Below are 56,291 nucleotides of genomic sequence, written 5' to 3'. Positions count from 1 at the left end.
CACCTTGCGCTCGATCTGATCCAGCCCGCCCTGCACGGTGGGGAAGACCTGATAACCGGCCAGCTTGGCCTGCTCGAAGCGCGGCGCGTCCGGATAGAAGTTGAGGTCGATGATCTTGCCGCCGGTCAGCAGGCTCGAGGTCTTGAGGCTGGCACGCAACCCCTCCTTGAACTGCTTGCCGAACAGGGCGCGCCACTGATCCTTCTCCGCCTTGGCATAGCGGTGGGAGAGGCGCTGCACTTCGATGCGGGCCAGCACCGGGATCTGGCGGTTCTTGAAGATCTGCACGCCCTTGTCCTCGATGAGGTAGGGGGCGGAGATGACGGTACCGACCCGGATACCGCGATACTGCACCGCCGCGCCCGGGTGAAGGCCACCGACGTTGTCATCGAACAGGAAGACGTAGTCGATGAACTGATCCAGACTACCGGCCAGCACGCTCGCCTCATCCTGGAACAGGGTGAACCCTTCCATCTGTTTGACCGGCTCGCCAGGCGCCCAGCCGGGTGGCAGACCCATGGTGATGCCGCCATCGATCAGGCTCTCCAGTGAATCCATCTTCACCTTCATCCCCTCGCTGCTCATGGAGACCTCGAAGCCCGGGGTCATCCAGAAGCGGGAGTTGCTGCTCACCAGAATGTCATAGGGGGCGTGGATGAAGATTTGATACTGCATCTCGCTCTTTTCCGGCAGGAACTTCGCCTCTTCCACCTGACCTATGGTGAAGCCCTGATAGTTGATGGGGGAGCCTTCACCCAGCGCGCGGGTGTCGCGACTGCTGAGGGTGAGACGCAGCCCCTTGGCATCGAGGGAGGCGAGCGGCGGTTTGTCGAGCATGGCGTATTCGTCCCGCGCCCGACCTTTCTTGCCGGGGGCGAGCTCGATATAGGCGCCGGAGAGCAGGGTGCTAAGACCCGATACCCCTTCACGGCCCACTCTGGGCTTGACCACCCAGAACTGGCTGTCACCGCGCAGCATGCCGGAGGCAGCATTGGTCAGCCGTCCTTTCAGCACGGCATGACTGTAGTCATCGCTCAGCTCGACGGCCTCGATACGGCCGACGTCCACTTCGCGGGAGCGGATCACCGTCTTGCCGGCGACTATGCCCTCGGCAGTGGCGACTGTCAGGGTGAAGCTTGGGCCCTGGGAGTACCAGTGCTGGAACAGCATCCAGAGACCGATGAACAGCGCCAGCAGGGGCACCATCCAGATTGCGGCGGCAGAGCTCAGAAAGTCAGAGCCCGGTTTCCACCTTTTTTTACGCTCACTCACGTTCGCGTTCTCCTTGTTGTAAATCCCAGATCAGGCGGGAGTCGAAACTCATGGCGGCGACCATGGTGATCAGCACCACACCTGCAAATGCGACGGCCGCAGGGCCGGGGTAGATGGTCATCAGATTGTCGAGCCGGATCAGGCCCGCCAGAATGGCCACCACGAAGACGTCGATCATCGACCAGCGTCCGACAAATTCGGTCATGCGATAGAGTTTGAGCTTGCCGAGGGGGGAGGTGACATTGCCGCGCTGCACCATATAGCAAAGCCAGAATAGCGCCAGTATTTTCACCAGCGGCACCACCACGCTGGCGAAAAAGATCACCGCCGCGATGGGGTAGGAGCCCATGGCCCACAGCAGCACCACGCCACCGAGGATGGTGGAGGGGCTGTCATCGCCGAGAAACACCGTATCCATGATGGGATAGAGATTGGCGGGCACATAGAGAATGGCGGAGGTAAACAGCAGCGCCCAGGTACGGTTCAGGCCGCCCGGCTTGCGCGCATGCAGGTGACCGCCACAACGGGAGCAGCTGTGGCTGTCCACCTCGCTCAGGGCGCCACAGATGTGGCAGCCCACCAGACCGGATTCCAGAGCCCCCGCTTCAGGGTCGATCTCGCGCGGTGCGGTGGGGCCGAACAGCCGCTGCCACAGCCACATCTGATCCAGCGAGGAGATCATCTTGATGAGCAGCACCGTGTAGCCGACGAAGGCCCAGAACGACAGCCCCATCTTGATGTCGGCCATCCCCATCAGTTTGACCAGCGAGATGAGTACCCCCACCAGAAAGACATCCACCATCAGCCAGGGTTTGATCCGGCAGAGCAGGCGGCCGAGGGAGCGCAGGGCATTGCTGTGCAGATCTTTATCGACCCGCCACAGCACTAGCATGATGGAGCCCATGTAGACCAGCGGCAGGCCGATCAGGGTCAGGCTCAGCACCGCGCCGAGAAACAGATAGCCCTCATCCACCAGGGTGGTGATGCTCTGCAGAAAGGTCATCTCCTGGCCTATCCCTTTGGCCGAGAAGGACATAAAGGTAAAGGCATTGGCGAGCACGAACATGATGAGCGCCGCGAAACCATAGGCGATCGGGCGCAACTCCTGCTGCGGCAGGTAGCGGCTCAAGGTGTGTCCGCAACGGGGACAGCAACTGGCCTGCCCCACCTCGAGCGGTGTGGCCGGTATCAGCAGATCACACTCTTCGCAGGCAGTGGCATCATGGACATAGGTGGTGTGGTGTTGGTGTGAAGCCGGATGCAAGATAAAACCCCAGATAAGGCCCGTGGTGGAGCCAGAGCTGGCGATTATCGCAGTTGTACTGGTCAGCGACCAGCCCCCGGAGGCCGCTATTGCTGGCGGGAGTGAGAATGACTTTGACAAGCCAGTGCCCATTTAGCACAATCAAACGCCACTTTTTTTTCCGCGGGACAATAATTTATGACAACTGAATCCCCAAGCTACTCCACCATCGAGCAAGCCTTCTCCCTCGGGAACGGGCAAGATTCTGCCCTCAACTGGTTGCGCAAGAACCGCAGTCAGGTCGCTATTTTTCTGGTGAGCGGCATCAAGCTGGAAGGCACCATCAGCGGTTTCGACCAGTACAGCGTGCTGCTGACCGATGCCCATGGCAACCAGCAGCTGGTCTACAAGGCCAAGATCTCCACCATCGCCATGCACACCGGCCGTCCGCAGGTGAATATCCAGCGTGCGCGCAAGCCGCGTGTCTCCATGGCGCCGCGCCCCCACGGTGCGCCGGGTCGTTATGATGACAATCAGGGCGGCGGTAACAACGAGTAATCGTCTGCCCCGCACGCCCCGTTGACGCGCCCTGCGTCAGCGGCTGACGGAGCCGCTCTCATTGTCATTCATGTCCCGTATGAGAGCCGGTTCCGGTTATCGCCCCTTGCAGGGCGATATTTTTTTCCGCATTACTCCGCTATACCGACCGGTTTTCCCTCTTTGACCATGCAGGTCTGCATACCTGCAGCTTTCCCTGCCTGTACGCCGATGCCGGTATCTTCAAACACCAGACAGCCCGACGGCTCGACACCCAGCTTGCGGGCGACCAGCAGGAAGGTATCCGGATTGGGCTTGTGCTGCTCTACATCGTCGGCGGTGACCACCACAGAGAAGTAGCGATCCAGCCCGGTGTTGCGCAGCACCGCTTCGGCGTTGACGCGCGGCGAGCCGGTGCCGATCCCCATCGGGATGACGCCGTGATAGTGCTCGACCAGTGCCTGCATGGCGGGAAAGACGGTCGCCTTGTGCAGGTTGGCCACATAGTGGGCGGTCTTGCAGCGGGTCACTTCGACCGGGTCGAGGGGGATCTGCTGCTCCTGTGCCACCAGCAGGGCAATCTTGCGGCTCGGCATGCCGCCCAGTTCATAGAACCAGTCGGCATTGAAGTGAAAGCCAAACTCGCGGGCTGTGTGCTCCCAAGCCGCGAGGTGCAGCGGCATGGAGTCGACCAGGGTGCCATCAAGGTCAAAGATCAGGCCTTGGAATCCGGAAAGAGTCATGGTGCGGGTGAGCCTCTGGCAAAAAGGGAGCCCATTCTAGCCAGTGACTCACCGTCCTGCCATCTCCTAACTGGTGAGAAACGCTTGCCCCCACATTTGCGCCTGAAAATAGACGGGGGTGAGTCTGCTCGGGTCTAGCTGATATTTGGGGGCAAGCTGCTCCAGCAGCGCCCAGTTGCCCTGTTCATAGGTGCTGACCAGCTGGAACAGGTGAAACAGCGGCCCTTCATGCAGCTCGATGGCCCGTTTCACACTCTTGGGCAGGTGGGCCATCAGAGGGGCAGAGAGCATGGAGCCGTCGAGGACCAGCCCGACCAGAAAGGCCCAGCTTGCCTCCGCCTTGCCCAGCGCGGTGAGGGCAATCAGCTCGCAGAAGCGCGCGCGGGCGATGGCCATGCGGGTGCAGGCCTCCGGCATATGCTGGCTCACCCGGGCCAACCCGTTGATCAGCACAAACTTGCGGATCTCCTGCTCCCCCAGATAGGAGAGGGCGCGGGGCACCGAGGTGATGGGGCTGGCATGATCAAAGCCCGGGGCGTTGACATAGGTGAGCAGCTGGCCGGGCAGCGAGGCATCCTGCTCCAGCAGGCGGGCCACCTGGGCGAAGGAGAACTCCTCGTGGCAGATAAGCTGGAGGATCTGCTGTACCAGCGCCATGTCGGGCTGGTTGGTCCGTTGATTGACCAGTTCCGGGCGGGCGAGAAAACCGCCAGCAAAGAAGTCGACACCCGCCTCTCGCAGCGGGAGAAAATCCTCCCAGGTTTCGATATCCAGCGCCATCCGCTTGTGCTCGGTGGGCTGGCAGATCCCCTCTTCGCCCATCCAGAACACCAGCAGTCGGCTGGCACCGAACCAGCGTGGATCGCGGTTGGCGCCGTGCACTGCCAGTCGGCGCCGGCTGTCACGCCACTGCTCCAGCACCGGAAACGAGCTGGGCAGCCGTTCGCTCGACGCTTCAACCAGCGGGATCACATCTTGATCAAACAGCAGCGGGCGCTGCTCATCGAGCTGCTCGTGGGTGAACGGCACCAGATATTGACGCCCCTGCGCCAGCAGGCGGCAATGTTGCGCCAGTGAGGGCCATTCGGCCGGTGAGCTGAGTTGATAGTCGATGCCGTAGGCCACCAGAGCCAGGCGACGATTGAAGATGGGATAACGACGCAACAGCATGGAGATCACCGATAGGCCAGAGTGCGGGCCCTCCCTTGTGACTTGGCGTGGTAGAGCGCCTGGTCAGCCTGTTCGGTCAGGGTCTGCCATGCCTCGTCAGGAGAGGGAACCAGATAGCTAAATCCTATGCTAACCGTAATGAAATCAGCAACCCGCGAGGTGGGATGGGGCAGTTTTAAGCGGGCCAGCCCATCGTGGATCCGTCCGGCCAGCTGTTCGGCCTCACCGGGTTGGGGCGCGCAGAGCAGAACGACGAACTCTTCCCCGCCGTAACGGGCCACCAGATTGGTGCTGCGCCGCTCCGCATCCCGCAGCACATGGGCCACCTGTTGCAGGCAAACATCCCCCTTGGTGTGGCCGAAGTGGTCGTTGTAGGCCTTGAATTCGTCGACATCGATCATCAGCACCGCCAGCAGGTTCTGGGTGCGCCGTGCCCACTCCCACTCACGCTGCATGGTGATGTCCCACTGGCGCCGGTTGGCGATGCCGGTGAGGGGATCCTCCAGCGACAGCAGCGAGAGGCGCCGGTTGGCCTCCTCCAGCGCCCGGTTGGTCTCGGCCAGTTGCATGGTGCGCTCGGTGACTCGCGCTTCGAGCTGGCGATTGAGGGTTTCCAACTGCTCCTGGGTGCGCTGACGGATCAACAGTTGTGACAGGATGGCGGCATACTGCTTGAAGATCTCGCTCTGATAGGCCTTGAGCGGTCGGTGCCAGAGCAGGTTATCGGCGGCGATCCAGCCGATGGGTGTGGTGCCATCCCACAGCGACACCATGGCGTTCCAGCCACGGCCTACCTGCTGCTTCTCGTAGTAGAGCGGGGTATCTTCCAGAACCAGCACGTAGTCTTTGCGCCTGAGCGCCTCCTGTACCGTGGGGTGATCCGGGATGGGGCTGATGAACCCATGTTCGTCGACCAGCTCGCCCTCTTCGCTGGTGCCCCAGGTGCCGCGCATGGTCTTGCCATCGGGCTCGATCAGGAAGATGGCGACCCGGTCGAATTGCAGCTCCTTGCGGGCCAGTAGCACGGCGTCCCGCAGCAACTCGTTTTCGCTGCGGCTGCGGGAGAGGGTGACGCTGACCATGTGCAGCGCCTGCAGCATATTGAGGAAGGAGCCCTGCAGCGCCAGACTCTGCACCAGATCGGTCTGGGTATGGAGCCGTTGATCCCGCTCCTGATCCACCTGGCAAGAGAGCAGGTGATTGCTCAGTTCGGCAGTCAGATAGTGAATAAGCAGCTGGATGCCCTGACGCTGGCGAGAGGAGAGGCGGTCGATGCGGCGGTGGGTCTCCAGATAGATGACCCCTTCCAGTTTCATGTGCCGTTTGAGGGGGAAGCAGGCGCGCAGCCGCTGCTGGGCTGGCTCGACATTTTCACCGGAGTCTGGCGGCTGGTAGATCTGCTCGATCACCAGTTGCCCCTTGCCCATCGCCTTGTCGATCAGATGGTGGGGCAGGGTCAGCTGTTCGAGATGAGCGGGAGCCAGTCTGGTCAGCCCCTGATCGAGCTGAAAGCTGTAGAGTTGCGGTTCGGGGGCTTTCAGCCAGAGGTAAAGGCGTTCGGCATCGGTTTTTTCACGGATGGTGGCGAGGCTCACTTCGCATAACTGAGCGAAGTTGGTGAAGTGTTCCGGGTCCCATTCCTGCATACCAATATCCCTTGGGGTGTACCCAAGCGAGTATATAGTTATTTCTCTTTGATTAATATGTCAGAAAGGAGAGGTAGCGCACATAACGGTTGCATTCAGTGCGGCTCATAGAAACATTCACTGAGTTCTCCGCCCATCGCGGTGAAAACCGTGCCCCGGGGCGGTGGTTTTGGCCTCGGGCTGGGCAGGATGCGGAGCAAAAAAGAGAGCCCGCACGATGGCGGGCTCACGGGCAGATCAGATGACTCTGCGCGGCTTATTCTGCCTTGGTGGCAGCATCCGCAGGCGTTTCACTGCTATCGGCTGGCGCACTCTCGGCCACCGGCGCTTCCGGTGCCGGGCCCGGTACCAGCGCGACCGCCGGCTTGGCGATGAGGGAGCGGGTCTCTTCCACCGCTTCGCTCAGCTTGACCTCGATGATCTGGCCCAGCTCGTAGACCACTTCGGTCTTGTCCAGGTAGACGCGGCCGTTGTCCCAGTTGCACTCCAGCCGATCCTTGTTGTCGAGGATATGACGGGCAGGCATGAAGACCACGGCGCCGTTCTCTTGCAGACGCAGCTTGAGACCGGCACGCATCACGTCGATGATCTCGGCGTTGAACAGCTGATCGGTGCCCGCGGCGGCTTTCAGGTAACGGACATAGAGCCAGTCACCGATATCGCGCTCCACCATGCGGTGCAGGCGGCGGCAGGCGGTCAGATGTTCAGTGAGCTCCTGACTCGGACGCTCACCCGGGGTCTTGCCGGCGATGACCGCTTTGAGCAGACGATGGTTGACCATATCGCCGTATTTGCGAATAGGGGAGGTCCAGGTGGCGTAGGCATCCAGACCCAGGCCGTAGTGGGCGCCCGGCTCGGAGGACATCAGCGCATAGCTCTGGAAGCGGCGGATTTTGCCATCCAGCCAGCGGGTGTCGAGGTTGTCGATCCAGCGGCGCAGGGCGCAGAAGCCGGTCAGGCTGGCGATCTCGTCGCGCTCGAACGGGGCCTCGGCGCTTTTCAGCAGGTCGATGGCGCCGTCGAGGGACTCTTCATCAAAGCCGGTGTGAACGTTGAAGATGCCGTAACCGACGCTCTTGCCCAGTACGCGACCGGCGCAGATGTTGGCGGCGATCATCGACTCTTCCACCATGCGGTTGGCGATGCGGCGCGGCTCGACGTGGATGGCCAGCACTTCGCCATTCTCGCCCAGCTCGAAGTCGTAGTCCGGGCGATCCGGGAACACCAGCGCGTGCTTGGTGCGCCATGCGATGCGCGCTTCGGTCATCGCCTTCATCAGCGGCAGCTGGGCCAGCACGCCTGCGTCGATGGTCAGCGCTTTGCCGTGTTCGGCCCAGTCGGAGACGTCGTCATAGCTGAGGCGGGCGTGGGAGCAGATGCGGGCGACGAAGAACTCGGTCTCCTCCATCAGCAGGCCATCTTCGGCGATATGCAGACGGGCGCACAGGGTGTTGCGCTCCTCGCCCTCTTTCAGGGAGCAGAGTTCGTCGGAGAGGGTGCGCGGGATCATCGGCACGTTGCGGCCCGGCATGTAGACGGTAAAGGCGCGCTGGGCGGCCTCTTTGTCCAGCTCGCTCCCTTCGGCCACATAGGCGGTCGGGTCGGCGATGGCGACCAGCAGCTCCCAGCCGTTATCCAGCTTGCGGATTGCCAGGGCGTCATCCATGTCCTTGGTTTTGGCACCATCGATGGTGAAGAAGGGGACATCGGTCAGATCGGTGCGGGGCAGCTCTTCCTCTTCGATGACTTTCCACTCCGGCAAGTCAGCCGGTTCGATCTGGGCCAGATTGTGGCGCGCCAGCACCACCCACCAGGGCACATTGTGATCTTCCTCGGCGGCGATCTTCTGGATGATCTCGGCAGAGAAGTTGCCGTCAACCAGCGCATGGCGCTTGAGGGTGGCTACCACCCAGTCCCCTTCCTTGAACTCTTTCTCATCCAGACCCTTCTTGACGCGGGCCTTGATGGCATCCTTGATCAGCGGGTGATCGGCGACCACGTTGAGGCGGTCACGGAACATCTTGACCCGGGCCACGAAGCGGGTAACGGACTGCTCCAGCAGGGTATCCGGCTCGGCCACTTCCTTCTCTTTTTCGGTGCGGATCAGGGCGGTCACCCGGTCACCGTGCATCACCTTCTTCATGTAGGGAGGCGGCACGAAATAGCTGGTCTTCTCATCGACTTCCAGAAAGCCGAAGCCCCGGTCCGAGGCGCGGATCACACCCTCTTTCTTCGGGATGTTTTCGCGGATTTGTTGCTTGAGCTGGGCCAGCAGCGGATTGTCTTGGAACATAAGTGAGGAACCTGAAGTGGAAAACCTGGGTGGAGACCTGATGAAGGATCGCCCAGCACTATACGTTTTTACCCCTCCAAAGCCAAGGTGAATGGCCTGCTCAGCGTGGTTTCAACTGCGATCTTGCGTGGTCAATGAGTCGCAGGGAGAGCTGTTTGTGCACCCCTTTTTCCAGTACCCAGCGGTGCCAGTAGAGTCGTTCCATCAAGATGTGGTCGGGGCTGAGGTTGACCAGTGTTCCGGCTTGCAGCTGCGATCTGATCTGCAATTCGGGGATCAGGCAGTAGGCCAGCCCCTGTTCGGCCATGGCGACGAAGGCTTCTGACGAGTGAACGGTATGACAGGGATAACCGCCGGGCTCCAGCCCGAAGTGACGGCGCATGAAGCTGATATGCATATCATCGCGCTGATCGAACGCCACCGCCGGTGTCCTGGCCAGCGCCTCCCGGGTCAGACCGTGTGGAAAGTGGCGCGCCACGAAGGCGGGGCTGGCGGTGAGCAGGTAGTTCATCTCCCCCAACTCGTCGACGCAGCAACCCGCCAGCGGTCGGGGCTGCAGGCTGACCGCGCCAAACGCCTGACCCTCGCGCACCTTGTCGAGGGTACGGCTCTCGTCATCGACCAGCAGGTTGAGTTCGATGGGGTGCAGTTCCAGCAGCGGGGCGATGGCGGGCAGGAACCAGGTGGCCAGGCTGTCAGCGTTGACGGCGATACTGATCCGGATCGGCCCCTGCGGCTCGTCGGGGGTCAGATCCCCTGCCAGTTCAAGCTCGAGCTGGTGTACCTGACGGTAGTGGGCCAGCAGTTTCTGGCCGAGCGGGGTGGCCTGCAGCGGCTGGCTGCGAATGAGCAGCGGCTCGGCAAATTGCTGCTCCAGCTGCTTGATCCGCTGGGAGATAGCCGACTGGGTGATATGGAGCGACTTGGCCGCCCGATCGAAGTTCTGCTCCTGCAGCACCGCATCCAGTGCCCGCAGCAGTTTGTAATCCAGCTCTTTCATGCCATCCCTCCCGTTGTATCAGGGCTGACTCTACGTCAGCCGGGCCGGGACAACAATGGTGGCTGAAACGGGGGCGGCGCTGTGATTTTTGACAGTAGTGGTCAGGCCACTGAGGGAGGATACTCTCTGGTGCCGCGTGGGGTAGCCCTGCGGGATCATAGCGATCTGTTTATCCCGGGTCTGTTTTCCCGGGATTTTTTATGAGTGGACTGCCAGCGCCAGTGACGGCTGCTGCAGTGGATAATGGCTGGTCTGGTAGTGGCCCAGCAGAGGTTGGGAGACTGCCTGCGCGAAGCGTTCATCAAGATGGAAGCGGATGCCAACGCCCCGCACCGCGCCCAGATCGACCGCCTGACGGTGGCCGAGTCGTTCGATGGGCAGGCCGAGGCGGCGGAAGATGCGCTCCACCGGCAGGCTGACGACGGCGACCAGCTCGCGGATCCCGTGGGCCCGGGCGAAGGCATGGACCTCGCGGAAGATGACGCAAGTGAGTTCGCTGACGCCGTTATTCATGCGCGGAGCGCGCTGGGCATCGATAGCCAGACGGGTCAGTTCCCAGACATCGGGGCTGCGTGGTGCGCGTTCACCGGCAAGGGCGGTGGGGAAGATGGTGGGCAGCATATAGGCATCGGCACAGTTGAGCAGCCGGATGCAGCCACACACGCCTTGCTCGTCTTCGATCAGTACCCAGTGGGTGTCTGGCGTGTCAAAGCTGTCGCGCTCCAGGCCACGATGTGACTCCACATCCCAGCCGAGCCGGTCGGAAAAGACGCGATTTCGAAAGCGATAGAGTTCATTTTCCACCTCATTTCGTGGGTGTTCTCTCAATTTTCCTTTGAAAACCAACATTTTGGACCCTCTATCTTGCTATTCGCCGTTATAATCACATGTCTGGCCAAGGGGGCTTTCATATGAACAGAGACCAACTGCTTGAGTACCTCGAACATTTCACTTCGGTGACGGATGGCAATTGTCTGGCCGAACTGATTGGTCGTTTTACGCTCGGGATGGGCTACGACTACTACCGCTTTGCCCTGATCCTGCCGATGTCGATGCAAAGGCCCAAGGTGGTGCTGTTCAACCGCTGCCCCGACTCCTGGGTGCAGGCCTATACCGAGAACAACATGCTGGCGTGCGATCCGGTGATCCAGCTGGCGCGCAAGCAGACGCTGCCCATCTACTGGAATCGCCTCGATGAGCGAGCCAGCTTTCTGCAAGAGGGGAGCATGGATGTGATGGGGTTGGCAGCCGAGTTCGGGTTGCGCAACGGCATCTCCTTCCCCCTGCACGGCGCAGCCGGGGAGAATGGCATTCTCTCCTTCATCACGGCCGAACGGGCCTCGAGCGATCTGCTGCTGGAGTCCTCGCCGATCCTCTCCTGGATGTCCAATTACATCTTCGATGCGGCCATTCGGGTGGTGCGGTTCAGCATGATGGACAGTGTGGGCAAAGAGCCCCTGACCGAGCGTGAGACCGAGTGCCTGTTCTGGGCCAGTGAAGGGAAGACCTCCAGCGAGATCGCCTGCATCCTCGGGATCACCGAGCGCACGGTCAATTACCACCTCAATCAGGTCACCCGCAAAACCGGCTCCATGAACCGCTATCAGGCCATTGCCAAGGGCGTTGGCACCGGGCTGTTGCTGCCCAATCTGGAGCAGGTTGTGGTCACCAACTTCCCCAGCGTGCTGCAATAGGCCGGAGCCCGACAGACACAACCGATTCTCCTGCCGCACTCCGAGGGTCACAATTGTCAGATCCGGTAATTGACAAGGGATTGAATAGCGGATGGCTGTGGCGGCCATCATTAGCAAAATGAATCAATCAGTAAATCAACGCATTTCTCTGGATGCTTCCCCCTCGCTATAGTGCCGTTCATTCATCACTTCGGACGGTACTCTCATGCTGCTCGCTACGACGTTGCAAGGCTTCACCATTGGCCTTGCCATGATCATCCCCATCGGTGCCCAGAATGCCTTTGTGCTGAGCCGGGGCATCCATCGCAATCACCATCTGCTGAGCGCCACGCTCTGCAGCGGCTGCGATCTCGTCCTGATTGCCATCGGCGTATTTGGCGGGGCCAATCTGCTGGCTGCCAGCCCCCTCGGCATGGCACTGCTCACCTGGGGCGGGGTGCTGTTTCTCGGCTGGTTTGGCGGTCGCTCCCTGCTCAGTGCCTGGCGCGGTAAGGGGGAGGGGTTGGCCGACTCAGCCCGGCTGATGGGGGCCAAAAGCGTGCTGGCGATGACGCTGGGGGTCACGCTGCTCAACCCTCACGTCTATCTCGATACTCTGATGCTGCTCGGCTCGCTGGGTAGTCAGGTAAATGAGTCCCTGCGTCCGGCCTTCGCGGCAGGCGCCATGCTGGCCTCGCTGGTGTGGTTCTACTCGCTGGCGCTGGGGGCGGCGGCACTGGCACCCTGGTTGGCACGCAGCCGGGTGCAGCGGGGGATCGACCTGCTGGTCGGCATCATCATGCTGACGCTGGCACTGCAACTTGCCCTGGGGGGTTAGCAGGGTGCCGGGCATTGTGCTGCCCGGTTTCATAAAAATTAATCAAGACGCCAGTTTGTGGCATATTCTCCGGTGAAATTTTCCATCCTTGTGACTTGCTAGATAAAAATAAGGAAAATCCAGTGAATAGAACCATGAAGCTGGGCGTCATTGCCTCCATCATGCTGCTGTCTGCCTGTGGCGCAGAAAAGCAGGAGCAGCCCGGTGCCGTCTCGCTGCGGCTGATCCAGACTTCCGATATCCACTCCAATGTGCTGGGCTATGACTACTACCAGAACAAGGAGGATCGCAAATTCGGTTTCTCCCGCACCGCCCTGCTGATCCGCGCCGCCCGCGCCGAGAACCCCAACAACCTGCTGCTGGACAACGGTGACCTGATCCAGGGCTCGCCGCTGGCGGACTACATTTTCGAGCAATCGGGTGCCGGCTACCTCGACAAGCAGGCCCATCCCGCCATCAAGGCACTGAATGAGCTGGGTTATGACGTGGGCAACCTCGGTAACCACGAGTTCAACTACGGCCTCGACTATCTGGGCAAGATCCTTAAAGGGGCCAACTTCCCCTACGTCAACGCCAACGTGTTTGAGGGGGATGCCTTCAAGCGTGATAGCAATGGCAAGATCGACTGGAGCGGCAACAAGTTCACTCCCTATCTGCTGCTGGAGCGTCAGGTGAAGGATGACAAGGGCCAGCCGCAGACCGTCAAGGTCGGTATTCTGGGGCTGACGCCGCCGCAGGTGCTGCAGTGGGACAAGCGTTATCTGGAAGGCAAGGTGGTGGTGGCCGACATGGTCGAAACCGCCAACCACTATGTGCCCGAACTGCGCGCCAAGGGGGCCGACGTGGTGGTGGTGGTCGCTCACTCCGGCATCAATGCCGGCAGCTACGAAGCCATGATGGAGAACGCGGCCTGGCATCTGGCCAAGGTTGAGGGGATCGATGCCCTGATGCTGGGCCATGCCCACAAGAACTTCCCCGGCGACTTCCCGGATCTGCCGTTGGTGGATAATCAGGCGGGCACCCTGAACGGGATTCCCACCGTGATGCCAGGCTTCTGGGGTAACCATCTGGGGATCATCGATCTCAAGCTGGAGCAGATGGATGGCAAGTGGCAGGTGAAGCAGAGCCAATCAGCCTTGCGCCAGATCGATTCCAGCGAAGGGAGCAAGGTAGACGAGCAGGTAGTGGCTCTGGTCAAGGCGGATCACGACGCGACCAACCAGTGGCTGGATCGCCCGCTTGGCAAGATCACCTCCTCCATCCACAGCTTCTTTGCGCTGGTGCAGGATGACCCCTCGGTGCAGCTGGTGAGCGATGCCCAGCGCCAGCATGCCGAGCAGTTGCAAAAGGATGGCCTGCTCAAGGAGTCCTATCCGATCCTCTCCGCCGCCGCCCCGTTCCGTGGTGGTCGCAACGGCATTACCGATTTCACCTATGTGACGGCGGGGGATATCTCCCTGCGCAACGTCTCCGACCTCTACATCTACCCGAACACCCTGCAGGTGGTCGAGGTGAGCGGCGCCACCGTCAAGGAGTGGCTGGAGATGAGTGCCGGTCAGTTCAACTGGGTTGACTCGGCCAAGGGCGAGGTGCAGTGGCTGGTGAACGAGAAGTTCCCCACCTACAACTTCGATGTGATCGACGGAGTGAACTACGAGGTGGATATCACCCAGCCCGCCCGTTACAACAAGGAGGGGGAGAAGGTGAGCGACGGTCAGCGGGTCAGCAACCTGACCTTCAACGGCCAGCCCATCGATCCGGCCCAGAAGTTCTATGTGGTGACCAACAACTACCGCGCCAGCGGGGGCGGCCACTTCCCGGGTGTGGATGGCAGCAATATCGTGCATGAAGATCCCTTCGAGACGCGCGAGATCGTCGCCCAATATCTGAAATCCCGTTCCGCCAGCAATCCGCAAGGATTCAGCCCGGCCGCCGACAACAACTGGCACATGAAAGCACTGCCTGCCGGGGTGGATGTTCGTCTCTATTCATCGCCCCGTGAAGAGGCCAAGGCGCTGGCAGGCAAGGATCTGGCCTATCAGTCCACTCTGCCGATGGATGACGAGAAGCATCCGGGCTACGCCATCTACCGTCTGGTTCGCCAGTAACTCGCCGATGGCCGGACGGTGTGTCCGGCCCGCAGAAAAGCAAATGCCAGTCCGTTCACGCGGACTGGCATTTTTTTACGCCGGGTTCGGCGGGTACTGGCTATACCCGGAACTGGGAGAGCAGGCGCTGTTGCAGCAGGCTGGCCTGATGGAGCGAGGAGGCGAGCTGCAGGCACTCCTGCGCCTCCTGTTCGCCGGTCCTGGCTTGCAGACTGATACCGGAGACCTTGTCGGAGGAGTGGCTCAGGGTGTGTGACAGCTGTCCGGTGGCATCGGCCACCTGTTGCACCATGTCGGCCAGCTGGTCGATGGCCCCTTCCACCTTGAACAGGATCTGCTTGGTGTTCTCGGAGTCTTGCATGCCGGACTCTACCGTCTTGAGGTTGCGCTGCATCATCAGGTAGGCGGTCTCGGTCTGCTGCTGGATGCTGCTGATCACCTGGCTGATCTCGGCGCTGGAGGTGGCGGTGCGGTTTGCCAGGGTGCGCACCTCGTCCGCCACCACCGCAAAGCCGCGCCCCATTTCGCCCGCCCGGGCAGCTTCGATGGCAGCATTGAGGGCCAGCAGGTTGGTCTGCTCCGAGATGCCGCTGATGGTGGAGATGATCTGGCCAATCTGGCTCGCCTGCTCCTTGAGGGAGTTGATGGCGATGGCGCACTCGCCCACCTCCTGCACCACCCGCTGCATGCCCGCGCTGGCCGAGGCGACGTACTGGCTGCTCTCGGTGGTCAGCTGGCGCACCTCGTTGGCATTCTGGGCCGCCATGCTGCAGTTGTCCGATATGGTGGTCGCTACCTGCACCATCTGTTCGCTGTCGTGGTGCAGGGCCTGGGCGTGTTCGGCGGTCTGGCGGCTGCTCTGGCTGATCGCTTCCACCCGGTTGACCGAGGTGTGGACGTGTTCGCTGATGTGCTGATTGTTGTCCATGGTGGAGCTGATCATCTTCTGCAATTTTTCGATGAAGCGATCCACGCTGTTGGCCAGCGAACCGATCTCGTCATCCCGTTGCAGGTTGATGCGTGCGTTGAGATCCCCCTCGCAGGCGGCGATATCCTGCATCCGTTTGTCCACTTGCAGCAGCGGCGTCACCAGCTTGCGGGTCAGCCAGAAGCCGCAGAGAGTGACCATGATCAGGCTCAGCAACAGGCCACCGAGCAGCAGGGCGCGGGTCTGGCTGATGATGCCGTTGAGCTGGGTGACCTGATCCTCGACGGTGGCATCACCGCTCGCCTCGATGGCAACCAGTTGTTGTTTCAGCTGGTCGGCACTGGCCTCATAGAGAGCCTGTTGGGCCTGTTGGGCCTGATAGCTGCCGAGCGCCTCGATCCACTGCCCCATCAATTGCTGATGTCGGGCCAGCAGGGCGCGATACTCTGCCGACAGTGTCTTGCCAGCAAATTCGCCGGTTCCCTCGATATCAAACAGCCCGGTGCCGAGCATGCTGTCGATCGCTTCGTGGTAGAAATCGGTCGCCTCTTTCAGCTCGGCCTTGATCGCCGCCGTGACCCCCTGTCTGCGCATCTTCTCCAGCGCATAGAGCTGGCGCAAAAAGCCGATGTTGGACTCCATCCCCCCGTCGGCCGCTTCCCAGCGGGTAGAGAGGCCGCTGTTCCAGCTGATGGTCTGGTCGGGGGATTGGGTCAGCGCCTCCACCGCGCCATCGCCGATCACCTCCAGCTGGGTCGAGAGACGGGCCATCAGGTCGGCGTTCTGATGCAGCGCCTGATCCGCCTCGGTATAGGCCTGATAGAGCGCCAGCAGTTTTTCTTGTTGCTGTTGATAGCCCTGTTTCTGCTGATCCATGGTGGCAAGGGCCGCGCCATCGATCAGCTGGCCCTGGCTGACCCGGGCCAGCGCATCATCGGTTGCGGCCTTGGCGGCATCGAGTTCGGCCCGATTGAGCGGCGCGCCGTTTTGCATCTTCTGGATATAGAGCTGCTGATTGCCGAGCTCTATCGAACCCTCCATGGCGCCATCGGCGGTCTGCCAGGCGGCGCCCAGCACATAGGAGAGCAGGTCGGCAAGCCGCTGGCTGCCATACCAGCCCACGATCCCCATGCCCAGCGTGCAGCCGAGCAAGATGGCAAGACCCAGATTGGCGGTGGTAACAATTTTCATGTGATGGCCTTCCTTGGTATCGACATTGGCACCATGTTCGGTTCCGAACGGGTTTAGTGTAGTGGTTTATCCCCCGGTCAGGGTCCGCTGCGGTGTTGAAACATCCCGTGCACTGGCTGCACCCGATCAAGCATGGTGGCTAATTGAATAAAAAGCCTCTCTGACGACGCGCCTGTCACGGCCCTATGCTGGATACTTATCCAGTTATTCTTTATGCTATGAGCCAATTTACGAATAGCTGCATTGGTGAGGAGAGAGCCGTGATTGGTCGCTTGAGAGGCATTGTCATTGAAAAGCAGCCCCCCGAGGTCTTGCTGGAAGTGGGCGGGGTCGGCTACGAGGTGCAGATGCCGATGAGCTGCTTCTATGATTTGCCGGAGATCGGCAAGGAGGCGGCCATCCATACTCACTTCGTGGTGCGCGAGGATGCCCAGCTGCTCTATGGTTTCAACCACAAGCAGGAGCGGGCGCTGTTCCGCGAGCTGATCAAGACCAACGGAGTCGGCCCCAAGCTGGCGCTGGCCATTCTCTCCGGCATGACCGCTACCCAGTTCGTGCTGAGTGTCGACCGCGAAGAGATCAGCTCCCTGGTCAAACTGCCGGGTGTCGGCAAGAAGACCGCCGAGCGGCTGGTGGTAGAGATGAAAGACCGGCTCAAGGGCTGGGTCAGCCACGATCTCTTCTCTCCGGCCATGGTCACCTTGCCAGCCAGTGAGCCCGAATTGCGTGCGCCGGATGTGACCGAAGAGGCGGCCAGTGCGCTGGTGGCCCTTGGTTACAAGCCGCAGCAGGCGAGCCAGATTGTCAGCAAGATCGCCAAAGAGGGGATGTCGGTGGAAGAGATCATCCGTGAATCCCTGCGTAGCTTGGTGTGAGGTAGTTGATGATTGAAGCAGACCGTCTTATCTCATCAAGCGCCGCGCGCGAGGATGAGATTATCGATCGGGCCATCCGCCCCAAGAAGCTGGCTGACTACACCGGTCAGGATACCGTCTGCGAGCAGATGGAGATCTTTATCGAAGCGGCGCGCCAGCGGGGCGAGGCGCTCGATCACCTGCTGATCTTTGGCCCGCCGGGTCTGGGCAAGACCACCCTCGCCAACATCGTCGCCAACGAGATGGGGGTCAATATCAAGACCACCTCGGGCCCGGTGCTGGAGAAAGCGGGGGATCTGGCGGCGCTGCTCACCAACCTCGAACCGAATGATGTGCTGTTCATCGACGAGATCCACCGCCTCAGTCCGGTGGTGGAGGAGGTGCTCTATCCGGCGATGGAGGATTACCAGCTCGATATCATGATCGGGGAGGGGCCTGCGGCCCGCTCCATCAAGCTGGATCTGCCTCCTTTTACCCTGATCGGCGCCACCACTCGGGCCGGTTCACTCACCAGCCCGCTGCGGGATCGCTTCGGTATCGTCCAGCGGCTGGAGTTCTACAACGTCAAGGACCTGACCGATATCGTCTCCCGCAGTGCCCGCTGTCTGGGGCTCGAGATGACGGAAGATGGTGCCATTGAGGTCGCACGTCGCTCTCGCGGCACGCCGCGGATTGCTAACCGTTTGTTAAGGCGGGTGCGCGATTTTGCCCAGGTGAAATCCGATGGCCGCATCGATGGCCCCATCGCGGCCCGCGCCATGGACATGCTGGATGTCGATAACGAAGGGTTTGACTTCATGGACCGCAAGTTATTGTTGGCTGTGATAGACAAGTTTATGGGGGGCCCGGTGGGTCTCGATAATCTGGCCGCCGCGATCGGGGAAGAGAAAGATACTATCGAAGATGTGCTGGAGCCTTATCTGATCCAGCAGGGGTATCTGCAACGTACACCCAGAGGACGGATTGCGACCACACGAGCCTACGCTCATTTCGGTCTTCAGCGACCAGATGAGAAGTAAAAACAGTCGTTTGAATATGAAACCGCCGTCAAAGGCGGTTTTTTATTATCCGGGCAAAAAAAAGCCCACGGCGGATGCGGTGGGCAAAGACAATTCAGGATGGATGTTCACAGACAGTGAGTGCGTCTGGACACAGACCGGAAAATAAACAGTTGAGCCGTCGCGAGCTCTCAGAGTCGGTTCATTTGATAGAGCTGAACAAAGGAAAGCTTGTAGTAACGGATGGTTTTAGCAACAAACTTTTTCATCTTCGATTCCAATAGACAGGTTCAAATTGATCGTCGAATACGTACCGTGAACCCAGATTAACCGGCCTGTATCCAAGGGTATGCCCTCACTGCGAGGCGCATTGTAGGAGTTCGAACCGACCCGGGCAAACAAGAAAAATTGCACTTTTAAAATTAGTTTATCTAATGTCTTGATTGATGAAATTGGTTCGCATGAGTATGCATTCTTTGCAGTTTTAAATTGAGTTTTCGAATCAGATCTCCTGACCCGGATAACATGGGAAAAGGCGCGTCATCCACGCTTTTCAAATTAAACGGGGTGGCGGGATGTTAAATTCTTAAATTGATTTAAATCAATGTTTTACGATTTGTCATGTTTTGTGATCCGGCCCGCGTCAATAATCGTGAAATAGATTAAAAATGCCTTTTAAAGCCATGTATGACGGGTCCTTTTACATTGATTTCAATCAAATAAAGGTGATATAAAAACCCGGTCATCATGGGCGAGAATAAATTCAGGCTGATTGTTTTGTAATTGTTAAACATTAGCTTTATTTGTGTTCTCGTATTGCCTTGTTGTTAATGCCAGTGGTTACTGAACGCGTTTTGTTGTGATATCCCTCAATGAGGCTCATTCGATAACCTCCAACGGAAGCTTTGTGCTTAAAACTTAAAATAGCCGTGCCAATAATCGGTGAGGAAACATCATGATTGCTGAGCATGTGGTAGACCTATCGCGGTTCCAGTTCGCTGCGACGGCCCTTTATCACTTTTTGTTTGTACCCCTGACGCTGGGAATGGCTTTTCTCCTGGCGATCATGGAATCCGTCTATGTGATGACCAACAACACCATCTACCGGGACATGACCAAATTCTGGGGTAAGTTGTTTGGTATCAACTTTGCCTTGGGGGTCACCACAGGCCTGGCCATGGAGTTCCAGTTCGGGACGAACTGGGCGTACTACTCCCATTATGTCGGCGATATCTTCGGGGCCCCGCTGGCCATCGAGGGGTTGATGGCCTTCTTCCTGGAGTCCACCTTCGTCGGTATGTTCTTCTTTGGTTGGGATCGTCTGAGCAAGCAGCAGCATCTGGTTGCCACCTGGTTGATGGCGCTGGGTACCAACCTCTCCGCCCTCTGGATCCTGGTCGCCAACGGCTGGATGCAGAACCCGGTCGGTGCCGAGTTCAACTTCGAATCCATGCGAATGGAGATGATGAGCTTCGCTGACGTGGTGCTCAACCCGGTTGCCCAGGTCAAGTTCGTCCACACTGTGGCGGCTGGCTATACCTGTGGCGCCATGTTTGTGCTGGGTATCTCCTCCTACTACCTGCTGAAGAATCGTGATGTGGCGTTTGCCCGTCGCTCCTTCGCCATTGCCGCCGCGTTCGGTATGGCTTCCATCGTGTCCGTTCTGATCCTCGGTGATGAATCCGGTTACGAGACCGGTGAAGTGCAGAAGGTGAAACTGGCCGCTATCGAAGCCGAGTGGGAAACTGAACCTGCTCCGGCCGCATTTACCCTGTTCGGTATTCCGAATCAGGAAGAGATGCGCACCGACTACGCCATCAAGATCCCCTATGCACTGGGCATTATCGCGACCCGTTCTCTGGACGGTCAGGTAACCGGTCTGAAGGATCTGAAGAGCGAGCACGAACTGCGCGTCCGCAACGGTATGACCGCTTACGATCTGCTGACCAAGCTGCAATCCGGTGACAAGTCTGACGAGACCCGCGCTCGTTTCGACGAAGTGAAGCAGGATCTGGGCTACGGTCTGCTGCTCAAGCGCTACACCAGCAACGTGACCGATGCGACTGACGATCAGATCAAGGCCGCGGTGGATGACTCCATCCCGCAGGTACTGCCGCTGTTCTTCGCCTTCCGCATCATGGTTGCCGTCGGCATGCTGATGCTGGTGCTGATCGGTATGGCCTTCTATGACAGTGCCCGTCATCAGATCGGCCAGCGCAAGTGGCTGCTCAAGGGTCTGCTGTGGGGTATCCCGCTACCATGGATCGCGATCGAAGCCGGCTGGTTTGTTGCTGAATATGGTCGCCAACCGTGGACCATTGCAGAGGTGTTGCCGACTTCCCTGTCTGCATCCAACTTGCCTGCAGCTGAAATCTGGTTCTCTCTGATCGGTATCTGCCTGTTCTATACCGTACTTCTGGTTATCGAGATGTACCTGATGTTCAAGTATGCCCGTCTTGGCCCCAGCAGCCTGAAGACTGGCAAGTATCACTTTGAACAGCTCAAGGCATAAGGAGAGCGACCATGTTTGATTACGAAACTCTGCGTGTCATCTGGTGGGCTCTGGTCGGCGTACTGCTGATCGGTTTTGCCATCACTGACGGCTTCGACATGGGGGTAGGCGCACTGCTCCCGTTCGTCGGCAAGAAAGATGTCGAGCGCCGCGTGATGCTCAACACCATGGGGCCGCACTGGGAAGGAAACCAGGTTTGGCTGGTCACTGCCGGTGGTGCCTTGTTCGCTGCCTGGCCTATGGTCTATGCCGCGACCTTCTCCGGCTTCTACATCGCCATGATCCTGACGCTGATGGCACTGTTCCTGCGTCCGGTCGGTTTCAAGTACCGCTCCCTGCGTGCTGATGCCAAATGGCGCAGCAACTGGGATTGGGCCTTGTTCGCCGGTAGCGCCGTGCCGCCCATCGTCTTTGGCGTGGCCTTTGGCAACCTGCTGCAAGGTGTTCCGTTCGAGTTTAACCAGTTCATGATGTTGACCTATCACGGCAACTTCTTTGGCCTGCTTAACCCGTTCGGCATCCTGGCTGGTCTGGTGAGCCTGTTCATGCTGCTCACCCAGGGCGCAACCTGGTTGATGATGAAGACCGATGGTGAAGTGCTGGCGCGTTCCCGCACTGCCGCCATGATCTGCTCACTGGTGACCCTGGTGCTGTTTGCTGCCGCGGGTTGGTGGGTAAGCGGTATGGAAGGGTATGTCATCGTCAAGGCCGCCGCGACTGACGCGGTATCCAACCCGATGAACAAGGAAGTTGTCCTGCAGGCTGGCGCCTGGATGAACAACTACACCCTCTATCCGTGGATGGTGGCCGCTCCTGTACTGGGTCTGGCCATGAGCCTGCTGACTGCGCTGTTTGCCCGCATGAACATCGGCTGGCTGGCGTTTACCAGCTCCTCGCTGGCGATTGCCGGGGTTATCCTCACCGCCGGTTTCTCCATGTTCCCGTTCGTGATGCCCTCAAGCCTTGAGCCGTCACTGAGCCTGACCATGTGGGATGCTACCGCTTCCTTCAACACCTTGCAGGTGATGACTGTGGCTGCAGCGATCTTCGTACCGATTGTGCTGGGTTACACCCTCTGGACTTACATCAAGATGTTTGGCCGGGTAACCAACAAGCACATCGAAGATAACCAACAATCTCTCTATTAAGAGGTGCGCTGACAATGTGGTATTTCACCTGGATCCTGGGGCTGTTGCTGGCCTGTGCATTTGGCATCATCAATGCGCTGTGGCTGGAACACACCGAGAACATGGATCGTCAGATCGATGAAAACAAGTGATCGACTCGCCAGGCTGGCCGCTCCACTGGAGCGCCAGCCGTGGCAGGGGTTGATGTTACTCGCGGCGGCCTTGTTGGCCGTCGCTATTTTACAGGCCCCCAATCTGATCGCGGCCAACACCAGCGAGCATGGCCACTGGCTTGCTCCCTGGCTGATGTGGGCCGTCTGTTGTGGCGTACTTACCGGGCTTGGCTTTCATCTGAAAAGCCTGCCCGGGCGTGTGCTGTTCAACCCCTGGCTCGCCTGGCCCAGTTTGTTGTATGGCCTCTGGCTGACACATTCATATTTCCTTTCATAAAAAACGGGGGGAGGCAGGATTTCCCTGTCTCCCCCTGCTTCTTTCCTATTCAGCCCTGCGCTATGATAGCCCCCCATCTGACTGTCGAATGGATCACAGATTGTTATGGGGGAAGTCTTTGAGTTTCCGGTGCGTGTCTACTACGAGGACACCGACGCCGGGGGCATCGTCTACAACGCCAATTATCTCAAGTTTATGGAACGCGCTCGCACCGAGTTTCTTCGTGCCAAAGGGGTCGAACAGGACGTCTGGCTGCAGGAGGGATATGCCTTCGTGGTGAGCCGAACTGAGATCGATTTCCGCTCGGCGGCCCGTTTTAATGAACTTTTAACTGTATTAACGCAAGTGATTGAAGTGAAACGCGCATCCCTGCGTTTTTCGCAGCAGATCCTGGCGGCTGATGGACGACTGATCACCCAGGCTATGGTACAGATAGCCTGTGTCAGTCATCCGCAAATGAAACCTGTAGCTATACCTGATAAAATCAAGGGAGTGCTGTTAAGTGCACGCTGAAATTTCGTTTATTGGCCTGTTTTGGCAAGCCAGCCTGTTGGTAAAACTGGTCATGATGACCCTGATGAGCATGTCTATTGTCTCGTGGGCGCTGATTATCCAGCGCTCCAAGGCGATCAAGGCGGCCAATCTCGCATCGGAACAGTTTGAAGATCGCTTCTGGTCAGGGGTCGATCTCAATCGCCTCTATCAGGAGTCCTCTTCCCGCCGCGATGATATCGAAGGCATGGAAGATATCTTCTACTCCGGCTTCAAGGAGTATGCCCGCTTGCTCAAGGCCGGTGCCCGGGGTCAGGATGCGGTGATGGACGGTACCTACCGTGCCATGCGCGTCTCCCTCTCCCGTGCGGTGGATGAACTTGAATCCAACCTGCCGGTGCTGGCGACCATCGGTTCCATCAGCCCCTATATCGGTCTGTTCGGTACCGTGTGGGGGATCATGAACGCCTTTATCGCCTTGGGTCAGGTGCAGCAAGCCACCCTGCAGATGGTGGCACCGGGTATCGCGGAAGCGCTGATCGCCACCGCCATGGGTCTGTTTGCCGCGATCCCGGCGGTTATCTTCTACAACCGCTTCTCCAACAAGGTCGAGCGGCTGGAAAACGCCTACGCCAACTTCATGGACGAGTTCACCACCATTCTGAACCGTCAGATTGCACAGCAGCAGGGTGATCAGTAATGCAAACCTATCAGCGGATCCGGCGCAAGAAGGTGGCCGAGATCAACGTGGTTCCCTATATCGACGTCATGCTGGTGCTGCTTATCATCTTTATGGCGGTCACGCCGGTGATCACGCAAGGGGTCAAGGTGGATCTGCCACAGGCTGAGTCCGAGCAGTTGCCGGAAGATGCCAAGCCGCCCTTCATCGTCAGCGTCAATACCGAAGGCGAGTATGTCATCAAGGCTGGCGAAGCCGATGATGAGCCGGTGCCAAGCGGCACGCCAGAGGCGATGCAGCAATACATCACCGAAAAAGCCATGGGCTATCTGGCGATCAACCAGAATGCCCCCGTGGTGGTCGCGGGTGACAAGGCCGTGCGCTACGAAGAGGTGATCCTGTTGATGGTGGCCCTCAAGAATGCGGGCGTGCCTCAGGTTGGCCTGATGACAGATCCGGTGAACTAACGGAGATGGATGTGAAGCGTGGTATTTCCGGTTATCTCATCGCGTCGTTTCTGCTGCACCTGATCATCGGCATCATCCTGTTTGTCGGGCTCGATTTCAGCAAACCGAAGCGACCCGAATCGAAGGGGCAGATCGTCAATGCCGTCATGCTCGATGAGAATTTCCTCAACGAACAGGCCAAGCAGATCCAGCAGCAGAAATCTCAGCCCAAGCCTCAGAAGGTAGAGAAAGAGAAGGATAAGGAAGACACGGATCTCGCCAAGCGCGAGCTGGCTCAGAAACAGGAGCAGCTTCGTATCGCCGAGACCAAGCGCAAGCAGGCCGAAGAGGCCACCCGTAAGGCTGAGGCCGAGAAGCAGAAGAAAGTGGCCGAGCAGAAGCAGGCGGAAGAGAAGGCCCAAAAAGCCGAGGAAGCCCGCAAGCTGGAAGAGCAGAAGACCAAGAAGGCCGAAGCCGAGCGTAAAGCGGCGGAAGCCGAAAGCAAGGCGCTGGCGCTGAAGAAGAAAAAGGAACAAGAGAAGAAAGAGGCCGAGGAGAAGGCCAAGGCGGCAGAAGCCAAGGCCAAGAAAGCGGAAGCTGACAAGAAAGCCAAGGCCGAAGCCGAGAAGAAAGCCAAGGCAGAGGCTGAGAAAAAAGCCAAAGCCGACGCCGAGAAGAAGGCCAAGGAAGAGGCTGACAAAAAGGCAAAAGCTGACGCAGAGAAGAAAGCCAAGGCAGAGGCCGACAAGCAGGCCAAGATCGCGGCTGAACGCAAGCGTAAAGCAGCCGAGCAGGCCAAGCTGCAAAAAGAGATGGAAGAGATGATGCAGCAGCAGCTGGCGGCTGAGGCCAATGCCCGCAGTCAGGCAGCATCGGCAGCAGCGCAGGGTGAAGTCGACAAGTATGCGGCGCTCATCAAGGCCACTGTTGAGCGGTATATGATTTTGGATCCCACCATGCGGGGCAAAACATGTACTATCGGCGTACGTCTTGCGAGCAGTGGCTTTGTTATATCGGTAGATAACGGCCAGGGTGACCCGGCGGTCTGTCGTTCCGGTAAGGCAGCTGTCCTGAAAGCCAATCAACTGCCAGTGCCGAAGGATCCTGCGGCATTCGAGATGTTGAAGGAATTTAACCTGAAGTTAGAACCGAGTATCTAAGCGTGATAAAACGAGGTTGTTTACAAGTGGTTAGCAGCGTCTCGCAGAGAAAGGAATTTAACCGCTCATTTTTATTGGAACCGAGTATTTAAGCCATGATCAGAAAAGTATTTTTTGCTTTGGTTGGCTGTTTGTTGCTGGGCCAGAGTGCCCAGGCGGCCCTGGACATCGTCATCACCGGCGGTATTGATAGCGCACGCCCTATTGCCGTCGCCCCCTTCAAGTGGGAAGGCAACGGGCAGCTGCCGCAGGACATCGCGGAAGTGGTCTCCAACGACCTGATGCGCAGCGGCAAGTTCAAGCCGCTGGCCCGCGGCCAGATGCCGCAGACCCCGAGCAGCAGCAGCGAGATCAACTTCGCGCCCTGGGCTTCCCAAGGGGTTGAAGCCGTGGTGGTGGGTTCCATTTCGGCAGTCGGTGACGGCACTTACAAGATCAACTTCGAGCTGGTCGATGTGCTAAAAGGTCAGCTGGCCAAGGCGCAAGGTGGCGAGAGCAACGGTTACATTCTGGATAGCCGTATGGCGACCATCCCGGGTGCCCAGATGCGCCAGTTTGCTCACCGCATCTCCGACATCGTCTATGAGCGTCTGACTGGCGAGCGTGGTGCCTTCCTGACCCGTCTGGCTTACGTCTCCGTGCAGCAGGGTACCCAGTTCCCGTACCAGCTGCGCATTTCTGATTACGACGGTTACAACGAGAAGACCCTGCTGCGCTCTCGCGAGCCGCTGATGTCTCCCTCCTGGTCCCCGGATGGCAGCAAGCTGGCCTACGTGAGTTTCGAGAACCAGAAATCCGAAATCTACGTGCAGGATATCTACACCCAGCAGCGCAGCCTGATCACCAGTTTCCGTGGTATCAACGGGGCGCCGGAGTGGTCTCCGGATGGTCGTCGTCTGGCTATCGTTCTCTCCAAAGATGGTTCACCAAACCTCTATGTGGTTGATGTCGCTAGCAAGCAGCTGACCAGGGTGACTACCAGCCGGGTGATCGACACCGAACCCTCCTGGCTGCCGGACGGGCAAAATTTGTTGTTCACCTCTGAACGTGGTGGCAAACCCCAGATTTATAGCGTAAATTTGGCGACTGGTATGACTCGCCGGATGACTTGGGAAGGTGAATCCAACCAGGGTGCATCCATTACTCCTGATGGCAAAATCATGGTGATGGTAACCCGTGTTCAGGGGCAATACCGTATTGCCCGTCAGGACATGGAAAACAATGCCCAGTTGGTCCTGACTCAGAGCGCACTTGACGAGTCCCCAAGTGTGGCACCCAATGGCAGCATGATCATTTATGCCACCATCTATCAGGGTCGTAAGAGTCTCGCGTTGGTGTCGACTGATGGTCGCTTCAAGGCTGTGCTTCCGACCAGTAGCGGTGAAATTCGTGCACCAGCTTGGTCGCCCTTCTTGAATTGATAAAAATCCAATTGTTTTTTGTTTTGTTATAAAGGTTTAAGGAAATAGCATGCAACTCAATAAACTGCTCAAGGGTTTGGCCATCGCACTGCCACTGTTCACCCTGGCCGCTTGTAGTTCTTCTTCTGATTCTGACGCCGCTGGCGCTGAGTCAGGTATGACCGACGGCATGGGCGGTGTACAAACCGGCGGCGCCAACGGCATGTTGTCCCCGGAAGAGCAGATGCGTCAGAAGTTCGAAGCACTGCAACGTGACAACGTGATCTACTTCCCGTTCGACGGTTACGATATCCAGGGTCAGTACGCTGATCTGCTGGATGCCCACGCCAGCTACCTGCGCGAGCGCCCGAGCGTTAAAGTCCTGATCGAAGGTCACGCCGATGAGCGCGGCACTCCGGAGTACAACATCGCCCTGGGCGAGCGTCGTGCCAAGGCTGTAGCCAAGTATCTGCAAACCCTGGGTGTGCAGGCCGAGCAGCTCTCCATCGTCAGCTATGGCGAAGAGAAGCCGCTGGACATGTCCCACACCGAGGATGCCTTTGCCAAAAACCGCCGCGCGGTTCTGGTTTACTAAGGTTTGAACCGAACGAAGTTCGTTTATATGCAAGCGGCCATTTCGATGGCCGTTTTATTTGCACTAAACGCCAAGGTTTGATCCGAATGAAATCTGTATAAGCGAGCGACGATGGCGCTGGCCGTTTTATTTGCACTAAACGCTAAGGTTTGATCCGAATGAAATCTGTGTACAAGCAAGCTGTTGTTGCGCTGGCCGTATTGGTTGCTCTGAATGCGCATGCGGCGGCTCCTGTCAGCGATCTGGGCGGTGACTCGGGTGGCGGGGTTGTCCTTAGCGGCAACAACGGCGCCATCGTGCCCACCGGTAGCCTGGAAGATCGGGTTGCCCTGCTGGAGCGCACCCTCAACGCCCGTCTGCGGCTGCAAGCTGAATTGCAGCAACAGGTCGACTCCCTGCAAGGGGAGGTCTCCGAGCTGCGTGGTCAGCTGGAGCAGCAGACCTACCAGATGGAACAGTCGCAAGAGCGCCAGCGTCAGCTCTATCAGGAGCTCGACAAGGTTGCCAGCAGCCAGCAGGCGGCTCCGGCTGCTGCGGCCCCTGCTGCTGCCGCTACACCGGCTGCCGCAGCCAATTACTCAACCAATCAGGATGAGAATCAGGCCTACGACGCCGCGGTCAACATGGTGCTCAAAGAGAAGAACTACGACAAAGCCATTCCGGCTTTCCAGGGCTTCATCAAGCAGTACCCCAATTCGGGCTATGTTCCCAATGCGCACTACTGGCTCGGCCAGTTGCTGTTCAACAAGGGTGACAGAGCCGGTGCCTCGGCCCAGTTCTCGACCGTGGCCAACAAATACAGCAAATCCCCCAAGCGTGCCGATGCGCTGCTGAAGCTGGGTATGCTGGCGCAGCTGGATGGCAAGAAGGCGGAAGCCAAAACCTTCTATGAGCAGGTGATCAAGGGCTATCCCAACACCTCGCCGGCCCAGTTGGCCAAACAGAGTCTGGCCAAGCTGTAACATTGCTGTATGTCACTGTTTTCGTAACGCTACTGTAAAAACCGCCCACATTTGTACGCACAGTGAGCAAACGGATTTAAATTACGAATTTTCTGTTGCACCGGAAATTTAAATCCGTAATATAGGCCGCCGTCAGAGCCGAAGCAGTAATGCAGTCGGAACTGGTCGTGGTGAGGGTCGTTAGCTCAGTCGGTAGAGCAGTTGACTTTTAATCAATTGGTCGCTGGTTCGAATCCAGCACGACCCACCATTTTCTCCACTCGGTGGAGACAGAATTCCCAGGTCGTTTAGCTCAGCTGGGAGAGCACCTCCCTTACAAGGAGGGGGTCACTGGTTCGATCCCAGTAACGACCACCAGTTTGTAAAAAAATGATTTAGATGGGTCGTTAGCTCAGTCGGTAGAGCAGTTGACTTTTAATCAATTGGTCGCTGGTTCGAATCCAGCACGACCCACCATCATTTCAAGAATCCCAGGTCGTTTAGCTCAGCTGGGAGAGCACCTCCCTTACAAGGAGGGGGTCACTGGTTCGATCCCAGTAACGACCACCAGTTTGTAAAAAAATGATTTAGATGGGTCGTTAGCTCAGTCGGTAGAGCAGTTGACTTTTAATCAATTGGTCGCTGGTTCGAATCCAGCACGACCCACCATCATTTCAAGAATCCCAGGTCGTTTAGCTCAGCTGGGAGAGCACCTCCCTTACAAGGAGGGGGTCACTGGTTCGATCCCAGTAACGACCACCATATTTGTAGTGAAAAGCGTAAGAAAAAGCTGAAATCTGTAGCAATGTTTCAGAGAAAAATCTCCACTCAGGTGGGGATTTTTTTTGCCCGCAATTCAGTGCTTCAACATTTTCTGTTGTTGTCGTGACGAGCCGAACTCCAGCTCTTATCGTGCCACACCGGCACACCGGCACACCGGCACACCGGCACACCGCCACATTGCCACATTGCCACATTGCCACACCGCGCCTCCTCAACTCTGCTCTGCCGAGATTGCCCGATGACCACCGATTGCACTCCTGTCCATCGTGATGCTGCTCATGTGAATGCCAGCCATAAAGCAAACCCCAGCAATAAAAAGGGCAGGCCAAGGCCTGCCCGCAAGGGTGCGCAAAGCGTTACATGATTCCGCGGATCAGGATCCCGCTGATCAGCAGCGGCGCCACCACGCGCCAGCACCAGAGCAGCGCCAGACGCAGGGCGGGTGACAGGCCCGCAGGCAATATGGCATCACCCAGTCGCCACCCCAGCAGCAGGGTCAGCACCAGACCAAACAGCGGCATCATCAGGTTGGAGGTGAGGTAGTCGAGCAGTTCGAAGATGGTTTTGCCAAACAGGGTCAGATCGCTCCATGGGCCAAACGACAGGCTCACCGGAATGCCGGAGGCCATGATCAGCAGGGTCAGCACCCGGCAGGCGCCACGACGCGACCAACCCCACTCCTCGGTGGTGAAGCGCACCAGATGCTCCAGCATGGAGATGGAGGAGGAGAGCGCGGCGACCAGCAGCAGCAGGAAGAAGACTACCCCCAGCCCCTGACCGAACGGCAGATGGCTGAACACGGCGGGCATGGTCATAAAGGTCAGCCCGGGGCCGGCAGTGGGATCGATGCCGGTAGAGGCCAGCGCCGGGAAGATCATCAAGCCCGCCAGCACCGAGATGATACTCGCCAGGGTGACGACCCAGACCCCGGAGCGCACAACTCCTTCGCTATTGGGCAGGTAGGCGCCATAGGTAGTGTGTACCCCAAGTCCGATGGAGAGGGAGAAGAAGGCCAGCCCCAGCGCATCCAGTACGCTCTGGCCGGTCAGCATGGAGAAGTCCGGCAGCAGCAGCTGGCGCACGCCCGCCATGGAGCCCGGCATGGAGAGGCCAACCCCCACCAGCAGCAACATCATGATAAACAGCGCGGGCATCATCCAGCGCAGCGCCCGCTCCACCCCCTTCTGAATGCCCCCCTGCACGAACCACCAGGTCAGGCCCGCGAAGATCAGATGGGTCAGCACCGGCCACCAGGGGTTGCTGACATAACCGTTGAACAGGGCGGTGAGGGCACTTCCCTCGCTCAGGTTGAGCTTGCCAGCCATCGCAAGGGCGGCGTAGCCCACGGTCCAGCCACCGACCACGCTGTAGAAGCTGTAGATAAAGAAGCCGCAGAGGATCCCCATATACCCCATCCAGCGCCAGTTCGGCCCCACCAGCTTGCGGAACGCGCCGAGCACCCCGCGCTGGCTATGGCTGCCGAGCAGGGTCTCCCCGACCTGCACCGCTACCCCCAGGGTGAAACTGAACAGCAGAAACACCAGCAGGAAGGCGCCACCGCCATTGGTGGCGGTCACATAGGGAAACTTCCAGATGGCACCAAGGCCAATCGCGGTGCCTGCTGCGGCCAGCACATGACCAAGACGGGAAGACCACTGAACCTGGCTCATACAACCTCCGGGTAACACGACATCGAAGCAATACTCCTGAGTAGCAATAAACGACAGACAACAAAAAGGCCGCCCGAGGCGACCTTTGCAATGAACATTCAGAAAACTGTGCGTGCAGGGTCACCTCTCTTGCGAGCTAAAAAATCGACCAAACAGCACGAGGATGGAAGACATGGGGTGACAGCCTGAAAACGAGTGAGAGAACAGCCTAAACCATGGAAAGAATAATTGACACATAAAATCAAAGATTTTTTATGTGGGCAGCTATCACCACACTTCCACTGCGTATCACTCGATAGACAAGCCTGTCGGCAGGCTGCATCTTTGCTACCCAGTGGCTATTTACTGGGCGATAATCGTCAAAGCTTCTTATGGAACTTGTGGCCACCACATGGCGCTGACGGGATAAAAAATATGACTGGATGTCGTATGAGATGGATGGTGTTGCCCTGGTTGCTGGCCTGCCTGAGTGTGTCGGCACAGTCCGGGCTCACGCTGCTCAGCCACGATTTACCCCCCTTTACCGAATATCGCGACGGCAAGCTCGACGGATTCGCCATCCGTCTGATCGATGAGGTGCAGCAGGAGCTTGGCACCCGCTATCCGGTGCGGATTTACCCGCTCAAGCGGGCGCTGGCACTGGCACGGGTCGAGCCCGGCTATGGCCTGTTCGTGGTTCAGCGACTCCCGGAGCGGGAGTCCCATTTCAAATGGGTGGGGCCACTCTTTATCAATCGGGTCTTTATCTATCAGGTACCCGGGAACCGTCACCCGCTGACCTCGCTGGCCCAACTGCGTGATCTGCCCAGAGTGGGCGTGGTATTGGGCAATGCGGATGATGTGCGGTTGACCCACGAAGGGTATACCAATCTGGTGCGCTACCAGACGGTCGCCGAGGCGATAGATCGGCTGATGTTGGGCAAGATCGATGCCTTGCCGATGGCGGAGCTGGTGATGGATGCCACCCTCGACAAGATGGGGCTATCCCGGCGCAGCGTGGCCAGCAGTGGCGTGCTGCTTCATCAGGCCGGTCTCTATATCGTCTTCTCCAAGGGGACGGATGATACCGAGATCACCCGCTGGCAGCATGCCCTGGATGCCGTCAGAGCCGCACAGGGGCGGGCCGGTGGGCCCACCCGCGAAGAGTAACCGTCACACCAGACCGCGCACCAGGATCCCGCCGATCAGCAAGGGGGCAACCCAGCGCCAGCAGTTCATCAGCAGGTGATTCCAGTGGGTCGACAGTCCGTGCGGCAATGCCTTGCGTCCCAGCTTCCAGCCCAGCAGCAACGTCACCATCAGGCCGAACAGCGGCATCATCAGGTTGGAGGTGACAAAGTCCAGCAGCTCGAAGATGGTTTTGCCAAACAGGGTGGCGTGTTGCAGCGTGCCAAACGACAGGCTGACCGGAATGCCGTTGAGCATCACCACCGCCGTGATGGCGCTGCAGGCCGTACGGCGTGACCAGCCCCAGGTTTCGCACTGGAAGCACTGCAAATGCTCCAGCAGGGAGATGGCCGAGGAGAGCGCCGCAAAGACCAGCAGGGCGAAGAAGATCACCTCAAGCACCTGACCGAATGGCAGCAGCTGAAACACCGCCGGCATGGTCATAAAGGTGAGGCCGGGTCCGGCGGCTGGGTCGATACCGGTCGAGGCCAGTACCGGGAAGATCATCAGACCCGCCAGTACCGCCACCATGCTGGCCAGCAGTACCACCCAGAGGCTGGAGCGACCGACCCCTTCGCTGGTCGGCAGATAGGCGCCGTAGGTGGTGTGAATGCCAAGACCGATGGAGAGGGAGAAGAAGGCCAGCCCCATGGCGTCGAGCACGCCGGACATCCCCAGCTTGCTGAAATCGGGCATCAGGAAGTGACGTACCCCCTCCATCGCATTGGGCAGGGTAAGGCCAAAGGCGACCAGCATCAGGATCATCAGGAACAGGGCGGGCATCATCCAGCGCAGGGTGCGTTCCACCCCTTTCTGAATGCCCCCTTGCACCACCATCCAGGTGAGGGCGGCAAACAGCAGGTGGGTGAGGATGGGCCAGACATCCCCGCTGACATAGTCATTGAAGCGGGCGGTGAGGGCGGCTGCATCACCATGATTGAGCTGGCCGGAGATGGCCATCCCGGTATAACCGAGCGTCCAGCCGCCCACCACGCTGTAGAAGCAGTAGATGAGCAGGGTAGAGATCACCCCCATTACCCCAACCCAGCGCCACTGTTTACCGAGCAGTTCGGAGAAGGCACCCACTACCCCGCGGCGGCTCATGCTGCCGAGCAGGGTCTCCCCCATCAGTACCGCCACCCCCAGCGTGAAGCTGAACAGCAGAAAGACCAGCAGGAAGGCGCCGCCGCCGTTGACGGCGGTGACGTAGGGGAATTTCCAGATTGCGCCGATACCGACTGCGGAACCCGCAGCGGCGAGGATGTAGCCGAGTCGGGATGACCATTGGGACTGCTTCATAAGAACTCCAATCGAGCGCCCCTTGTCGAGGGCAGAATGGCGCTCATGTTACGGAGGTCGCTGCGCAATCACTACGACGGTTATCAGGGATAAATGCGATTTATTGGCATGATTGGCTAATTTAATTCTGATTTTTGCCCAATCCTGCCACCAAATAAAAACCGGAGCGAGATTGCTCCGGTTTGGCCTCTGACAACTGCTCGCCTGCTGGCTAGATCACCCCCAGCTCCCGCAGCCGCTCCATCAGGTAGCTGTGGGCGGTATGGCGCTCGGAGAGCACCACATCCGGGCGGGGGTGGAGGAACAGCGGCAGGGAGATACGCGACTTGGCGGCACTGCCACCGGTCGGGTTGATGACGCGGTGAGTGGTGGAGGGGTAGTAGCCGCGGGAGGCCTCCTGCAGCATGTCACCGATGTTGATGATGAGGGTGCCAAAGTCGCACGGCACGTCCATCCACTCGCCGTCGGAACCCTTCACCTGAAGCCCTGGTTCGTTGGCGGCGGGCAGAATGGTAAGCAGGTTGATATCCTCGTGGGCGGCTGCGCGGATGGCGCCCGGCTCCTCGGTACCATCGAACGGCGGATAGTGCAGCACCCGCAGCAGGGTCTTCTGGCTCTCTTCGATCATCGAGGAGAGGGGGCAGCTGTAGTGAGCGGCGATATCGGCTGGGGTGTACTGCTCCACCCAGCCCAGCAACTCGGCGGCCAGACCGTTGGCGAGGCGGTAGTACTCCATCGCCTGCTCCTTCAGTTCTTCCGGCATCTGGCCCCAGGGGTAGAGGTGGAAGTACTCCTTGATATCTTTCTGGCTATGGCCCTTGGCCACCTCGGAGACCGAGGGCGGGAAGTAGCCATCCTGGGTTTCGCGGTTGAACAGGAAATCCTGCTTCTGCTCGCTCATGAAGAAGCGATACCAGTTGTCGTAGATGGACTGCACCAGCTCTTTCGGGATGGGGTGGTTGGTCAGTACGCCAAAGCCGGTGGTTCGCAGGGATTCGGTGAAGCGTTGGGCCGCATCGGGTGAGCGGTAATCGACGGTCAGGACTTTCATTGTTTTTGTTGCGCGCCAGTTAAAAGATGGCGCAGTTTACCTTGCGCCTGATAACAAGGAAAGCGGGTTGGCTGCCCCGTCTGGCGCGCTGGCCAATAGTGACAAACACATCAAAAAAACAGCGCCAATCCGCGCGGGCGCACATCCCTTGTTATGGCCTTTTATCCTCTCTAGAATGCCGGTCACTGTCTTTTCCGGAGTCTGTTCATGCCCCCCAAAATCCTGTTGCTGACCCTGCCGGTATTGCTGGCGGGATGCAGTGCCCTGTCAGAAGATGAGTGCCGCACCATGAGCTGGTACAACCTGGGTTATCAGGATGGATCGGAGGGCAAAACCCGTCAGGCGACCCGCGACTACGTTTCGTCTTGCAGCGAGTATGGTCTCAGAGTGGATGAAGCCGAGTGGAAGCGGGGCTACGACAAGGGGTTGGAGCTTTATTGCATTCCCGAGCTGGCCTACAGCAAGGGCAAGGAGGGGCAGGAGTACCGCGGGGTGTGCCCCAACGATGCCAGCTTCCTCAAGCAGTATCAGCGCGGCTATGAAGAGTACAAGCTGGCCGCCCGCTTGCAGGAGATCAGCGACGAGCTGGAGCGTACCGAGCGGGATATCGATGCACTGGAGCGCAGCATCCGCAACGAAACCAACACGGAACAGCGCGACTATTATCGGTCCAAGCGCAACCGCGCCATTCGCCACTACGAGTCCCTGCGCTACGAATACAACCGTCTGCGTTACCCGGATCGGGTGATCCAGTTCTCCTTCGGCGGTTAATCCCTCTCTTCATGGCCAGCCCGCGTGCTGGCCATGTTGCATCTTGTCAGATCAGGGCAGTACCCAGCGCTGCAATGCCAGTGCGATGCCATCCTCGTTGTGGTCGGCGGTGACCTGGTCGGCATGACTCTGGATCTGCGGGGCCGCATTGCCCATGGCGACCGCCAGCCCCACCTGTTCAAACATGCTGATGTCGTTGTTGTTGTCACCAAATGCCACTACCTGCTCCATCGCAATCCCTTCACTGGCCGCCCACTGGGCCAGCCGGTTGCCCTTGCTGCAACCCGGCTGTACCAGCTCCACTGCATAGGGGGCCGCCCAGTCACGGGTAAAGGGCATCTGCTCGACCACCTCGCCCATAAAAGCGTGCAGGCGAGCCGGATCCTGATTGAACAACTCCAGCTTCCAGACCGGGTTGTCGAGCCAGCCTGCCAGCTCCTCGACCGGGTGGATAGCAATCTTGAGGTGCGCTGGCTGATTGGCCGACCAGCTGCGGATGCGGGTGACATGCTCCTCGCAGCCGATGTAGCCGATCCCCTCGCTCAGGTGAAACAGGGCCCCCATCTGCTGCGCCTTGACCGCGTCCAGCAGCTCGGCGAGCGGGGCAACCGCCAGCGGGTCGCCGCTGAGGATCCGGTCCTGCACCGGGTCATAGAGATAGGCGCCGTTGCTGCAGATGAGAGGGGTATCGAGCACCAGCTCGTGGTGGAAGGGGCGCGCCGTCATGTAGTGGCGTCCCGTGACCAGCAGCACCTTGATGCCGTGGGCGCGGGCTTGCGCCAGCGCTGCCCGGGTGGCCGACGAGATCTTGTGATCCCGGGTCAGCAAGGTGCCATCCATATCGAGCGCGATGGCCTTGTACTCACTCATAGCTCCTCCAGCATCGAACAAATCCGCAAAGAGCCTTACCGTCCCAGACCCGGCGCCCCGATGCAAGTCTTGCCCGCGGCCGGAGCGCCGAACTGTGATCCCTTCGTGGCTCAGACGCAGCTGGCCAGTTGCTGGCGGCGGTCGGCACGGCGGCGCAGCAGATAGAAACCGGCGGCGCTGGCAAGGGAGCAGAGGGTGGCGAGATAGAAGGGCCACTCGGTACCGGCCAGCAGCAGCAGGCTGCCGAGCAGCACCGCCAGGATCTCGCTGCCCACCGCGAGGGCGCGGTAGAGCCCCATCGCCTGTCCCTGCTGCTCGGGGTGACTGCGGTTGGAGATCGCCACCGAGGTAGCCAGCTCCCCCAGACTCATGCCGATGCCAGCCGGAACGAAGGTGAGCGCCAGTCCCCACCAGTGAACGGGCAGGATAAAGAGCAGCATGCCGCTCGCCATCACCAGATGGCCGACGATCCCGAGGGAGCTGCCGCGCCAGTGGCGGGCGATGCGGGAGCCGAGCCAGGAGCCCGCCATCATGGGCAGGCTCACCAGCACCGCCGCCTGCGCCAGCTGGGCCGGATCCCAGGCCAGCCGCTCCACCAGCCAGATATTGAAGTAGGTGAAATAGAGCTGCACCGCGCCATAGCTGATCAGGGTGAGCGCGAAGTAGGGCAGCAGGGCCGGTTGCAGCAACAGCTGGCGGCTGGAGAGGGTTGGTGCCTGAAAGGTGGAGGCTACTGGCGGGCGATGGGGGATCAGCCAGTACACCAGCAGCAGGTTGAGCAGGGTCATCCCTACCGCCAGCCAGGCGGCCAGACTGTATTCCCCCGAGATCACCGCGGCGTAGCCTCCGATCATCGGCCCCACTACCCAGCCCAGGTTCATGCCGATGTTGATCCAGGCAAAGCTGCGGGCCTTGTGCTCCTTGCCGGCGAGATCCGCCGCCATCGCCTGCACGATGGCGATGTTGCCGTTGCACAGCCCCTCCACCATCCGGCTGAGCAGCAACAGGGGGAGGGATCGCCAGGCGATACCGAGTGCCATCAGGGCATAGCCTGCCAGCACCCCCGCCAGCGAGAGCAACAGCAGTGGCTTGCGGCCGTAGCGATCGGAAAGGCGCCCGAGCCAGGGGCTTCCCACCAGCTGAAACAGCGGATAGAGCCCCATGATGACCCCCAGCCACACCTTGCGGCTCCAGTCGGAGGCTTCCGGCGTCAGCATGCCGTGGGCCGGATCCAGCAACAGCGGCGCCAGCACCGGGGATGGCAGGCTGAAGCCCGCCACCGCCAGCGTCACCGTCATCACCAATACCCACAGGCTGGCCTGCCCCTTGATCCCTTCCATGTTTGCCCCATTAAATAAAGTTATTGGTTTATTTATGTTGGCGTTCAAACCAGATTAAGTAAAGTGAATTGTTGATTTAAAAAAGCCCCCTCCCCATAATGCTCTTATCCATGCCAGAACCGCTGCCGCGCAAGCGGCCGTACCTGCCGACGATGAGAGCCTTGCCATGAACGCCAGCACCGACAAGATACTGTTTCTGCTCAAGAGCCACGGCCCACAGAGCGCCGCCGAGCTGGGAGAGCAGTTGCAGATGACCTCCATGGGTGCCCGCCAGCACCTGATGACGCTGGAGGCCGACGGCTGGGTGAGTTTCAACGACGAGGCCCGCGGGCGCGGTCGACCGGTACGGTTGTGGCACCTCACCGAACAGGCATGGCAACGCTTCCCCGATAGCCATAGCGATCTGACCGTGCAACTGATCGACAACGTGCGCGAGCTGTTTGGTGAGGAGGGGATGGAGCGACTGATCCTGCAGCGGGAGCAGCAGATGCTGGCGCGCTATCAGCAGACGCTGGGCAACAAGGGATTGTCCGGTCGGCTGGAGGCGCTCAAGGAGCTGCGCAGCCGCGAGGGCTACATGGCGGAGATCCGCCGCGAGGAGGATGGCAGCTGGCTGCTGTGGGAGAGTCACTGCCCCATCTGTGCCGCTGCGCGATCCTGCCGAGGTTTCTGTCGCAGCGAGCTGGCGCTGTTTCGCCAGCTGCTGGCCCCGGCGACGGTGGAGCGGGAGCAGTATCTGCTGGAGGGGGCGCACCGCTGCCTCTATCGCATCACGCCGCCCGCGCTCTGATTGCGCCAAATGCCCAAAAACAACAAAGCAGGCGCCGGGATGCCTGCTTTGTTGCCTTCGGGGAGGGGGTTCTCTCGTTCCAGCCCGTCATTTCCCGATAAGGTCAGACGGCTGATGGGGCTCTTGACCCGGTAAGGTCCTTCACCGCAGAGACCCGGTCAGGTATCTGCTTTGCCACCGGAAGATGTAACCATAGTATCCCTCCCGAGCCGGTGAGTGGTTGCAAAGTAACCACTTTTTTCGGTTGTTTTTGCAATAGTTCACCCTTAATCTAGGAAAAGTGGATTAGTCATTGCAACGAGGAAGGGTAAATGCTGAAACTTGATCGCATAGACAGACATATTCTCGAGCTGATGCAGGAAAATGGTCGCATCAGCAATCTGGAGCTGGCCGAGCTGGTAGGGCTCTCGCCGTCCCCCTGCTCCCGCCGGGTCAAGGCGTTGGAGGATGCCGGTCTCATCGACACCCACGTTACTCTGCTCAACGCCCGCCAGCTTGGTCTCACTCTCACCGCCTACATTCACATCTCCATGGACCGACACACGCCGGAGCGGTTCGAAAACTTCGACCGTGCCATCAGCGAGCTGCCGGAAGTGCTGGAGTGTGACCTCATCACCGGCAACGATGCCGATTATCAGCTCAAGGTCGTAGTGCGCGACATGGAGCACTACCAGCACTTCCTGCTGGACAAGCTGACCCATATCCCGGGGGTGACCGGAGTGCGCTCCAGCTTCGTGCTGCGCCGCATCAAGCACAAGACGGCGCTGCCGCTCAACCATCTGGGGTGAGTCATCCTGCGCGGGATGGCGGTCGGTCTGGCCTGTGACAGGCAGCCGCTTCTCTTTGCGGATTTGAGCCCGCGCAAACAGCTTGTATAAACGCCCATATAAACAGAAAGAGGAGGCCGGCGGCCTCCTCTTTCTGTTATGCGCTATTTGTTATCCGGTCAGGGTTACTTATCGCGGTGACGGGTGACGAAAACCGCAGTGGTCAGACGCTGACCTGGCTGATGTCTTCCACCTGCAGCAGCCAGCCGGTCTGCTCTTGCTGCGGTTCGCCGCTGACCCGCAGCCGCTCACCGGTCGGCACCCACTGCCCTTCGGGCAGGGAGACCAGCAGGCTTTCGCTGCCGTTGTCGAACAGCCAGCGATCTTCGCCTAGCGATTCAATCAGATAACCTTCCATCTCCACTCTGGACTCGGCTTGCCAGGATGGCGCAACGGAATCACGGCTTTCGATGAAATCCCCCTGAACACCAAAACTGGCTAGCCCCCACAGAATGGAGAGCCCGACGAGTGATGTCTGCATCTTGTCTCTCCTCTTTTTGGAACTGTGCTGTTGGAACTGTAGGGCCAGTATGGGAACAGAAAACTGAGCGCACCATGAACAAGGTGGCAAAGTGCAGGCGAGATCGCGAAAAAATCCGGCCAACTGGCCGGTTGTGTCATTTTATGGTGTCTGGATCACACTATTTGGCGGCTTCTTCTGCCATCCGTTCGGCTCTTGGCTTATTCGTCCACATGGCAACCCCGCGATGATCCAGGCAGATCCCCTCTGCCACAATGGCGCGAACCCGGGTGCCATCTTTGCATATGGCCTGCCAGGCGTCGGCATCATCGATGGCGAGCGAGTCGGGCGGCGACGTGGTTTGGCAAGCCGTGAGTAACAGGGCGCACAGGGGGAGCAATTTTGTCATGGCCGACTCCTCGGGGTCTCGGGGCGATGGAGGATGTGAAGGATAGGAATGGCCTCGCCATCCGGGCTTCGCTCCCCAGCATCTGTGATAACCGGTTAATGGGCAAGGGGTCACTGGCGGGGGCTGAAGCCGATCAGCCGGGGCTTGCCCTGCGCCCTCCTTCGGCCTAAGGTGAGGCCGTTTTTACTGCCTCATTGAAGGAGCGTTTTCATGTCCACTCTCTATCCCCGCGTCGGTGTCGGCGTCATCCTGACCAATGCTCAGGGCCAGGTGCTGCTTGGCAAACGCAAGGGGAGCCACGCCCCCTACTGGTCGATCCCGGGCGGTCATCTTGAAGTGGGGGAGAGCTTCGAGTCGGCGGCGATCCGCGAGGTAGCCGAGGAGACGGGATTACAGATCCACGGGCCCGAGGTGGTGGCGGTGACCAATAATCTAGAGACCTGGCGCGAGAGCGGGCTGCACTATATCTCGGTCACCTTGCTGGCACAGGTTGAGGGCGAGCCGCAACTGCTGGAGCCGGAGAAGTGTGAAGGGTGGAGCTGGTGCGATCCGCGCGAGTTGCCCGAGCCCCACTTCGATGCCAGCCGTCAGTCCATCGCCTGCTGGCTGGCGGGACGCTGCTACTTGCCGAGTGATGTGCCAATGGTGTCGGCCGAATCAATCAGACTGTCATAAAACGATCATCGTGCTGTCATAATATCTCCTCTCCATCGGGGGAAGAGGGAAGAGGGAAGAGGGATGAGGGAGAAGAGCGTGGGACAGGTATTTATTCAGTTTTTGTGGCTCGGATGCATCAGTTTTGGCGGCCCGGCTGCCCATATCGGCTTTTTCCAGCGCACCTTCGTCGAGCGGCTCGGCTGGCTGACGCAGGCCGAGTTTGCCCGGCTGCTGGCGCTGTGCCAATTGCTGCCGGGGCCCGCCTCCAGTCAGCTCGGCTTTGCCATCGGTCGCCATCGCGCCGGTCTGGGCGGGGCGCTTTGTGCCTTTATCGGCTTCACCTTGCCCTCCTTTCTGTTGTTGCTGGCGGCAGCCGTCGGAGTGGGCTTGTTGGGCAACAACCTCTGGCTCGATGCGGCGCTGCACGGCCTCAAGCTGCTGGCGCTCATTGTGGTGGCCGATGCGGTGCTCACCATGAGCCGCCAGTTCTGCGCCACGCCACTGACTCAGGGGATCATGGTCGCGACCGCGGCCGCGCTCTGGTGGCAGCCCGGCTTGCTGACCCAACTGCTGATGCTGGCGGGAGCGGCGCTGATCTGCGCTCGAAACCAGCAGGGGGCGAGTCGTTTGCATGCTACCGCTGAGCCGTCTTCAGCCACTACCCGTCATCCTCACTGGCCGACCCTGCTGCTGTTTGCCGCCCTCTTTATTGGCCTGCCGCTGCTCGGCGGCCCTCTCGGCACGCTTGGCCAGCTGATTGCCGACTTCTATCGGGCCGGTAGTCTGGTGTTTGGCGGCGGCCACGTGGTGCTGCCGTTGCTGCAAGAGAGCGTGGGCCACACCCTCAGCCAGCAACAGTTTCTGACCGGCTACAGTCTGGCGCAGCTGGTGCCGGGCCCCATGTTTACCCTCGCCACTTATCTCGGTGCCCAACTGTTGCCCGAGATACCGCTGCTCGGGGCCTTGTCGGCGACCCTGGCGCTCTTTGCGCCCGGCTTTCTGCTGCTCTGGGCGGTCGGTCCCTGCTGGCAACAGTGGCTGACCCAACCCCGTCTGGCGGGCGCCGTCATTGGCATCAACGCCGCCGTGGTGGGCTTGCTGCTGGCGGCGCTCTATCAGCCGGTGTGGCAGAGCTCGGTGCTGGCACCGACCGATCTGGCGCTGGCGGCCATCGGCTTTTATCTGCTGCGGGTGGTGAAGTTGCCGGTGCCGGCCATCGCGGCCCTGTTGGTGATGGCCACCATCTTGCTGGCGTGACGCCGGTGAAAGCCCGATAAAAAAACGGCGCCTCCGTGATGGAGGCGCTGTTTTTATTGCAATGGGTCAGCCGCTTAAGCGTCGGGATCGAAATCCAGACTCAGGCTGTTGACGCAGTAGCGCTGGCCAGTCTCGGTCGGGCCGTCGGGGAAGACGTGGCCGAGGTGAGAGCCGCACTGGCGGCAGGTGATCTCCACCCGCTTCATGCCGTGGCTGCTGTCTTCGGTGTAGTTCACTGTCCCCTCGATAGCCTTGTCGAACGAAGGCCAGCCGCAGCCGGAATCAAACTTGGCTCCTGAGTGAAACAGCACGCTCTTGCAGCAGACACAGAGGTAGTCACCGCTCTTGCGATTGTGGAGCTGGGCGCCGCTGTAGGGTCGTTCGGTGCCCTTCTCCCAGCAGACGTGAAACTGCTCGGCGCTTAGCTTGCTGCGCCACTGTTCCGGGTTGTTACTGCTCATACCGACTCCTTGCCATCAATCACGGGGCCCAGCATAGCGGCTCCCTAAAGCTGACTCCAGTATGCCTGTTATGGTTTGCCCGCATTTGTGATCGAGGTGGCAGCCATGTCCGCACCGGATGCAGGGAGAAGCGCCTGCTGCGGTGGCTGGGCATCCTGCGCCGTGCTGGCCAGCGCGACCCGCTCCAGCAGCTTGAGGGAGTGGGCGCGACCGACCGCCACCTGCCGTTTGATATCATCGGGCAGGAACGGCAAGCCGTCGTTGGTGGCTGTGTCGATGGTCTGGATCCACTCCAGCCCTTCCCCCGGCGGCGGCAGGCGGAACTGGATATCGTAGTCGCTGGCGTTGAACAGCACGTACCAGCGCTCGCCGACACAGTTGATCATGCCGATATCCATGGCAAATGCCTGCCCCATGGGGGCGTGCCAGTCCTGATCGGTGAGCTGGTGGCCATCCGGGTGATACCAGTTGACCTGATGGCAGTTGGGCGTCGCACCGTTCCAGCTGTCATCGCTCAGTTGCAGGTTGGAGAAGACGCACGACTCCGCCCGCAGCGCCATCATCTGCTGGGTGAAGGCGAACAGCCGCTCGTCCTCCGGCCGCCACTGCCAGTTGACCCAGCTGATCTGGTTGTCCTGACAGTAGGCGTTGTTGTTGCCTAGCTGGCTGCGACCCATCTCGTCGCCGGCAAGGAAGTGGGGGGTGCCTTGCGACAGCAGCAGGGTGGCAATCAGATTGCGCTTCTGCTGCTGGCGCAGGCTGTTGACCCGCGGATCCAGAGTCGGCCCCTCTACCCCGTGGTTATAGGAGAGGTTGTTGCCGTGGCCGTCCCGATTGTCTTCACCGTTGGCCTGATTGTGGCGCTGGTTGTAGGAGACCAGATCCTCCAGGGTGAAACCGTCGTGATAGCAGAGGTAGTTGACGCTGGTGTGGGGCGAGCGCCAGTTTTTCGGGAAGATATCCCGCGACCCCACCAGACGGGTGGCAAAGTCACCCATCTTGCCCGCATCGCCACGCCAGAAGGCGCGCACCGTGTCGCGATAGCGGTCGTTGATCTCCTGCCACTGGCTCGGGAACTGACCCAGCCGGTAGCCAAAGGGGCCGATATCCCAGGGCTCGGCGATCAGCTTGACCTGTGACAGCACAGGATCGGCCATCACCGCCTTGAAGAAGGCACCCATGGGCTCGAACTCGCCGGCCTCCCGCGCCAGCGTCACCGCCAGATCGAAACGGAAGCCATCCACCTGCATCTCGGTGACCCAGTAGCGCAGGGCATCGAGCACCAGCCGCAGGGTGTTGGGGTGATCCAGATTGACGCTGTTGCCACAGCCGGTCACGTTGGCGTGACGGGTGTAATCGGGGCCGTGGGGGCCCGCTTCGAAGGCGTAGTAACCGGCGTTGTCAAAGCCCTTGAACGAGAGGGTGGGGCCGTCGAAGCCCGAGGCGGCGGTGTGGTTGTAGACCACATCCAGGATCACCTCGAGCCCGGCCCGGTGCAGCTCGCGCACCATGGTCTTGAACTCGATCACCGCCTCGTCCGGCTTGGTGCTGTAGCGCGGCTCCGGGGCGAAGAAGGCGATGGGGTTGTAGCCCCAGTAGTTGGTCAGTCCCAACTGCTCCAGTCGCGGTTCCGACATGAAGGCGGCCACCGGCATCAGCTGCACCGAGGTGACGCCGAGACTCTTGATGTGCTCGATGACCAGTGGGTGACTGATGCCAAGATAGGTGCCCTGCAGCGCTTTGGGGATCCCTGGGTGCTGCTTGGTAAAGCCCTTGACGTGGGTCTCGTAGAGGATGGTGCGGGCCGGGCTGATCCCGGGCTTGCCGATGCCTTGCCAGTCAAAGCCGTCATCCACCACCACCGACTTGGCAATCATCCCGGCACTGTCCCCCTGATAGAGGGCCTCATCCCAGTAGGTGGGACGGCTGAGTGCCTTGGCGTAGGGGTCGATCAGCAGTTTCTGCGGATCGAACAGCATCCCCTCCTGCGGGGCGCCATAGACCCGATAGCCGTAGCGCTGACCCGCCTGCATGCCACGCACGTAGCCAAAGCGATACTGGCCACGGCGACCGGGTAGCTCAAGTCGGGTTATCTCCTGCTCCTCTTCATCGAACAGGCAGAGCTCCACCTTGTCCGACTGGGGGGCCCAGACACAGAAGTGGCAACCGTTCTCGTCAAGGCGGGCCCCCAGCGGGTGGCCCACCCCTTTTTCCATTACAAGCATCAAGACTCCTGTTTGATGAACAAGGTCGCCAGCGGCGGCAGATCCAGCACTATGCTGTGCGCCATCCCCTGCCAGGGGGTCGGCTCGGCAGCGAACACCAGACCCACATCATAGTTGCTGCCCCAGTAATACTCGCTGTCGGTGTTGAGCACCACCCGATAGTGGCCCGCAGCAGGGACGCCGACCCGATACTCGAGACGGGGCACCGGGGTGAAGTTGCAAGCTACTACTATGGCCTGCTTGCCCTCTTTGTCGGCCCGTAGCCAGGCAAAGATGCTGTTGTCGGCATCGTTGTGATCCAGCCAGCGGAAGCCGGTCTGATCATAATCGGCCTGATACAAGGCAGGCTCATGACGGTAGAGATGGTTGAGATCGTGGATCAACCGCTGCTGACCGGCATGCTTGGGATATTGCAGCAGATGCCACGGCAGCTGGGCATCGTGATTCCACTCGTTGCTCTGGGCGATCTCGGTGCCCATGAAGTTGAGCTTCTTGCCCGGGTGGGCATACATGAAGCCCATGTAGGCGCGCAGGTTGGCGGCTTGCTGCCACTCGTCACCGGGCATCTTGTAGAGCATGGAGTGCTTGCCGTGCACCACTTCGTCGTGAGAGAGCGACAGGATGAAGTTCTCGTCATAGTGGTAAACCATGGAGAAGGTCATGTCGTTGTGGTGGTAGCGACGGTGGATCGGCTCTTTCTGCATATAGGTGAGGGTGTCGTGCATCCAGCCCATATTCCACTTGAAGCCAAAGCCGAGGCCGCCGAGGAAGGTGGGGCGGGAGACACCGGCAAAGGCGGTGGACTCTTCGGCTATGGTCATGGCGTGGGGATACTTGCCGTAGACCTCCTCGTTGGTCCACTTGAGCAGACTGATCGCCTCGTAGTTGTGGTTGCCGCCATCGACGTTCGGTACCCACTCACCGGCGTTGCGGGAGTAGTCCAGATAGAGCATGGAGGCGACTGCATCCACCCGCAGGCCGTCGATGTGGAACTTGTCGAGCCAGAACAGGGCGCTCGCTACCAGGAATTGGCGCACTGTGTCGCGGCCGAAGTCATAGATGTAGGAGTTCCAGTCCGGGTGCCAGCCACGGCGCGGATCCTCGTACTCGTAGAGCGGGGTGCCATCGAAACGGGCCAGGCCGTGGGCATCGGACGGGAAGTGGGCGGGCACCCAGTCCAGAATGATGCCGATGCCGGCCTGGTGGCACTGGTCGACGAAGTATTTGAAGTCATCAGCGGTGCCGTAGCGGCTGGTAGGGGAGAACATGCCCACCGGCTGGTAGCCCCAGGAGCCGCTGAAGGGGTGCTCGGAGACCGGCAGCAGCTCGATGTGGGTGTACTCCATCTCCTTGACGTAGGCGACCAGCTCCACTGCCAGTTCACGCCAGCTCAGGCTGTCGCCATTGGGGTGGCGCTTCCAGGAGCCGACGTGGAGCTCATAGATGGAGAGGGGTTGCTCACGCTTGTCGTTGTGCTGGCTGGCAATCCACTCGGCATCCTGCCACTGGTACTGGGCGTGGTCATAGACCACGGAGGCGAACGACGGATACTGCTCGCAGTAAAAGCCGACCGGATCGCTCTTGTGGGGCAGACGATGGCCAGCGGGATCTTTCAGTTCGAACTTGTAACGATCCCCCGCCTTGAGGCCCGGCACAAACAGCACCCAGTGACCGCAGAGGCTGCGCTGCATCGGGTGGCGGCGGCCATCCCAGAAGTTGAAATCGCCGATCAGGCTCACAGCGGTGGCGCTCGGCGCATAGACCGCAAAACGCACCCCTTCCACCTGCTGGCCAAGATGCTCCACGGTGCGCAGCTGGGCGCCAAGGGTGTGGTAGAGGTTTTCCGGCTGGGCGGTCAGTTCGGCCAGGCCTGCCCAGGCGGCATCCTGAAACTGATAGGGGTCGATGACCTCGGTGGTGGCATCTTGGTAGCTGGCGATCAGCTGATAGGGGAAGGAGTTTTTGCGGCGGGTGAAAACAGTTTCAAAAAGACCCGATTCATCGGTGGGCGCCAGGGTGGCAACGACTTTGCCCGACTTGAGATCCTTGACGCGGACTTCGAGGGCATCAGGCAACCAGGCGGTCAGTTTGAGGCCGGGCCCATCCGGATTGGCCTGCAGGCCTAAGTGAGAGAAGGGATCGGAACAGCGGGCAGCAACCAAACGTTCAACGAGCATCGAGATTTCCTTTCATGACAGAGCATCCACTCCGGCCGAAGCCGGAGTGGATTTAGGTGAGAGCGCTGTGGGAGACAGCGTCTCAACGACTGGCCTCATCACGGGCTTGGCTCATCTTGCCAGCCAGTGCCTTGAGTGCCTCATTGGCAAAAATATCTTCCAGATCAGCGGAGAGCTTGCGGCGCCAGTTGGGGTATTCGTAACTGGTACCCGGTACGTTGACCGGCTTGTCCATCTCCAGCCAGTCTTCCAGCTGGGTACTGAACAAGGCGCAGCTGCCGCGGGACATGTGGATCTGCAGACCGTGGTTGAGTTCGGTGTTCATGCCGACCCAGTTCACGTCATGACTGATGTTGTCAGAGATGACCTTGTGGGCATGCAAGCTGTCGAGGATCCGCTGTTTGGCCTGGTGACGATCAGCATACAGAGTCTTCAATACATCTTCATCCGGATACAGACCCAGTTGACGGCCGAGCGCCAGATCGTCGCAGTGCCAGAAGCCCTTGAGGGTCGGCATGTCGTGGGTGGTCAGGGCCGACATCGCCTGCTCGGTGTAGTGCGCCGGGGAGATAAAGCCGCCATCTTCCTTGGAGCGCTCGAAGAAGAACACCTTGTAGGAGTGAACGCCGTTCTCTTTCAGGGTCACGTCGATCCCCTCCGGCACGGTACCCAGATCCTCGCCGATCAGCAGGCACTGATTGCGGTGGGATTCGAGGGCCAGAATGCCCAGCAGATCGTTGACCGGATAGTAGATGTAGGCGCCCTTGGCGGCGGACGCTCCGGGCGGTACCCACCACAGGCGCAGCAAGGCCATTACGTGGTCGATGCGCAGAGCGCCACAGGAGCGCATGTTGGCACGGAACAAGTCCACCATCGGCTGGTAGGCCGCTTCGAACAGCTTGTTCGGGTTCATCGGGGGCAGGCCCCAGTTCTGACCAAGCGGGCCGAGGATATCGGGCGGCGCACCGACCGAGGCTTTCGGGCAGTAGAGATCCTGGTTGGCCCAGATCTCGGTGGAGCCTTCGGAGACGCCCACTGCCAGATCCCGGTAGATACCCATCACCATGCCGGCAGCCTTGGCACGGGCATCGGCTTGCGCCAGCTGCTCGTCGGCCAGGAACTGCAGATAGAGGTAGAAGTTGACATCTTGCGGGTGCGCGGCCATCCAGGCGGCAACGGCAGGATTGTGGTAATCGCGCAGCTTCTGCGTCCATACCGGCCAGCCCCAGGCATTTTCGCCTTTGGCATAGAAGTGGGCCTGCAGGGCATCAAATGCTGCCTGCTGTTGCAGGCTGTCGCCACCGGCGGCCACGAAGGCATCAAAGGCGGCCTGACGCTCGGCGCTCAGGGTGGCTTCATCGAACACCTGACGCAGCATGCCGAGTTTGGTCTGGAGCACGCCGGTGTAATCGACGTTCTCTTTGGCACGCAGATCGGCCAGATGTTGCTGGAAGGCAGGGCTCGCCACTTCCGCTTTCAGGCGATCGCTCTGCTGGAATTCGGGCACCGCTTCCACATTGATATAGGCCACGTTGAGCCAGCGACGGGAAGAGGGGCTGTAGGGACTGGCGCTCTCCGGATTGGCCGGATAGAGGGCGTGGATAGGGTTGAGACCGACGAAGTGGGCACCCCAGGCGGCGGCTTTCTCAACCAGCTGGCCCAGATCGCTGAAATCACCGATACCCCAGTTGTGGCGGCTGCGCAGGCAGTAGAGCTGCACGCTCGGGCCCCATACCTTGCGGCCATCGGCAATCGGCGCCTGCTTGTAGCAGGCCTTGGGGGCGACGATGAGGCGCATGGTAGCCAGCGGCTCGTCATTGCCCTCTTCCAGCAGCACCAGCTGGTGATAACCCAGCTCCGGGGCCATCTCCAGCGTGACGCGATAGGCCTGGCACTCCATCTCTTCAAATTCGGCCACGCCGACCAGCTCACCCTCGATGGGGGTGAATTGACCGGACAGCACAGCACCCTGCTCCTGCTGGAGCTGCCAGGTGAGGGCGTCGTTGACGAATTCGATGGGGAGGCGAACCTCAAGGGTAACGGCGTCGCCGGTGCGAACCACCATCACAGGATCCAGCGCCCGCAGCCAGTGCTGGCGATGCTCCTCTTCCAACTGCTGCACCAGAGCGGCCTCGTCATCGACGCGGTAGCCCATGGCGCCCAGCATGGCAGCCTTGCTCTCTTCTGATACCTGGGCCGGGTGGCCCCAGGCATCGACATACTCGCTGGCGATACCTTTTGCGGCAGCCAGCTGTTCAATCAGGGTGGTCATAGTTTGAGAATTCCCGCTGTGGATTCTATCTATACTATTTTGTTTGATTTTTATGGGGTGGTACTTGAACAGTGGCTCTTTGGCCATGCTAAACCGCGCACATTTTTACATATCTCTGTGAATGGTTGTGTGACCGAGTAGGCACTATTGTTGATATCTGCGCTATGCCACGATCTGGCACTTTTTTCGTCAAAACGTGGTAATCAGTTACATAAACAGAAAATTAATTTCACAGTTTTTCATGATATAGCGCAATTTCAGACAGAATGTTGGTTGACTCACCGGAGAGTTCTAGTAAATTTACAAGCGGAATTTTCTTTGACTACTGAACAGTTAGGTAACTAAATATGACTATCAAAGTAGGTATTAACGGTTTTGGCCGTATCGGTCGTTTCGTATTCCGTCTGGCTTGCGAGCGTGCAGACATCGAAGTTGTTGGTATCAACGACCTGATCGATGTTGACTACATGGCTTACATGCTGAAGTACGATTCAACTCACGGTCGTTTCAACGGTACCGTTGAAGTTAAAGACGGCAACCTGGTTGTAAACGGCAAAACCGTACGTGTTACCGCTGAGCGTGACCCGGCCAACCTGAAGTGGGGCGAAATCGGTGTTGACGTTGTTGCTGAAGCTACCGGTCTGTTCCTGACCGACGAGACTGCTCGTAAGCACATCGCTGCTGGTGCCAAGAAAGTTGTTCTGACTGGCCCGTCCAAAGACGCTACCCCGATGTTCGTAATGGGTGTTAACGACTCTACCTATGCTGGCCAGGACATCGTTTCCAACGCTTCCTGCACCACCAACTGCCTGGCACCGATCGCCAAGGTTCTGAACGATACCTTCGGTATCGAGTCTGGCCTGATGACCACCGTTCACGCTACCACTGCTACCCAGAAGACCGTTGATGGTCCGTCTGCCAAAGACTGGCGCGGTGGCCGCGGTGCGGCTCAGAACATCATCCCGTCCTCTACCGGTGCAGCCAAAGCTGTTGGCGTAGTTATCCCGGAACTGAAAGGCCTGCTGACCGGTATGGCTTTCCGTGTTCCGACTCCGGACGTGTCTGTTGTTGACCTGACCGTTAACCTGAAGAAAGCTGCCACCTACGCAGAAATCTGCGAAGCGATGAAAGCTGCTTCCGAAGGCGCGATGAAAGGCGTTCTGGGCTACACCGAAGACGAAGTTGTATCTACCGACTTCCTGGGTGAGCGTCAGACCTCCGTATTCGACGCCAAGGCTGGTATCCAGCTGAACGACAAATTCGTTAAAGTTGTATCCTGGTACGACAACGAAATGGGCTACTCCAGCAAAGTTCTGGACCTGATCGCTCACATCTCCAAGTAATTTGGGATGCGCAATCGCGTAGCTTGAAAAAGGCGGCCATTGGCCGCCTTTTTGTTTTTCGGTTTCCCCTGATGACAGGAGTCCACATGCAATCCATTCGTCCCCTGACCGCCAATTGCAAGCTTGCCAACAATGCGGCCGGTCTGCCGGTTCTCACCATCAACAACGACTATGCCAAGGCCGAGATCAGCCTGTTTGGCGCCCATGTGCTGAGCTATCAGCGCCATGGCGAGCCAGCCTCCATCTGGCTGAGTGACAAGGCGGTGCTGGATGGCAGCAAGCCTGTTCGTGGCGGTATCCCGATCTGCTGGCCCTGGTTTGGCCCGGCGCCAGCCCGTGTCGGCAGTGGCAAGCCCTCCCACGGTTTTGCTCGCACCACCCTCTGGATGCTGGACGGGGTCTCCGATCACGCCGACGGCACGCTGGTCCATCTCTCCCTGCGCGACAGCGATGCCACTCGTGCCTTGTGGGATCACGCCTTCGAGCTGGAGCTGGACGTGCTGGTTGGCAAAGAGCTCTCGCTGGTGCTGACCACTCGCAACACCGGTGCCCAGCCACTGACTTATAGCGGTGCGCTGCATACCTATCTGACCATCAGTGCGCCGGAAGCGGTGAGCGTGACCGGTCTGGGTGAGCCCTATGCTGACAAGCTGACCGGACAGGATGCCAAGCAGCAGGGTGCATTGACCCTGAGCGGGCCGCTGGATCGGGTCTACTGGCAGCCAGAGGCGCTGGTGAGGGTGCAGGATGGTGAGCGCGAGACGCGGGTAGTGAGCGGCAACCACGACAGCGTGGTGGTCTGGACTCCCTGGCTGGAAGGGGCCACCGCCATGGCCGACATGAGCGACGATGGCTATCGCACCATGCTCTGCGTCGAAGCGGCCATCGCCGGTGAGGCGGGTGTGACCGTTGCACCGGATGAGGAGCATTGCCTCTCCACCGTGATCATCTGAGCAGCATAGCGTTCAGATAAATAATAAAGAGGGCTCCCGCGGGAGCCCTCTTTGCATCTCGTGACTGCGGCAATCAGGCATTGCCCTGGGTCTTGAGTTTGAGTTCGGCGGCGAAGTTGAGCATCCGATCGAGCGGGATCAGCGCTTTGACCCGCAGTGCCTCGTCGACATGGATCTCGTGGCGTTCGGCACCGTCGGTGAGCGCCTCCTTGATCGCCACCAGACCGTTCATCGCCATCCAGGGGCAGTGGGCGCAGCTGCGACAGGTAGCGCCATCGCCACCGGTCGGTGCTTCCACCATCTCTTTATCCGGACAGGCCTGCTGCATCTTGTAGAAGATGCCCCGATCGGTCGCCACGATCAGCTTCTGCTGGGGCAGCTCCTTGGCGGCCTTGATCAGCTGGCTGGTGGAGCCCACCGCATCGGCCAGTTCGATCACCGAGGCGGGGGATTCCGGGTGAACCAGCACGGCAGCGTCCGGATTCTGCTCTTTCAGTTCGCGCAGGGCGCGGGCCTTGAACTCGTCGTGGACGATGCAGTGGCCCTGCCAGCGCAGCATTTGCGCCCCGGTCTTCTTCTCGATATAGGCACCCAGATGACGATCCGGGCCCCAGATGATCTTGTGACCCAGGCTGTCGAGGTGCTCGACGATCTCCAGCGCGATGCTGGAGGTCACTACCCAGTCAGCCCGCGCCTTGACCGCGGCCGAGGTATTGGCGTAGACCACCACGGTATGATCCGGGTTGGCATCGCAGAAGGCAGAGAACTGCTCGATGGGGCAGCCCAGATCGAGGGAGCATTCGGCCTCCAAAGTCGGCATCAGCACTCGCTTGTGGGGGCTCAGGATCTTGGAGGTTTCGCCCATAAAGCGCACCCCGGCAACGATCAGGGTCTGCGCCTCGTGATCGCGGCCAAAGCGGGCCATCTCCAGCGAGTCACCAACGAAACCACCGGTGGCTTCGGCCAGCGCCTGGATCTCCGGATCCGTGTAGTAGTGGGCAACCAGTACCGCCTTGCGCTCCTTGAGCAGCGCCTTGATTTCTGTGGTCAAGGTCGTTCTCTGCTCGGCACTCAGGGGAAGAGGTTTGGCCGGAAAGGGGTAGTCCATCGCGACTACCGGCGGGACACTGCTCAGTGCATTGCTCATTGCGACTGTTCCATCAACGCTCGGGAAGGCCAAAATTATAACCAGAAGCCGACGACAAACCCATCACAAATCCGGTGAGCTGCAAGTGGACGAATATACTCAATTAATTCGTTGTCACGCTGCCATAAGGAGTTGTCGCATGAAGCAACGTTCCCTCAAGTTCAAATTGTTGTGCCTGACCATGGGACTGTTTCTGCTGACCGGGCTGGCCATGACCCTGTTGCAGTCAGCCTCTTTCAGTACCCTCCGTGGCATGGTGATGACCCAGACCAGCGATGCGCTGGAGCAAGAGGTCTCCCACAGCCTGCAGTATCAGGCTGAGCGCTATGCCATCCAGATTGCCTCGTTGATGCAGAACTCCTACCAAATTCCCCTGACCGTGACCGCCCAGATTGAAGCCGGGATGGCCAAGCCGGCGCTGCGGTTGTCGCGGCCCCAAGTCGAGTCTCTGCTCGGCAGCAGCTTGCAGCAGGCTAGCGGGATCAGCTCCATCTACGCCCAGTTTGAACCGGATGGTTATGACGGCGAGGATGGCAACTGGCTGGGCGGCGCCAGTCACTCGGTGGCGGGCAAGGGGAGCATGGAGATCTACTTTACCAAGGATCAGGGGGGCACCGTGGCCCAGCAGCCGGTGGATGCCGCCGCCAGCGAGGCCAAGTTTGATACCTCTCTCAACGAGTTCGGCATTCGCAACAGCGAATGGTATCTCTGTGGTCGCGATACTCGCCAACCCTGCCTGATGGAGCCCTACCTCTACGAAATCAGCCCGGGTAACAAGATGCTGATGACCAGCCTGACGGTGCCCATCCTTCACGATGGCAAGTTTGTCGGGCTGGCCGGGGTGGACATGAACCTGCCCATCTTCCAGCAGCTTGCCGAAACGCTGGGCAAGAGCCTCTATGACAACAAGGCCGACGTGACCATCGTCAGCAAGATGGGGCTGATTGTGGGCAGCAACCGCTATGCCGACAAGCTGGGGCGTCCGCTCAAGGAGGTGGGCCTGACCCTGCCTACCGGTCAGGCCGTTAGTAGCGACAGCGATTTCATTTTGCAACAACCGATCCGTATCGAGGCGGCCAATGCCCAGTGGTGGCTGATGATCAAGGTGCCCAAGGCGTTGGCGCTCGACAAGGCGCGCACCATCAGCAGCGAGCTCGGCGCCCTGCTGGTGGATGCCCAGCAACAACAGCTCGTCGCCATGGGCGGGATCACCCTGCTGGTGCTGGGGCTGCTGGTCTGGTTTATCCAGACCATCACAGCGCCGCTTTCTCTCATCAGCCGCCATGTGGGCCACCTCTCCAGCAATGAGGGGGACTTGACCCAGCAGATGGAGATCGACACCCATCAGGAGCTGATCGATCTTGGCTCCCAGCTCAATGCCTTCCTCGGCAAGCTGCGGGGTATGGTGCAAATGAGCAAGGGGATCGGCCAGCAGGTCTACCAACAGGCGCGGGAGATGAAACATACCGCCGACACCATGCGCAACAGTCTGGATGAGCAGAATCTGGAGCTGGAGAGCGTGGTGAGCGCCATGCACGAGATGAGCACCACGGCAGTCAGCGTGGCGGGTTATGCCGAGCAGGCGGCGCAGGAGTCGGAAGCGGCGACCCACCACATCAATAACGCCCAGCAGACCCTGAGCAATGCCCGCAACGAGATCCATACCCTGGTTGGCGATATGCATGAGGCGGATAAAGCGGTGGCGCTGGTGGCCCAGCGCAGCACCAATATCAGCCGGATCCTTGATGTTATCCGCGCCATTGCCGAGCAGACCAATCTGCTGGCCCTCAACGCCGCCATCGAGGCGGCACGGGCGGGTGACATGGGCCGCGGCTTTGCAGTGGTGGCGGACGAGGTGCGGGCGCTGGCGACCAAGACTCGGGAGTCGACCGACGAGATCGGCCAGCTGATCGGTAGCCTGCAAACCGAGGTGAGCAGCAGCCAGCGTCTGATGAACACCGGCATCGAGCGCTCCACCACCACGGTGCAGGGCACCGAGCAGGCGTTCGAGGCGCTCAATCGGGTGGTGGCCCAGATCCAGCAGATCCACGACCACATCAGTCAGGTCGCTACCGCCGCCGAGCAGCAGAGTGCGGTGAGCGACACCATCAACCAGAACCTGATGCGGATCGGCGATACCGCCAACGTGATCGGGCAGGAGGCCAGCTCCAGCCATCAACTGAGCGAGGCGCTGGAGCAAGCGGCCACAGCGCTCGCCAGTCAGCTCGACCGGCTGCGTACCTGAGTGGCAGCCAGAGAGACAAAAGCCCGCGAGCGATCGCGGGCTTTTTTATGGTTCGATGGCAGAGCTCCGTCAGTCGTGGGGTTCAACCAGCAGGATGTGGGAATCGGCCCCCACCACCCTGACCTTGCTGCCCGCTGGCAGCGACTCGTCGCAGCGCACCGTCCAGACCGTATCGTCCAGATGCACCCGGCTGGTGCCTTGCACGACATCATCCAGCAGGGTCAGCTCGCGGCCCATATAGCTCTGCATCCGCTCGTTGATGGTGCTGGCGGCATCCTGACCCGAGTTGTCACGCTGGTGTTGCCAGCGCCACCAGGCCCAGGTGGTGAGCAGGGATTGCACCGCAAACAGCAGCAACTGCGCCTGCCAGCCAAAGGGCCAGACCAGCAGCAGCAGGCCCACTTCCAGCGCAGCGATGCCGGTCCAGAGCAGGAAGCCCACCGAGCCGAGCACTTCGATGGCCAGCAGAATGAAGCCGAGCCCCAGCCAGTGCCAGTGGGTCAGCCCCTCGAACAGGGCTGTCATGACTTGCTGCCCTTGCCATCTTTGTTGAACAGCTCGGCCATGCCTGCCACCGAGCCAATCAGGCTGCCCGCTTCCAGCGGCATCATGATGATCTTGCTGTTGGGGCCTTCACCGATGCGGGCCAGTGCTTCGGTATATTTCTGGGCCACGAAGTAGTTGATGGCCTGCATATCACCCTCGGCGATGGCTTGGGAGACCATATGGGTCGCCTTGGCTTCCGCCTCGGCGGCCCGTTCCCGCGCTTCGGCAGCGAGGAAGGCGGCCTGACGTTCACCTTCGGCCTTGAGGATCTGGGACTGCTTCTCCCCCTCGGCTTTCAGGATCTTGGACTGGCGCACCCCTTCGGCCTCCAGTACCTCGGCCCGTTTCTGGCGCTCGGCCTTCATCTGGGCATTCATCGCCTCGACCAGTGCCAGCGGCGGGCGCACATCTTTAATCTCGATGCGGGTCACCTTGATGCCCCAGGGGGCGGTGGCGGCATCCATGGTGCGCAGCAGTTTCTCGTTGATGGTGTCGCGCTGGGAGAGCATCTCATCCAGCTCCATGGCGCCGAGCACGGTCCGCATATTGGTCATGGTGAGATTGCGGATGGCGCTGGTGAGATCGTTGACCTCGTAGCCCGCTTTACGGGCATCCACCACCTGCACAAAGCTGATGGCGTCGATGGTGACGTTGGCGTTATCGCGGGAGATCACCTCTTGTGCCGGGATATCCAGCACCTGCTCCATCATGATGATCTTGTGGCCGACCCGATCCACATAGGGGATCAGCAGGTTGAGGCCCGGGGTCAAGGTGCGGGTGTAGCGGCCGAAGCGCTCGACAGTCCAGTTGAAGCCCTGTGGCACTATCTTGATACCTGCACTCAGGGTGGCGATCACCAGAAAAACAAAAATTCCTAGCACAATCAATGATTCATTCATCACAAGTGTCCTTTTGAATAGAGGGTCATAGCCTACACCCACCGGGTGGCTGCGCACTAGCTGGCTGGTTTTACAGTGGCCCCAAAATGGGGCGACTGCACCATAACAAGCGACGTTTGGCCGGGGCGCGGCGTGGCCAGCCCAGTGCCAGCCATGGTCATTGAGTTGGCGCGTTCCTTGCTGTAACAGAGCATAAGAGGATGCAAGGCGGGTTGCGAGCAGGCCGCCGCAAACAAGTTGAGTGTGACATGACGACGGCGTCGGCTCCGCAAGGGGCTGGCGCCTTTTTTGTTGCTGGCCGCATGGGGAGCAAGGGATGAAGAGTGTGTGTGCATATTGCGGGGTGGGGTGCGGG

The 56,291-nt window shown here is 59.7% G+C and carries 49 protein-coding genes and 6 tRNA genes (1 of these 55 running past the window's edge); 32 read left to right on the top strand and 23 right to left on the bottom strand.

What is annotated here, in order from left to right; translation table 11 throughout:
* Together pqiB and BN1115_RS05530 are read right to left on the bottom strand one after the other, a co-directional pair.
* Positions 1-1,272 carry the 5' portion of an intermembrane transport protein PqiB gene (gene pqiB / locus BN1115_RS05535; RefSeq protein ID WP_042656388.1) on the bottom strand. It extends 378 nt beyond the left edge of the window, so the window shows 1,272 of its 1,650 coding nt (coding positions 1-1,272); its start codon is at positions 1,270-1,272; its stop codon lies beyond the left edge, outside the window.
* Positions 1,265-2,536, bottom strand: a complete 1,272-nt coding sequence (locus tag BN1115_RS05530) for a PqiA/YebS family transporter subunit (protein WP_042656387.1) — start codon at positions 2,534-2,536, stop codon at positions 1,265-1,267. Before BN1115_RS05530 ends, pqiB begins: the two co-directional genes overlap by 8 nt.
* Positions 2,537-2,713: 177 nt before the next feature.
* Here BN1115_RS05530 and hfq point away from each other — a divergent pair, with 177 nt between their 5' ends.
* Entirely contained in the window at positions 2,714-3,073 is a 360-nt protein-coding gene (gene hfq, locus BN1115_RS05525; RefSeq protein WP_005335772.1) for an RNA chaperone Hfq, read from the top strand.
* Between the two features lie 131 nt (positions 3,074-3,204).
* Here the strand turns inward: hfq and BN1115_RS05520 are convergent, their stop codons facing one another.
* The 6 genes from BN1115_RS05520 to BN1115_RS05495 form a co-directional block, all read right to left on the bottom strand.
* On the bottom strand, positions 3,205-3,795 hold the full coding sequence (locus tag BN1115_RS05520; RefSeq protein WP_042656386.1) for an HAD family hydrolase: 591 nt from the start codon (positions 3,793-3,795) through the stop codon (positions 3,205-3,207).
* A gap of 66 nt (positions 3,796-3,861) precedes the next feature.
* The gene (locus BN1115_RS05515) at positions 3,862-4,965 is read right to left on the bottom strand and encodes an EAL and HDOD domain-containing protein (protein ID WP_042656448.1); all 1,104 of its coding nucleotides are present in this window, start codon (positions 4,963-4,965) and stop codon (positions 3,862-3,864) included.
* 5 nt (positions 4,966-4,970) lie between these two features.
* Positions 4,971-6,611 carry a sensor domain-containing diguanylate cyclase gene (locus BN1115_RS05510; RefSeq protein ID WP_042656385.1) on the bottom strand — a complete coding sequence of 547 codons (1,641 nt, stop codon included), beginning with the start codon at positions 6,609-6,611 and terminating at the stop codon, positions 4,971-4,973.
* A 256-nt stretch (positions 6,612-6,867) separates the two neighbouring features.
* Positions 6,868-8,904 (bottom strand): exoribonuclease II, encoded by a 2,037-nt coding sequence (locus tag BN1115_RS05505; RefSeq protein WP_042656384.1) that lies wholly within the window; start codon positions 8,902-8,904, stop codon positions 6,868-6,870.
* 100 nt (positions 8,905-9,004) lie between these two features.
* Complete coding sequence (locus tag BN1115_RS05500; RefSeq protein WP_042656383.1) at positions 9,005-9,904, bottom strand: LysR family transcriptional regulator ArgP; 900 nt, start codon at positions 9,902-9,904, stop codon at positions 9,005-9,007.
* A 198-nt stretch (positions 9,905-10,102) separates the two neighbouring features.
* A complete protein-coding gene (locus BN1115_RS05495) occupies positions 10,103-10,753 on the bottom strand; it encodes an acyl-homoserine-lactone synthase (protein ID WP_042656382.1) in 651 nt (216 codons plus the stop codon).
* Between the two features lie 62 nt (positions 10,754-10,815).
* Between BN1115_RS05495 and BN1115_RS05490 the strand changes: the two genes are divergently transcribed.
* The 3 genes from BN1115_RS05490 to BN1115_RS05480 all read left to right on the top strand — a co-directional run bounded on the left by BN1115_RS05490 (position 10,816) and on the right by BN1115_RS05480 (position 14,523).
* Positions 10,816-11,598 (top strand): LuxR family transcriptional regulator, encoded by a 783-nt coding sequence (locus BN1115_RS05490; RefSeq protein ID WP_042656381.1) that lies wholly within the window; start codon positions 10,816-10,818, stop codon positions 11,596-11,598.
* 208 nt (positions 11,599-11,806) lie between these two features.
* Positions 11,807-12,415, top strand: a complete 609-nt coding sequence (lysE, locus tag BN1115_RS05485; protein ID WP_042656447.1) for an L-lysine exporter — start codon at positions 11,807-11,809, stop codon at positions 12,413-12,415.
* A gap of 134 nt (positions 12,416-12,549) precedes the next feature.
* Positions 12,550-14,523, top strand: a complete 1,974-nt coding sequence (locus BN1115_RS05480) for a bifunctional 2',3'-cyclic-nucleotide 2'-phosphodiesterase/3'-nucleotidase (RefSeq protein WP_042656380.1) — start codon at positions 12,550-12,552, stop codon at positions 14,521-14,523.
* 100 nt (positions 14,524-14,623) lie between these two features.
* Here BN1115_RS05480 and BN1115_RS05475 read toward each other — a convergent pair whose 3' ends face one another.
* The gene (locus tag BN1115_RS05475; protein ID WP_042656379.1) at positions 14,624-16,642 is read right to left on the bottom strand and encodes a methyl-accepting chemotaxis protein; all 2,019 of its coding nucleotides are present in this window, start codon (positions 16,640-16,642) and stop codon (positions 14,624-14,626) included.
* A gap of 260 nt (positions 16,643-16,902) precedes the next feature.
* Here BN1115_RS05475 and ruvA point away from each other — a divergent pair, with 260 nt between their 5' ends.
* From ruvA to BN1115_RS05380, 19 genes are all read left to right on the top strand, one after another.
* Complete coding sequence (ruvA, locus tag BN1115_RS05470; protein ID WP_042656378.1) at positions 16,903-17,517, top strand: Holliday junction branch migration protein RuvA; 615 nt, start codon at positions 16,903-16,905, stop codon at positions 17,515-17,517.
* Positions 17,518-17,525: 8 nt separating this feature from the next.
* Positions 17,526-18,536 (top strand): Holliday junction branch migration DNA helicase RuvB, encoded by a 1,011-nt coding sequence (ruvB, locus tag BN1115_RS05465; protein ID WP_042063596.1) that lies wholly within the window; start codon positions 17,526-17,528, stop codon positions 18,534-18,536.
* A gap of 934 nt (positions 18,537-19,470) precedes the next feature.
* Positions 19,471-21,027: a cytochrome ubiquinol oxidase subunit I gene (locus tag BN1115_RS05460; protein WP_042656377.1), complete on the top strand. Its 1,557-nt coding sequence runs from the start codon at positions 19,471-19,473 to the stop codon at positions 21,025-21,027.
* Positions 21,028-21,038: 11 nt separating this feature from the next.
* Entirely contained in the window at positions 21,039-22,175 is a 1,137-nt protein-coding gene (gene cydB, locus BN1115_RS05455) for a cytochrome d ubiquinol oxidase subunit II (protein WP_042063598.1), read from the top strand.
* Positions 22,176-22,189: 14 nt separating this feature from the next.
* Positions 22,190-22,306: a cytochrome bd-I oxidase subunit CydX gene (gene cydX, locus BN1115_RS21570; protein ID WP_005304933.1), complete on the top strand. Its 117-nt coding sequence runs from the start codon at positions 22,190-22,192 to the stop codon at positions 22,304-22,306.
* Positions 22,293-22,604, top strand: a complete 312-nt coding sequence (locus tag BN1115_RS21565) for a cyd operon YbgE family protein (RefSeq protein ID WP_167335548.1) — start codon at positions 22,293-22,295, stop codon at positions 22,602-22,604. The genes cydX and BN1115_RS21565 overlap by 14 nt, the downstream gene beginning before the upstream one ends.
* A gap of 105 nt (positions 22,605-22,709) precedes the next feature.
* Complete coding sequence (gene ybgC / locus BN1115_RS05440) at positions 22,710-23,117, top strand: tol-pal system-associated acyl-CoA thioesterase (protein WP_042656375.1); 408 nt, start codon at positions 22,710-22,712, stop codon at positions 23,115-23,117.
* The gene (gene tolQ / locus BN1115_RS05435) at positions 23,107-23,796 is read left to right on the top strand and encodes a protein TolQ (RefSeq protein ID WP_042063600.1); all 690 of its coding nucleotides are present in this window, start codon (positions 23,107-23,109) and stop codon (positions 23,794-23,796) included. Before ybgC ends, tolQ begins: the two co-directional genes overlap by 11 nt.
* Complete coding sequence (gene tolR / locus BN1115_RS05430; RefSeq protein ID WP_005335733.1) at positions 23,796-24,242, top strand: protein TolR; 447 nt, start codon at positions 23,796-23,798, stop codon at positions 24,240-24,242. The genes tolQ and tolR overlap by 1 nt, the downstream gene beginning before the upstream one ends.
* A gap of 5 nt (positions 24,243-24,247) precedes the next feature.
* Positions 24,248-25,381 carry a cell envelope integrity protein TolA gene (tolA, locus tag BN1115_RS05425; protein ID WP_042063601.1) on the top strand — a complete coding sequence of 378 codons (1,134 nt, stop codon included), beginning with the start codon at positions 24,248-24,250 and terminating at the stop codon, positions 25,379-25,381.
* Positions 25,382-25,476: 95 nt separating this feature from the next.
* Positions 25,477-26,802 (top strand): Tol-Pal system beta propeller repeat protein TolB, encoded by a 1,326-nt coding sequence (tolB, locus tag BN1115_RS05420; RefSeq protein WP_033135654.1) that lies wholly within the window; start codon positions 25,477-25,479, stop codon positions 26,800-26,802.
* Positions 26,803-26,851: 49 nt separating this feature from the next.
* Entirely contained in the window at positions 26,852-27,376 is a 525-nt protein-coding gene (gene pal, locus BN1115_RS05415) for a peptidoglycan-associated lipoprotein Pal (protein WP_005304908.1), read from the top strand.
* A gap of 158 nt (positions 27,377-27,534) precedes the next feature.
* Positions 27,535-28,338, top strand: a complete 804-nt coding sequence (ybgF, locus tag BN1115_RS05410; RefSeq protein WP_042063603.1) for a tol-pal system protein YbgF — start codon at positions 27,535-27,537, stop codon at positions 28,336-28,338.
* A gap of 174 nt (positions 28,339-28,512) precedes the next feature.
* A tRNA-Lys gene (locus BN1115_RS05405) sits at positions 28,513-28,588 on the top strand.
* 31 nt (positions 28,589-28,619) lie between these two features.
* Positions 28,620-28,695 (top strand) — tRNA-Val (locus BN1115_RS05400).
* A 23-nt stretch (positions 28,696-28,718) separates the two neighbouring features.
* Positions 28,719-28,794: transfer RNA gene (locus BN1115_RS05395), tRNA-Lys, on the top strand.
* Positions 28,795-28,811: 17 nt separating this feature from the next.
* Positions 28,812-28,887: transfer RNA gene (locus BN1115_RS05390), tRNA-Val, on the top strand.
* A 23-nt stretch (positions 28,888-28,910) separates the two neighbouring features.
* A tRNA-Lys gene (locus tag BN1115_RS05385) sits at positions 28,911-28,986 on the top strand.
* A 17-nt stretch (positions 28,987-29,003) separates the two neighbouring features.
* Positions 29,004-29,079 (top strand) — tRNA-Val (locus BN1115_RS05380).
* A 377-nt stretch (positions 29,080-29,456) separates the two neighbouring features.
* Here the strand turns inward: BN1115_RS05380 and BN1115_RS05375 are convergent.
* Positions 29,457-30,770, bottom strand: a complete 1,314-nt coding sequence (locus BN1115_RS05375) for a sodium-dependent transporter (protein ID WP_042656374.1) — start codon at positions 30,768-30,770, stop codon at positions 29,457-29,459.
* A gap of 429 nt (positions 30,771-31,199) precedes the next feature.
* Between BN1115_RS05375 and BN1115_RS05370 the strand changes: the two genes are divergently transcribed.
* The gene (locus BN1115_RS05370; RefSeq protein WP_042656373.1) at positions 31,200-31,919 is read left to right on the top strand and encodes a substrate-binding periplasmic protein; all 720 of its coding nucleotides are present in this window, start codon (positions 31,200-31,202) and stop codon (positions 31,917-31,919) included.
* Between the two features lie 3 nt (positions 31,920-31,922).
* Here BN1115_RS05370 and BN1115_RS05365 read toward each other — a convergent pair whose 3' ends face one another.
* A complete protein-coding gene (locus tag BN1115_RS05365) occupies positions 31,923-33,236 on the bottom strand; it encodes a sodium-dependent transporter (protein ID WP_042656372.1) in 1,314 nt (437 codons plus the stop codon).
* A 211-nt stretch (positions 33,237-33,447) separates the two neighbouring features.
* Complete coding sequence (locus BN1115_RS05360) at positions 33,448-34,287, bottom strand: isopenicillin N synthase family dioxygenase (protein ID WP_042656371.1); 840 nt, start codon at positions 34,285-34,287, stop codon at positions 33,448-33,450.
* A 207-nt stretch (positions 34,288-34,494) separates the two neighbouring features.
* Here BN1115_RS05360 and BN1115_RS05355 point away from each other — a divergent pair, with 207 nt between their 5' ends.
* Complete coding sequence (locus tag BN1115_RS05355) at positions 34,495-35,058, top strand: DUF2799 domain-containing protein (protein ID WP_042656370.1); 564 nt, start codon at positions 34,495-34,497, stop codon at positions 35,056-35,058.
* Between the two features lie 51 nt (positions 35,059-35,109).
* Here BN1115_RS05355 and BN1115_RS05350 read toward each other — a convergent pair whose 3' ends face one another.
* Both BN1115_RS05350 and BN1115_RS05345 read right to left on the bottom strand, forming a co-directional pair.
* A complete protein-coding gene (locus BN1115_RS05350; RefSeq protein ID WP_042656369.1) occupies positions 35,110-35,928 on the bottom strand; it encodes a Cof-type HAD-IIB family hydrolase in 819 nt (272 codons plus the stop codon).
* 110 nt (positions 35,929-36,038) lie between these two features.
* Complete coding sequence (locus BN1115_RS05345) at positions 36,039-37,268, bottom strand: MFS transporter (RefSeq protein ID WP_042656368.1); 1,230 nt, start codon at positions 37,266-37,268, stop codon at positions 36,039-36,041.
* A gap of 166 nt (positions 37,269-37,434) precedes the next feature.
* Between BN1115_RS05345 and BN1115_RS05340 the strand changes: the two genes are divergently transcribed.
* Entirely contained in the window at positions 37,435-38,058 is a 624-nt protein-coding gene (locus BN1115_RS05340; protein ID WP_042656367.1) for a helix-turn-helix transcriptional regulator, read from the top strand.
* A 311-nt stretch (positions 38,059-38,369) separates the two neighbouring features.
* A complete protein-coding gene (locus tag BN1115_RS05335; protein WP_005304871.1) occupies positions 38,370-38,846 on the top strand; it encodes an Lrp/AsnC family transcriptional regulator in 477 nt (158 codons plus the stop codon).
* Positions 38,847-39,048: 202 nt separating this feature from the next.
* Here the strand turns inward: BN1115_RS05335 and BN1115_RS05330 are convergent, their stop codons facing one another.
* Together BN1115_RS05330 and BN1115_RS05325 are read right to left on the bottom strand one after the other, a co-directional pair.
* Entirely contained in the window at positions 39,049-39,366 is a 318-nt protein-coding gene (locus tag BN1115_RS05330; RefSeq protein ID WP_042062015.1) for a hypothetical protein, read from the bottom strand.
* A gap of 160 nt (positions 39,367-39,526) precedes the next feature.
* Positions 39,527-39,754, bottom strand: coding sequence for a hypothetical protein (locus BN1115_RS05325; protein ID WP_042656366.1), 228 nt, complete (start codon positions 39,752-39,754; stop codon positions 39,527-39,529).
* A gap of 210 nt (positions 39,755-39,964) precedes the next feature.
* On the opposite strand from BN1115_RS05325, the gene BN1115_RS05320 reads away from it, so the two are divergent.
* Both BN1115_RS05320 and chrA read left to right on the top strand, forming a co-directional pair.
* Positions 39,965-40,429, top strand: a complete 465-nt coding sequence (locus BN1115_RS05320) for a nucleotide triphosphate diphosphatase NUDT15 (RefSeq protein WP_042656365.1) — start codon at positions 39,965-39,967, stop codon at positions 40,427-40,429.
* A 63-nt stretch (positions 40,430-40,492) separates the two neighbouring features.
* Positions 40,493-41,668, top strand: coding sequence for a chromate efflux transporter (chrA, locus tag BN1115_RS05315; protein WP_042656364.1), 1,176 nt, complete (start codon positions 40,493-40,495; stop codon positions 41,666-41,668).
* Positions 41,669-41,742: 74 nt separating this feature from the next.
* Here chrA and msrB read toward each other — a convergent pair whose 3' ends face one another.
* From msrB to malQ, 4 genes are all read right to left on the bottom strand, one after another.
* Complete coding sequence (gene msrB, locus BN1115_RS05310) at positions 41,743-42,129, bottom strand: peptide-methionine (R)-S-oxide reductase MsrB (protein WP_042656363.1); 387 nt, start codon at positions 42,127-42,129, stop codon at positions 41,743-41,745.
* 68 nt (positions 42,130-42,197) lie between these two features.
* On the bottom strand, positions 42,198-44,354 hold the full coding sequence (gene glgX / locus BN1115_RS05305; RefSeq protein ID WP_042656362.1) for a glycogen debranching protein GlgX: 2,157 nt from the start codon (positions 44,352-44,354) through the stop codon (positions 42,198-42,200).
* Positions 44,354-46,531 (bottom strand): 1,4-alpha-glucan branching protein GlgB, encoded by a 2,178-nt coding sequence (gene glgB, locus BN1115_RS05300; protein ID WP_042656361.1) that lies wholly within the window; start codon positions 46,529-46,531, stop codon positions 44,354-44,356. The genes glgX and glgB overlap by 1 nt, the downstream gene beginning before the upstream one ends.
* 82 nt (positions 46,532-46,613) lie before the next feature.
* Positions 46,614-48,803: a 4-alpha-glucanotransferase gene (malQ, locus tag BN1115_RS05295; RefSeq protein ID WP_042656360.1), complete on the bottom strand. Its 2,190-nt coding sequence runs from the start codon at positions 48,801-48,803 to the stop codon at positions 46,614-46,616.
* 347 nt (positions 48,804-49,150) lie between these two features.
* Here malQ and gap point away from each other — a divergent pair, with 347 nt between their 5' ends.
* Together gap and BN1115_RS05285 are read left to right on the top strand one after the other, a co-directional pair.
* Positions 49,151-50,146 carry a type I glyceraldehyde-3-phosphate dehydrogenase gene (gene gap / locus BN1115_RS05290; RefSeq protein ID WP_005335708.1) on the top strand — a complete coding sequence of 332 codons (996 nt, stop codon included), beginning with the start codon at positions 49,151-49,153 and terminating at the stop codon, positions 50,144-50,146.
* An 86-nt stretch (positions 50,147-50,232) separates the two neighbouring features.
* Positions 50,233-51,099: a D-hexose-6-phosphate mutarotase gene (locus BN1115_RS05285; RefSeq protein ID WP_042656359.1), complete on the top strand. Its 867-nt coding sequence runs from the start codon at positions 50,233-50,235 to the stop codon at positions 51,097-51,099.
* 73 nt (positions 51,100-51,172) lie between these two features.
* Here BN1115_RS05285 and nadA read toward each other — a convergent pair whose 3' ends face one another.
* Positions 51,173-52,246 (bottom strand): quinolinate synthase NadA, encoded by a 1,074-nt coding sequence (nadA, locus tag BN1115_RS05280; RefSeq protein WP_042656358.1) that lies wholly within the window; start codon positions 52,244-52,246, stop codon positions 51,173-51,175.
* Positions 52,247-52,385: 139 nt separating this feature from the next.
* Between nadA and BN1115_RS05275 the strand changes: the two genes are divergently transcribed.
* On the top strand, positions 52,386-54,491 hold the full coding sequence (locus tag BN1115_RS05275; RefSeq protein WP_042656357.1) for a methyl-accepting chemotaxis protein: 2,106 nt from the start codon (positions 52,386-52,388) through the stop codon (positions 54,489-54,491).
* Positions 54,492-54,560: 69 nt separating this feature from the next.
* Here the strand turns inward: BN1115_RS05275 and BN1115_RS05270 are convergent, their stop codons facing one another.
* A complete protein-coding gene (locus BN1115_RS05270; RefSeq protein ID WP_042656356.1) occupies positions 54,561-55,016 on the bottom strand; it encodes an NfeD family protein in 456 nt (151 codons plus the stop codon).
* The gene (locus tag BN1115_RS05265; protein WP_042656355.1) at positions 55,013-55,936 is read right to left on the bottom strand and encodes an SPFH domain-containing protein; all 924 of its coding nucleotides are present in this window, start codon (positions 55,934-55,936) and stop codon (positions 55,013-55,015) included. The genes BN1115_RS05270 and BN1115_RS05265 overlap by 4 nt, the downstream gene beginning before the upstream one ends.
* Positions 55,937-56,291: the final 355 nt, after the last annotated feature.

This window comes from Aeromonas allosaccharophila (genome assembly GCF_000819685.1).
GTDB classification, from domain to species: domain Bacteria; phylum Pseudomonadota; class Gammaproteobacteria; order Enterobacterales; family Aeromonadaceae; genus Aeromonas; species Aeromonas allosaccharophila.
The sequence above is the reverse complement of the archived record's forward strand: the minus strand, read 5'-3'. Positions and strand labels throughout refer to the sequence as shown.

What these genes read in the sequence shown, in the direction of transcription:
- hfq (WP_005335772.1), top strand. Translation starts at nt 2,714, where the DNA reads ATGACAACTGAATCCCCAAGCTACTCCACCATCGAGCAAGCCTTCTCC.
- BN1115_RS05520 (WP_042656386.1), bottom strand. Translation starts at nt 3,795, where the DNA reads ATGACTCTTTCCGGATTCCAAGGCCTGATCTTTGACCTTGATGGCACC.
- BN1115_RS05515 (WP_042656448.1), bottom strand. Translation starts at nt 4,965, where the DNA reads ATGCTGTTGCGTCGTTATCCCATCTTCAATCGTCGCCTGGCTCTGGTG.
- BN1115_RS05510 (WP_042656385.1), bottom strand. Translation starts at nt 6,611, where the DNA reads ATGCAGGAATGGGACCCGGAACACTTCACCAACTTCGCTCAGTTATGC.
- BN1115_RS05505 (WP_042656384.1), bottom strand. Translation starts at nt 8,904, where the DNA reads ATGTTCCAAGACAATCCGCTGCTGGCCCAGCTCAAGCAACAAATCCGC.
- BN1115_RS05500 (WP_042656383.1), bottom strand. Translation starts at nt 9,904, where the DNA reads ATGAAAGAGCTGGATTACAAACTGCTGCGGGCACTGGATGCGGTGCTG.
- BN1115_RS05495 (WP_042656382.1), bottom strand. Translation starts at nt 10,753, where the DNA reads ATGTTGGTTTTCAAAGGAAAATTGAGAGAACACCCACGAAATGAGGTG.
- BN1115_RS05490 (WP_042656381.1), top strand. Translation starts at nt 10,816, where the DNA reads ATGAACAGAGACCAACTGCTTGAGTACCTCGAACATTTCACTTCGGTG.
- BN1115_RS05480 (WP_042656380.1), top strand. Translation starts at nt 12,550, where the DNA reads ATGAAGCTGGGCGTCATTGCCTCCATCATGCTGCTGTCTGCCTGTGGC.
- BN1115_RS05475 (WP_042656379.1), bottom strand. Translation starts at nt 16,642, where the DNA reads ATGAAAATTGTTACCACCGCCAATCTGGGTCTTGCCATCTTGCTCGGC.
- ruvB (WP_042063596.1), top strand. Translation starts at nt 17,526, where the DNA reads ATGATTGAAGCAGACCGTCTTATCTCATCAAGCGCCGCGCGCGAGGAT.
- BN1115_RS05460 (WP_042656377.1), top strand. Translation starts at nt 19,471, where the DNA reads ATGATTGCTGAGCATGTGGTAGACCTATCGCGGTTCCAGTTCGCTGCG.
- cydB (WP_042063598.1), top strand. Translation starts at nt 21,039, where the DNA reads ATGTTTGATTACGAAACTCTGCGTGTCATCTGGTGGGCTCTGGTCGGC.
- cydX (WP_005304933.1), top strand. Translation starts at nt 22,190, where the DNA reads ATGTGGTATTTCACCTGGATCCTGGGGCTGTTGCTGGCCTGTGCATTT.
- BN1115_RS21565 (WP_167335548.1), top strand. Translation starts at nt 22,293, where the DNA reads ATGAAAACAAGTGATCGACTCGCCAGGCTGGCCGCTCCACTGGAGCGC.
- ybgC (WP_042656375.1), top strand. Translation starts at nt 22,710, where the DNA reads ATGGGGGAAGTCTTTGAGTTTCCGGTGCGTGTCTACTACGAGGACACC.
- tolR (WP_005335733.1), top strand. Translation starts at nt 23,796, where the DNA reads ATGCAAACCTATCAGCGGATCCGGCGCAAGAAGGTGGCCGAGATCAAC.
- tolA (WP_042063601.1), top strand. Translation starts at nt 24,248, where the DNA reads ATGGATGTGAAGCGTGGTATTTCCGGTTATCTCATCGCGTCGTTTCTG.
- tolB (WP_033135654.1), top strand. Translation starts at nt 25,477, where the DNA reads ATGATCAGAAAAGTATTTTTTGCTTTGGTTGGCTGTTTGTTGCTGGGC.
- pal (WP_005304908.1), top strand. Translation starts at nt 26,852, where the DNA reads ATGCAACTCAATAAACTGCTCAAGGGTTTGGCCATCGCACTGCCACTG.
- ybgF (WP_042063603.1), top strand. Translation starts at nt 27,535, where the DNA reads ATGAAATCTGTGTACAAGCAAGCTGTTGTTGCGCTGGCCGTATTGGTT.
- BN1115_RS05375 (WP_042656374.1), bottom strand. Translation starts at nt 30,770, where the DNA reads ATGAGCCAGGTTCAGTGGTCTTCCCGTCTTGGTCATGTGCTGGCCGCA.
- BN1115_RS05370 (WP_042656373.1), top strand. Translation starts at nt 31,200, where the DNA reads ATGAGATGGATGGTGTTGCCCTGGTTGCTGGCCTGCCTGAGTGTGTCG.
- BN1115_RS05365 (WP_042656372.1), bottom strand. Translation starts at nt 33,236, where the DNA reads ATGAAGCAGTCCCAATGGTCATCCCGACTCGGCTACATCCTCGCCGCT.
- BN1115_RS05360 (WP_042656371.1), bottom strand. Translation starts at nt 34,287, where the DNA reads ATGAAAGTCCTGACCGTCGATTACCGCTCACCCGATGCGGCCCAACGC.
- BN1115_RS05355 (WP_042656370.1), top strand. Translation starts at nt 34,495, where the DNA reads ATGCCCCCCAAAATCCTGTTGCTGACCCTGCCGGTATTGCTGGCGGGA.
- BN1115_RS05350 (WP_042656369.1), bottom strand. Translation starts at nt 35,928, where the DNA reads ATGAGTGAGTACAAGGCCATCGCGCTCGATATGGATGGCACCTTGCTG.
- BN1115_RS05345 (WP_042656368.1), bottom strand. Translation starts at nt 37,268, where the DNA reads ATGGAAGGGATCAAGGGGCAGGCCAGCCTGTGGGTATTGGTGATGACG.
- BN1115_RS05340 (WP_042656367.1), top strand. Translation starts at nt 37,435, where the DNA reads ATGAACGCCAGCACCGACAAGATACTGTTTCTGCTCAAGAGCCACGGC.
- BN1115_RS05335 (WP_005304871.1), top strand. Translation starts at nt 38,370, where the DNA reads ATGCTGAAACTTGATCGCATAGACAGACATATTCTCGAGCTGATGCAG.
- BN1115_RS05330 (WP_042062015.1), bottom strand. Translation starts at nt 39,366, where the DNA reads ATGCAGACATCACTCGTCGGGCTCTCCATTCTGTGGGGGCTAGCCAGT.
- BN1115_RS05325 (WP_042656366.1), bottom strand. Translation starts at nt 39,754, where the DNA reads ATGACAAAATTGCTCCCCCTGTGCGCCCTGTTACTCACGGCTTGCCAA.
- BN1115_RS05320 (WP_042656365.1), top strand. Translation starts at nt 39,965, where the DNA reads ATGTCCACTCTCTATCCCCGCGTCGGTGTCGGCGTCATCCTGACCAAT.
- chrA (WP_042656364.1), top strand. Translation starts at nt 40,493, where the DNA reads ATGAGGGAGAAGAGCGTGGGACAGGTATTTATTCAGTTTTTGTGGCTC.
- msrB (WP_042656363.1), bottom strand. Translation starts at nt 42,129, where the DNA reads ATGAGCAGTAACAACCCGGAACAGTGGCGCAGCAAGCTAAGCGCCGAG.
- glgX (WP_042656362.1), bottom strand. Translation starts at nt 44,354, where the DNA reads ATGCTTGTAATGGAAAAAGGGGTGGGCCACCCGCTGGGGGCCCGCCTT.
- glgB (WP_042656361.1), bottom strand. Translation starts at nt 46,531, where the DNA reads ATGCTCGTTGAACGTTTGGTTGCTGCCCGCTGTTCCGATCCCTTCTCT.
- malQ (WP_042656360.1), bottom strand. Translation starts at nt 48,803, where the DNA reads ATGACCACCCTGATTGAACAGCTGGCTGCCGCAAAAGGTATCGCCAGC.
- gap (WP_005335708.1), top strand. Translation starts at nt 49,151, where the DNA reads ATGACTATCAAAGTAGGTATTAACGGTTTTGGCCGTATCGGTCGTTTC.
- BN1115_RS05285 (WP_042656359.1), top strand. Translation starts at nt 50,233, where the DNA reads ATGCAATCCATTCGTCCCCTGACCGCCAATTGCAAGCTTGCCAACAAT.
- nadA (WP_042656358.1), bottom strand. Translation starts at nt 52,246, where the DNA reads ATGAGCAATGCACTGAGCAGTGTCCCGCCGGTAGTCGCGATGGACTAC.
- BN1115_RS05275 (WP_042656357.1), top strand. Translation starts at nt 52,386, where the DNA reads ATGAAGCAACGTTCCCTCAAGTTCAAATTGTTGTGCCTGACCATGGGA.
- BN1115_RS05270 (WP_042656356.1), bottom strand. Translation starts at nt 55,016, where the DNA reads ATGACAGCCCTGTTCGAGGGGCTGACCCACTGGCACTGGCTGGGGCTC.
- BN1115_RS05265 (WP_042656355.1), bottom strand. Translation starts at nt 55,936, where the DNA reads ATGAATGAATCATTGATTGTGCTAGGAATTTTTGTTTTTCTGGTGATC.